Raw genomic sequence first — 57671 nt, forward strand, 5'->3', positions numbered from 1 at the left:
CACCCTACGAGACTGTGAATCTTTTGTACCGCGTGTCGGGCGAATGTGATTCTCTAGGCAGACTGATCTGCTGGAGAGGATGATGGCTGACGAGGGACTTTTTGGCGAATTGCCGGATCAGTCGGCGCCACGAACCGAAGCGGTGCCGCGGGGTGCACCTCGGCTGCGCGAGCCCGTGCGCAATCAGGTCGAATTGCGGGCGGTCGATATCGACAGCCTGATCGGGCAGGATCATCTGGCCCGGGTGATCTGGGCTTATGTCGAGGGGCTCGACCTGAGCGAGCTGGAAGATCGGGTTAAGGCACGGGAAAACAGGCCGGGCCATCCGGCGCCATCACCCCGGCTGCTGCTGGCGCTTTGGCTGTACGCCACGAGCGATGGCGTTGGCAGCGCGCGGGCGTTGGATCGGCTCTGCGACAGTCACGACGTCTACCGCTGGCTCTGCGGCGGCGTGTCTTTGAACTATCACACACTGTCGGATTTCCGGGTCGGCTGCGCGGACCTGCTGGACCGTTTGCTGGTCGAACATCTGGTGGCTCTGAATGAGGCAGGGCTGATTGATCTGGAGAAGCTGACCCAGGACGGGGTGCGGATACGGGCGAATGCGGGGGCCGGCTCGTTCCGGCGGGAGGCAACGCTCGGCCGGCAGATGGCCCAAGCGAAGGCTGTGGTGGAAGAGCTCAAGCGCGAGGTCGATGCGGATCCGGAAGCCAGCAGCCGGCGTATCAGGGCGGCCAGAGAGCGCGCGGCACGCGAACGCAGTGAGCGGGTGCAGGCTGCGCAGAGGGCTTTGGACGAGATCAAGCGGAAGCGCAAGCAACTCGACGAAAAAGGCGGCAATGGCAAAAAGCCGAAGGAGCCCCGGGCCTCCACCACCGACCCGCAGGCAAGGGTGATGAAGATGGCAGATGCCGGCTTCCGCCCCGCCTACAATGTGCAGGTGGCCAGCGCGGCCGGCGAACTGATCGTGGTCACGGTCGACATCGACAACAACGGATCAGATCGCGGCTTGATGCGGCCGATGCTGGAGCGAACGCGCACTCGGCTGAAGCGCTTGCCGCGTCGCTACCTCGCCGATGGCGGGTTCTGCAGCGGCGAGGACATCGAATGGGCGCACGGTGAAGGCGTCGAGGTCTACTGTCCTCCGCCCAACTCCAGGAGCGGTGTCGATCCCTTTTTACCTCGGAGCAGCGACGGTCCTGGCGTCGCGGCCTGGCGGGCCCGCATGGCCAGCGAAGCCGGCAAGGCACAGTACAAAGCCCGCACGATCTGCGAATGCATCCATGCCCGGTGGCGGAACTGGGACCTCAGGCAATTGACCGTGCGCGGCATCGAGAAGGTCCGTGCCGTCGTGCTCTGGTACGCCCTCACCAACAACATCCTGCAAGGACACCAACTGGCAAAAGCATAGACAGCACAGCCATCCCCCGGCGGTTCGACATCGACGGCCCCCGACATCAGCGCGGGCGCTACCCACTCTTTAATATCGAACGCGGAAATGGCTCACAGGCTCTACGATACCTACGATCCTGTTTTCGCGGCGAGAGGCGCCCCCTCACGAAAAATCCGTCCAGCTCAGATGCCGTGAATCGAGGTCGCCGACCGAGACGGTCTCGCGGATTTCCTGCGGCGTGTGGAAACTGCTGCGCAAGTAAACCAGCGGCGCGGCCGCGGCCGAATGCGTCGCGCTGCGCACCTCGCCGACGAAGATCGAGTGCGTCTTCGTTTCGAACTCCTGCGCCAGCACGCAATCGAACGCCGCGACAGCGTCCGTCAAAACCGGCGCGCCTGTAACACCGCGCGTCCATTGGCCGAAGGCAAAGCGGTCATCGCCATTGACGCCCTTCTGGCCGCTGAAGGTCAGCGCCAGCAGGGCGTGATCCTCGTGCAGGAAGTTGATCGCGAACGCGCCTTCCTCGCGGATGCGGGCGTGCGCACTGGCGTTCCGGTTGACGCAGACGATCAGCGACGGCGGATCGTCCGACAGCGAGGTCGCCGACGTCACCGTCAGTCCGGTGCGCTTGCCGTGCTCGGCGCCGACAGTGACGAGCGCAACCGCGCCGGCGCATTGGCGCATCGCCTGCTTGAACTCCTTTGCGTCGACGCTCACGCGAAATCTCCGAAACAGAGGCGGGTGCGGCAGGTTCACGCCGCACCCGCGATGCGTCAAGCTGCCTTCTTCGCGGAGCCGAGATGCGTCAGGCGCGGCATCACCTCGTTCTTCAGCAGCGCGAGCGAGCGGTGCCAGGCTTCCGGCTTGTGCTTGTAGTCGAAGCCGAACACCAGCAGCACGCCGAAGCCGCCGACCTCGTCGTAGATCTTTTCGATCTTCTCGGCGACGGTCGAAGGCGAGCCGACGACCCAGTTCCGCTTGGCGCAATATTCGACCGTGACGTCGCTATCGGGCACGTCAGGGGCGTGCTTGAGATAGTCCTTGAAGCCGAAATGGCCGAGCAACGGCAGGAAGTACTCGCTCATCATCCGGCCCATCATGTCGCCGGTCGAGAGCTTCCAGGCCTCTTCATCGGTGTCGGCGACGAACACCTCGCGCACCAGGCGCCAGTCCTGCCGGTTCGGCTTGCGGCCGGTTTTCGCGGCGCCAATCTCGACCGAGTCCCAATGGCTGGAGACATAGGCCGGGTTGAGGTTGAGGCTCATCGGAATGAAGCCGCGCTCGCCCGCGAGCTTCAACGTGTCCGAGTTCTTCGACAGCCCTGCAACGCCGATCGGCGGATGCGGCGCCTGCAGCGGCTTGATGTGCGGTTTCAGGAAATCGAACATCGTGTCCGGCTTGGTCACCGTCCAGAATTTTCCTTTGTGGGTGAACGGCGCGGGCTCGGTCCACAGCTTCAGGATGATCTCCAGCGCCTCGCGCGTCATGTCGCGGTTCTGCCCGCTCATGCCGTCGACGTTGAACATCGCCCAGTCGCTCGGCAGCCCCGAAGCTGCGACACCGAAATTCAGCCGGCCCTCGGAGAGATGGTCCAGCATGGCGACGCGGTTGGCGAGCTCGGCCGGGTGATGATAGGGCAGCAGGAAGCCGCCCGGTCCGATGCGCAGGCGCTTGGTCTGCATCAAGGCCTGCGCGATCAAGAGGTCCGGCGTGGGATTGGGTTCCCAGGGCGCGGTGTGGTGCTCGCCGACCCAGGCCTCCTGATAGCCGAGCTCGTCGAGCCAGCGCATGACCTGCAGGTCCCAGTCATGTCCTTCCTTCAACCCGCACTCCGGCGGATGCGAAGGCATCGTGAAATATCCGATCTCCATGGGTTTCCTCATCTGATGTTGACGCGTCTTGCTGCGCGTTCGCTGGCGTGAACAGGAACAGCTTCAGCAAGCGGTGTGCCAGCGCGCCCCATGCCCGACCTTGCGAGAAAACGCTGGTTTAGGGCGGCAATTGCCGATATTCCCGGGACAGGTTTGCCGGGATGCCGTCGCGTTGTCGTGAGACGGCGTCTCAGCCGTGAGACGAGGATACGTTTCGAAATGACCGAACCCGCTTATGTCGCGGTGGACTGGGGCACCAGCAGCTTCCGGCTCTGGCTGGTCGATCGCTCCGGACGCGTGCTCGCCGAGCGCCGCAGCGATGAGGGCATGCTGGCGGCGGCCAAGGCCGGCTTCTCCGGCGTGCTGCAAGCGCATCTTACTGCCGTGAGCACGCCCGATCATCTGCCGGTCCTGGTCTGCGGCATGGCCGGCGCCAAGACCGGCTGGGTCGAGGCCGGCTATGTCGACACGCCGGCGCCGCTCGCGGCGATCCTGAAGCAGGCCGCGCGCGTTCCCGGCGCGGCGCGTGACATCCGCATCCTGCCCGGCATCGCACAGCGCGACAGAGCAGCACCCGACGTGATGCGCGGCGAGGAGACTCAATTGCTCGGCGCACTCGGTCTCGAGACCGAAGGCGAGACACTGGTCTGCATGCCCGGCACCCATTCCAAATGGGTGCGGGTCAAGGACGGCACCGTCGCGCATTTCTCCACCTTCATGACCGGCGAGCTGTTCAGCGTCGTCTCGCGCGAGACCATCCTGTCGCTCGCCGTCGCCGGCGCCGATGAAGCCGAGGACACCGCGAGCTTCAAGACGGCCGTGAAAGCCGCGTTCGCGGCGCCGGCCTTCGCAGCCAATCTCCTGTTCACGGCGCGATCGCGGCAGCTGCTGTTCGGCGGCACGCCGGCCGCCGCGCGCGAGACGTTGTCGGGCACGCTGATCGGCACGGAGCTGGCGGCGGGTCTTTCCGGCAGCGTGCCGAAATCCGCCATCGCGCTGATTGCGTCGGGTCGCCTTGCGACGCTTTACCGGCAGGCTTTCGATGCACTGTCGGTCAATGTGACTCCGATCGATGCCGATGAAGCAGTTCGCCGCGGCCTGTCGATGGCGGCTGCTGCGATCTGGACGAAGTAGAAGGATTTTTCAAATGAGCGTTCCCTTTCCGCCGATGCAGCGGCCCCTGGTCGCGATCCTGCGCGGCGTCAAGCCGGAGGAGACCGAGGCTGTCGTCGGTGTGCTGATCGAAGCCGGCATGACCGCGATCGAGATCCCCTTGAACTCGCCCGATCCGTTCCGCTCCATCGGCCTTGCGGCAAAGCTCGCGCCATCGGGCGTGCTGATCGGCGCCGGCACGGTGCTGTCAGCGGCGGATGTCGATCGCCTCAACGACGTCGGTGGCAGGCTCATGGTCTCGCCGAATGTCGACACCGACGTGCTGGCGCGCGCGCATCAGCACGGCATGGTGACGCTGCCCGGCGTGTTCTCGCCGACCGAGGCGCTGCTCGCGGCGCGCTCCGGTGCATCGGGCCTGAAATTCTTTCCGGCGAGCGTGCTCGGTGCCTCCGGCATCGCCGCGATCCGCGCAGTGCTGCCCGCAGGCGTGATGATCGCCGCCGTCGGCGGCGTCTCCGATCAGAATTTTGCCGAGTACATCAAGGGCGGCGTCACCGCTTTCGGCCTCGGCTCCAGCCTCTATAAGCCCGGCATGTCGGCCGCCGATGTCGCCGCGCGCGCGAAGGTGACGATCGAGGCCTACGATCTCGCCGTACAGAGCGGCTGATTTCTCGCGCTAGCCGCGCTTTACGGACGGCGCCGGCAGCTGCTCATGGCGGCGCTGGAAGCGCTGCCAGTGCAGCACGATGCCGATCAGCGCCGCCGGCACGAAGCCGAGCAGCAGCAGCCAGAGCGGTAATTCCTTCGGCGAGATGAAGGCGATCGCGATGTCGGAGATCAGCCAGAGCGCTGCGAACATCACCGCGAAATCCGCGCGCGGGCAGCGCAGATAGTAGAACACGGCGGTGATGACGATGGCGGGCGCAATCGCAATCGCGATCATGACCGCCGTCAGCTCCTTCGGCGTCACCGCGTCGAGCACCATCGAGGCCAGCAGCCAGATGGCGGCAAACATGGCGATGATGTCGATCGGATGCCGCAAGCGAATACCTCTCGATGGAACGCGCTATGGTGAGGCCCCACCGTTCGACGTCAAGCCCGTTCCGTCAAGTCAAATACGCCTATTCCTCGTCGTTTCCCGGCGTCGGACGCAGCATGAAATGACCGAAGGCGGACGCAATCGGCTTGGCCGGATCGTCCTGCCAAGCCCGCGCCTCGAAGGCGACGATACGCCGTCCCTGTTTCACGATCGAGACGTTGGCCATGGTGTCCAATGCCCTGCCGGAGCGCAAATAGTTGACGGTGAGCCCGATCGGCTTCGGCAGCGCCGCGATGCCGAGCTCGCGCCGCACGCCAAAGATCGCCGTCGTCTCGAGAAAGGCGCCGGTCATGCCGCCATGGATCGCGGGCAGGATCGGATTGCCGATGATCCTTGGCGAGAACGGCATGGTCAGCGTGCCGTCATCATTGACGCGAATGCCGAGGGCGCGCGCGAACGGGCTGCTCGCGAACGGGCCGTCCGGATCATCAGGCGCCTCCAGCGTCGGAATGCTGCGCGTGTCCATGCGGCGATCCGCCAGCATGTTGGTGCGATTGGCGCCGATCATGAAGCAGGCGGTGGCGGTCGCCACCGGATCGTCCTCGGACTCCTGGTAGGCCGTGGCGCGCACGAAGGCGATCGAGCGCGTGGTGCGGTAGCAGACCGAATGCGCCTTGATGGCGAGCCCGGGCGTCGCCGGCTTCTGGTAGTCGATGCGCAGGTCCAGCGTTGCGATCGCGCTGGTGCCGTCGAGCGCCAGCTGCACCGCCATGCCGCAGCTCTCGTCCAGCATCGCGGTGACGACGCCGCCATGCAGCACGCCGGTTTCGGTGTTGCCGACGAAGACAGGGCGGTAGGGCAGGCTCGACCAGGCCTCGCCAGGCGCGAACCGGTCGAGCTGGAGCCCGCTGATATGGCCGTAATCGGAACGGCGGCCCTTGATGGCCTCGGCGAGTTCCTCGAAGGGACGTGTGGTCGATGAGTTGGACATGGTGACGTTCTAGACCAGTCGGGCCCCGCGCAAAACCCCGCCTGCAAAGCTAGCAGGCAGCTTTGGCCTCGACAGCGCCCGCTGAAGGAACGATGGTGGGCGTCCGTTCCCTGCCTCGCGAGGAGTACCCCATGGCCGATCCCGAAACACCAGCCGCCAAAGAGGGCCCCGTCACCATTTCGACCTCGAGCTCGGAGCGGGCGCCGATCATCTATTTCGACGGCGCGTCCTGCTTTGGCCATCACAACGGCGCCATCCAGATCGAGCTGGCCGCAAATCTCCTGATGCCGATCGGCGCCGCCGTCAGGGTCGACGTGGTCCAGACCGCGCATTTACGCTGCAGCGCGGCCGCGGCGCTGGCCTTGCGCGAAGCGCTCGACAAGGCGCTCGCGATGCTCAAGCTCGGTCAGCAGCAGCCGGAGGACGCGATTCCGGCGGTGAAGAACTAGGGCCGATATTTAGACGTTCTAGAGGATAAGGTGCGTAGCCCGGATGGAGCGAAAGCGTAATCCGGGAATCTTGCCGCCGCCCCCGGATTGCGCTTCGCTCCATCCGGGCTACGAAGCTGCACAGATCGGCTCTGCCTCAGCCGACATGCACCTTCGGCTTCTTGCCGCCGTTCCACTTGCCGTCCAGCGCGCGCTCGATCTGGGCGGCGAGTTGCAGCAGGAGGCCGTCATTGGCTTGCTTGGCGATAGCCTGGATGCCGAGCGGCAGGCCGTGATCTTGGGCAGCCATCGGCAGCGAGATCGCCGGGATGCCGCAGAGATTGGCGAGCGGCGTGAAGGCGAAGAAGCGCCAGAGATTGCCGAACCAGTCGAGCACGTCAGGATTATCCGAGGTGGTGAGATATTGCTTGGTGCCGACCTTCGGCGTCGGCAACGCCGTGATCGGCGTCAGGATCACGTCCCACTGCTCGAAGAAACTGCCAAAGCCGCGCGAGGTCGTGTTGAACACGGCCTGCATCTTCGCCCGGTCGGCAAAGCTGGTATGAAGCCCGGCTTGCCAGATCCGGATGTTCATCGGCTCGATCAGGTCTTCCGGCGGGCGCTCCAGCCCGCGTGCGGCGAGCATGTTGGAGATCACGACCGAGAAGTTCGAAATGTAGCAGGTGGTCTGCGCGGCGAAGGCGGCGCGGAAATCGAGCTCGGGCAGCGCGTAGTCGACATGATGACCGAGGCCTTCGAGGAAGCGGCCGGTCTTCTCCAGCTCGGCTTTGATCTCTGATGTCGCAGTATAGTCGCCCCAGGTGTGGGACAGCGCGATGCGCAGTTTTGACGGATCGCGCTTGATCATCTCGCTGTAGGGCTGCGCCGTGGTCCAGAACGGCATGAACTCGCCCGGGGCCGGCCCGCGGGCATGGTCGACGAACGCCGCGGTGTCGCGCACGGTGCGCGACTGGCAGCCCTGGATCGAGACGAGGCCGGTGAGGTCGGACATGTGCGGCGCCAGCGAGAACACGCCGCGCGAGACCTTCAGCCCGATATTGCCGTTGACGCCGGCGGGAATGCGGATCGAGCCGCCGCCATCGGTCGCGTGCGCGATCGGCACCACGCCGGCCGCGACCATCGCGGCGCTGCCCGCCGACGAGCCGCAGGTGGTGTAGTCGGTATTCCAGGGATTGCGCGTGACGTAAACAGCGGGATTGTCGGCCGACGAGCACACGCCGAATTCCGGCGTCGTGGTGCGCCCGATCAGGTTGAGTCCTGCCTGGCGGAATTTGCCGGTCAGGAAGGTGTCGGCCGTCGCGCGATTGCCGCGCATCAGCAGCGAGCCCATCTCCTGCAGCCGGCCCTTCATGGTCGGTCCCAGATCCTTCATCAGGAAGGGCAGGCCGGCGAACGGACCCGCAAGATTGGCGCCGTCCTTGGCGGGATCGGCGATCACGTCGTCGAACAGCTCGACCACGCCCGACAGCGTCGGATTGACCTTGGCGACGGCACCCGCGGCCTGCCGTGCCAGCTCCTTTGCCGACAGCTCGCCCTTGCGGACGCGGGCCGCAAGGCCAACGCCATCGTGCTGCGCCCATTCGTTCCAGCTCATCGGCAAGGTCATGAAGTCAAAATCCCCTAAGATGCGGCGTCACCTTTTTCGCAAGGGCCCGCCTGAATCAACTGAGCCGGCGCGAAGGGCAGGGTTGCGCCGGGCGGAGGGGTGGCCTCTCATAAAGCATGATCCGGACCCGGAGGGCCGCGTTAGCGCAAAGTGTGAAGCGGTTTTCCCGCGACAAACGCGGAACGCGTTTGCGCTGAGATCATGCTCAAACAACAAGCTAAAGCGCGATGTCAATCGCGCTTTAGGAGAGCCGCGCGATCACCGCAACCGGGCCGCCACCGGCAGGTCCCTGATGCTCGGCGCCGCCGGAGACGTAGACCGCGCTGGTCCCGGCAAGGCCGGCGATCAGGCCGCCGACGGCCGCGCGGGCGTGGCGTGTCGAGCTGATGTCGGTGTCCTCGAGCATGGTGTGGCGGAGGCCGCGCACGGTGCCGTCAGGCGAAGCCTCCGCCTTGGCGAAGACGTTGACGAGCTCGCGGCCTGCTTTTGCCTGCGCGCCAGGCCTTATTCCGACGCTACCCAGCGCCTCAGTCACCGCGGCGGCATCGATGGCGTCGCTCATCACGGCGTGCGCGATCTCGAATTCGCTCGCGGAGGTCCCCGAATTGCCGAGCACGATGACGACGTTGTGCATCAGCTCGATCCCTGAAGAAGTCGAGGCCACCTTCGAGAACAGGTCGTAGCGCCGCAACACGTCCTCATCGCGGATATCTGACGCGATCTCGCCGAGCGCGACTGCAACACCAAGCGCCGAGGCGCCGCGCGAATAGGCCATCGAGCTGTAGGCGCTGATCGTCGCCGTCTTGTGGCCGCGCGCGGCGGCCGCCTCGACACGCTCGCTGGTCAGCAGCGGGCATTTGATCTGGACGAAATGAACATCAGTGGCATCGCTGATGCCGGCATCCGCCATCGCGGCCTTCACCGCGCTCGCGGTCTCGCTGATCTGTGCGGAACGGCCGAGCTCCTCGGGCAGGAAATCGCGGGTCTGTGCCATGCCGATGCTCAGGCGCTTGCCGGGCATGCCGGCGGGCGGCGTTTCGACCTGCTGGCGCGTGAACACCGTGAGGTGCGGGCTGAGCACGCCCTCGGTCCCGCCCGACATCACGAAGGCGATGCGCTGCTCGACCGCTTCAGGTGTCAGCGCGAGTTTTGGCGCCAGCGCGTTGCACAGCGCCGCGACGGCATATTCCCGGGTGAAATCATTGACGCCGCCATTGCCCTCGGTCTTGCCGAGGATCGCCAGGATCGAGGTGGGATCGATCGCGCCTTGCTCGATCAGCCGCATCAGTCCGGAGACATCGCCGGGGCCCTTGGTGGCGATCTTGAAGACGCCGACCGATGTGGTGCGCATGGAGTGTCCTATGAAGTTCGGTAGCCGGCGCGCCAGCCAGCCGCAGAACCGAGGTGGATGTCAAGGCCGTAGCCGGACGGAGCGCAGCGATATCAGGGACAACAAGCCCCGACCGTCATTCCGGGGCGCGCGCAGCGCGAACCCGGAATCCATCGTGCAGCGCGCTGTGACGGTGAATGGATTCCAGGCTCGCGCCAAGCGGCGCGCCCCGGAATGACGGGGTGGGAGCGGCTGCCGTCGACTCCTGTTTCGCAATGCGTCAAGCCATCTACTCAAAAGTATTCCACTTTACCGAAATTTGGATTTGTGAATGCAGAGCAAAACTCGGGCGAAATGCGCCCGGGAGCGCGATGGCGTGCCTGCAAGTCGAAATGTCCGTCGGAGAATGCAATGCAACTCCTTGCTCCGTCATTGCGAGCGTAGCGAAGCAATCCAGAGTCTTTCCGCGGAGGGATTCTGGATTGCTTCGTCGCAAGAGCTCCTCGCAATGACGAGTGGAGGGAGCTTGTGCCTCAACTTCCGCTATCTGGCACCTCGCCACCCCCACGATTGTGGCGAGATCGCATCAAGGCAACAAAAAAATCCTCTGTCGACGGTTGCGCCCCGCACCTTGATGAATCAACCTCGGTTGGTCCATAAGCGGCGTCCCGCGGCCGGATTTCGGTCTGGGTCGCGTGCTTGGGAATAGAGAGGAAATCTCGCGTGGCCAATATCAACCAGAAAATTGCGCAGGAGCTTGGGGCACGGGCGGAGCAGGTCGAGGCGGCAGTGACGCTGCTCGACGGCGGCGCCACGGTTCCCTTCATCGCGCGCTACCGCAAGGAAGCGACCGGTGCGCTCGACGACGCGCAATTGCGCACCCTGGAGGAGCGCCTGGTTTACCTGCGCGAACTCGAGGACCGCCGCATGGCCATCCTCGAATCGGTCCGCGAGCAGGGCAAGCTCGATGCCGCGCTGGAAGCCTCGATCATGGCCGCGGACAGCAAGGCGCGTCTCGAAGACATCTATCTGCCGTTCAAGCCGAAGCGCCGCACCAAGGCGGAGATCGCCAAGGAAGCCGGCCTCGAGCCGCTCGCCAACCAGCTCATGGCGGACCCCGCGAGCGATCCCAAGATCGTCGCAGAAAGCTTCATCAATGCCGAGAAGGGCGTTGCAGATGCCGCGGCTGCGCTCGACGGCGCCCGCGCCATCCTGGTCGAACGCTTCGACGAGGACGCCGATTTGATCGGGGCCTTGCGCGAGGACATGTGGAGCAATGCGCGCATGGCCTCCAAGGTGCGCGACGGCAAGAAGACCGAGGGCGAAAAATTCGCCGACTATTTCGACTTCTCAGAGCCGCTGACGAAACTCCCCTCGCATAGAATTTTGGCGATGTTCCGCGGCGAGAAGGAAGAGATCCTCGATCTCCAGATCCAGGCCGAGGAAGCGCCGCCCGCCGGCGTGCCAGGCGCCTACGAGCTGAAGATCATGAAGCGGTTCGGCATCGCCGACCTCAAGCGTCCCGGCGACCGCTGGCTGATCGACACCGTGCGCTGGGCCTGGCGCACCAAGATCCAGGTGCATCTCAACATCGATTTGCGCATGCGGCTGTGGAACGCGGCCGAGACCGAGGCCGTGCGCGTGTTCGCCTCGAACCTGCGCGACCTGCTGCTGGCGGCGCCCGCCGGCACCCGCGTCACCATGGGGCTCGATCCCGGCTACCGCACCGGCGTCAAGGTTGCTGTCGTCGATGCCACCGGCAAGGTGGTCGACACCACCGCGATCTACCCGCACGAGCCGCAGCGGCAGTGGAACGAGTCGCTGGCAACGCTCGGCCGGCTCGCGATCAAGCACCGCGTCGAGCTGATCGCGATCGGCAACGGCACCGCCTCGCGCGAGACCGACAAGCTCGCAACCGAGCTGGTCAAGGGTCTCCCCGAGCTGAAGATGAGCAAGATCGTGGTGTCGGAAGCGGGCGCGTCGGTCTATTCCGCCTCGGCGTTCGCATCGGAGGAATTGCCGGGCCTCGACGTCACGCTCCGCGGCGCGGTCTCGATCGCCCGCCGCTTGCAGGATCCGCTCGCCGAGCTCGTCAAGATCGAGCCCAAGGCGATCGGCGTCGGCCAGTATCAGCACGATCTCGGCCAGGCCAAGCTCGCCAAATCGCTCGATGCCGTGGTCGAAGACTGCGTGAACGCGGTCGGCGTCGACGTCAACACCGCCTCTGCGCCGCTGCTCGCGCGCGTGTCGGGGGTCGGCTCGGGCCTCGCCCAGAGCATCGTGGCGCATCGCGACGCCAACGGCCCGTTCAAGTCGCGCAAGGCGCTGAAGGACGTGCCGCGCCTCGGTCCAAAGGCGTTCGAGCAGTGCGCGGGCTTTTTGCGCATCCTCGGTGGCGAGGACCCGCTCGATGCTTCCGGCGTGCATCCGGAAGCCTATCCGGTGGTGCGCCGCATCCTCGCGGCGACCAAGAGCGACATCAAGGCGCTGATCGGCTCGAGCGAAATCGTGCGCACCTTGAAGCCGAAGGATTTCGTCGACGAGACCTTTGGTCTGCCGACCGTCACCGACATCTTGAAGGAACTGGAAAAGCCCGGCCGCGATCCGCGTCCGGCATTCAAGGCCGCGGTGTTCAAGGAGGGCGTCGAGGAGATCAAGGACCTTCAGAAGGGCATGATCCTGGAGGGTACCGTGACCAACGTCGCCGCCTTCGGCGCCTTCGTCGACATCGGCGTGCACCAGGACGGCCTGGTGCACATCTCGGCGATGTCCAAGACCTTCATCAAGGATCCGCGCGAGGTGGTGAAGCCCGGCGACATCGTCAAGGTGAAGGTGCTGGACTTCGAGGTCGCCCGCAAACGCATCTCGCTGACGCTCCGCCTCGATGACGAGGTCGGGCCCAAGAAGGACGCCCCCGGCATGCAGCGCGACAACACGCGCAACACCAACCGCATGATGTCCTCGGCCCCGCGCAAGCAGGAATCCTCCAGCGGCGGCGGTGCGCTCGCCGAGGCGATGCGCCGGGCCGCGGAGAAGAACAACGGCAAGCGGGTGTGATGTTCTAACCTCTTCCCGCTGTTCTGCGGGGAGAGATGGGATCGCGCCCTATCCACGCCGTCATTGCGAGCGCAGCGAAGCAATCCAGAATCCCTCCGCGGAAACACTCTGGATTGCTTCGCTGCGCTCGCAATGACGGGGGGAGCCCCATCCTAACTTCGGCGTCAGAATCTGGCGCGCTTGTAAGTTGAAGCTGCCCGTCCGTTCCTCTCTGATCCCTCCGGTGCGGCAGCGATATCGCCGCGCAGCACGGAGGATGCTTCGATGGACAACAGGCTTCTCAAGGGCCTCGCTGCGGGAGCGATCGCTGCAGCGATGGCGCTGGGCTCACCGGTGCTGGCCCGAGGCGGCGGCGGAGGCGGCGGTCACGGCGGCTTCGGCGGTGGTGGCCACTTCGGTGGCGGCGGCATGCGCGCTGGCGGCTTCGGCGGCATGCATGTCGGCGGCATGGGCGGTGCACACTTCGCCCACGTCGGTGGACCAGGCTTCGGCGGGGCTCGCTTCGCCCATGTCGGCGGACCTGGCTTCGGTGGCGTGCGTTTCGCCCATGCGGCGATCGGGCCGCGTTTCGTCGGCGGCGGCTGGCACGGCAGGCCCTTCATCGGCCGCCACGCCTTCTTCTTCCGGCATCATCGCTTCCACCGGTTTGCCGTGTTCGGCGCGCCGTTCTACTACGCCAACTATTACGACGACGACTGTTGGCGCAGGAGCTGGACGCCCTATGGCTGGCAATGGGTCAATGTGTGCGGGGACAGTTGGTACTAGCATCGCCGGTCCGCACCATTGTCGCGATCGCCACCGGGTGGTTCCGCTCAGCCCCGGAACGGGATAATCTGGTGGCGATCGTCGCGCGGAGTTTGTCATGACCGGAGGCCATCGCCGCATCCTTGTCGTCGAGGACGATCCGGAAACCGCGGGCCAGCTGGTCGAGGAACTGACGACATCAGGCTATGAGGTCGATCTCGCCGCCACAGGGCGCGAAGCCCTCAGCCACGGCGCCGCACGCGACTATGCCGTCATCACCATCGACCGCATGCTGCCCGACATCGATGGCATCACCGTGATGCGGCAGATGCGCGACGACGGCGTTGCCTCGCCGTTCCTGATCATCTCCGCACTCGGCGAGGTCGACGAGCGCGTGCGCGGCTTGCGTGCCGGCGGCGACGATTACCTCGTCAAGCCGTTCTCCTTCGTCGAGCTGCTCGCGCGCCTCGAGGCCCTCGGCCGCCGCAGCGAGACCATCGCCAAGGAAACGATCCTGCGCGTCGGCGACCTCGCCGTCGATTTGATCGCGCGCAATGCCAGCCGGCGCGGCCGCAAGATCCCGCTGTTGCCGCGCGAATTCCAATTGCTCGAATATCTCGTCCGCAATGAGGGCCGCGTCGTCTCCCGCGCGATGCTGCTGCAGCACGTCTGGGACCTGCATTTCGATCCCTCCACCAACATCATCGACGTCTATGTCGGACGCGTCCGCCGCAAGGTCGACGATGCCCAGGCCTATCCATTGATCCACACCATCCGCGGCATCGGATATTGCCTCCGTGCTCCTGGCTAACACGCTCCGGTCCTCGACCTTCCGCCTGGCACTGATCGCGATCGCGATCTTCGGCCTGATCGTCGCGGCGATCATGGCCTACGTCTATGTCGGCACGCTCGCTTATGTGCGCAGCCGCGTCGGCGATGCCGGCGACCACTCCGGCTTCGTCGCGATGCTCGAGCTGGCGACGATCGCCGTCGCCGTGCTGCTGTTCGTGCTGTCGGGCGTCGCGGCCGTGCTGGTGACGCGGCGCACGGTCGGGCGGATCGAGGAGATCAATGCCACCAGCCGCGCGATCATGCTCTCGGGCCTCGACCGGCGCATTCCCTTGCGCGGCAGCCATGACGAATGGGACCGCGTCGCCGAAAACCTCAACCAGATGCTCGATCGCATCGAGACGCTGATGGGGGAGGTGAAGCAGGTCAGCGACAATGTCGCCCACGATCTGCGCACGCCGCTGACGCGGATGCGGGGCCGGCTGGAAAAGGCCTATCATGCTCCGCGCAACGATGCGGCCGACGCCGCCCTGATCGGCGACACCATCGCCGACCTCGATGCCGTGCTCGGGATGTTCGCCTCGATCACCCGGATCTCGGAGATCGAGACCCGCGCCCGCCGCAGCGCGTTTCGCCCGCTCGATCTGGCCGAGATCGCCGGCGAGGTGGTTGAACTCTACGACGCCGCTGCCGAGCAGGTCGCAACGCGCCTGAGCCTCACTGGCGAGCGCGAGGTCGCCGTCACAGGCGACCGCGACCTGCTGTTCGATGCGATCGCCAATCTGGTCGACAACGCCATCAAGCATGGCCGCCCAGGTGGAAAGGTGACGGTGATCTGCCAAGGCACCGAGAGCGGCGCCTCGATTACGATCGCCGACGACGGCGAGGGCATTCCGGCCGACCAGCGCGACCACGTATTCAAGCGCTTCTATCGGCTCGAGCAGAGCCGCTACACCCCGGGCAACGGTCTGGGGCTGAGCCTGGTCGCGGCCGTGGCCCGCCTCCATGGCGCCGAGATCATGTTGCATGACAATGATCCGGGCTTGAAGGTCCGGCTCGATTTTCCGCCGCACCGGCTCGGCACCCAACTTGCATGATCGCAAATGTATCGCGTGAGAGTCCTGCCATGCCAAGCCTGCCTGATCTCGTCATCACCAACGCGCGCATGCGCAGCCGCGAGCTCGTCGACATCGCGATGACCGACGGCGTGATCTCGGCGATCGGCGACCGGCTCGATCACGCCGCGCAATCCGTCATCGATGCCCGAGGCGGCCTGGTGACGTCGGCGTTCGTCAATCCGCATCTGCATCTTTGCAAGGTCTCGACCCTGCCGATGATGTCGGAGGCGGCGCTGGAGGCCTATCAGGGCGTCGACATGACCGAGGCGGCGAAGGCGATCGAGCTCGCGGCGGTGGTCAAGAGCAGCTACGACGCCTCCTGGATCATTCCGAACGCGCGGCGCGCGGTGGCGCTTGCGGCGCTCCACGGCAATCTCCATGTCCGTGCCTTTGCCGATGTCGACACCAAGGCGAGGCTCGAGGGCGTCAAGGCGCTGCTCGCCATCCGTGAGGAGTTTCGCGGCATCGTCGAGATCCAGGTGGTTGCGTTCCCGCAGGATGGCCTGTTGCGCGAGCGAGGGGCCGACGGCCTGATGTGCGAGGCGATGGCATCGGGGGCCGATGTCGTCGGCGGCATCCCCTGGATCGAGGCCAACGAGCAGGACATGCGCCGCCACATCGATTTCTGCTTCGACCTTGCCGCCGAGCACGGCGCCGACATCTCGATGCTGCTCGACGACGTCGGCGATGCCAATATGCGCACGCTCGACATGATGGCGCGCGCGGTGATCGCGCGTGGCATGGAGGGCCGGGCGCTCGCTCATCATTGCCGCGCCATGGCGCTCTATCCCGAGAACTATCTTCGCGAGCTGATGGTCCTGCTCGGGAAGGCCCGTGTCAGCGTCGTCAGCGACCCCCACACCGGCCCGCTGCATGCGCGGGTCAAGCAGCTGCTGGGCGCCGGGATCAATGTCTGTCTCGGCCAGGACGATATTTCCGACGCCTATTATCCGCTCGGCCGCAACAACATGCTGGAGGTGGCGTTCCTGGCCTCGCACCTGCTGTGGATGACGAAGAAGAGCGAGCTCGAGACGCTCTACGACATGATCACCACGCGCGCCGCCGCGGCGCTCGGCCTCGAGCGCTACGGCCTCGGCCTCGGCTGCGCAGCCAATCTCGTCATCCTCGACCAGGGCGACGTCACCGAGGCATTGCGCTTTCATGCGCCGCCGCGTGTCGTCATCAGCCATGGCCGCGTTGTCGATACTGACCGCATGCGCGCGCTCGCGGAGGCCGCAATTGTCCCCTGAGGCGCGCTGCTCAGAGCTCGATCACGCCGCGGCGCGCCGCGTGTGCCACCGCATCGGTGCGGCCGGTCGCATCCAGCTTGTCGAGCAGCGAGCCGACGTGGAATTTCACGGTATGCACGGAGATGTTGAGCCGGCGCGCGATCATCTTGTTGGAGGCGCCTTCGGCCATCAGCGCCAGCACGTCGAGCTCGCGCTGCGTCAGCGCGATATCCTCGGGCATGACACGCGGATCGCGGGCGACGATCGTCGCATTGGCGGCCTCGCCGGGCGCGGCAACGCGAAGCCCCNNNGAGGCGGTCGGCGAGCGCTGGATCGTCGATCTCGAGCGACAGCACGATATCAGGCGAGATGTCCGCGCTCACGCCTCGGGCCTCTCGCCGATCGTGACCCTGAAGCTGGCAGGTTCGCCGCCACGGCGGACCGCGAGATCGACCACCCGGCCGACGCTGGCGGGTCCCAGCGTCCGCAACAATGCGCGCACGCCTGACAGCTTCTGGTCGTTGACCGCCACGATCACGTCGCCCTGGCGGATGCCGGCGCTGGCCGCTGGACCGGCCTTGTCGACATTCATCACCATCGCGCCGATGCCGTCATCGAGCCGCAGCGGCTGCAGTCCGAGCCCGAGATATCCCCGCGCAATGCGGCCGCGCGTCTCCAGCTGGGCTGCGACGCGCTCGATCGTCGCCGTCGGAATCACCAGCACGCGCCGCGGTCCGAGCACGGCCATGCCAAAGGCCTCGCCGGAAGCATCGAGGGCAAGGCTGCCCTCCTGGCTCGAACGGAGGCGAACATCGAGCTCGATCCGCGCATCGATCTCGCCGCCGCGCAAGGAGCGCCAGCCCTGGCCTGAGACGGATACCATCCCCAGCGCCGCACTCGGCGCATCCCTGTTGGTGGCGACCACGACCGAGAGCGCACCGAGAGCGGGCACAGTCGCGGCCAGCTTGACCGGGGCAATATTGGTTTCAGCGCGCAGCAGCGCGATATCGGTCGTGTGGTCGCGGCCGACGATCGCGGCGGCAACCGTGCCGCCATCGGCGAGCACGATCTGGACATCGCCCTCGTCGGCCAGCGCCTCGTCGGCGGTGACGATCAGGCCGGGCTTCCAGACGAAGCCGGTCGAGCCGGAACGATGCGAATGGACTGATACAACGGACGGCGCGATCCGCGCCACGACATCCGCCAGCGCCGATGACAGCAAGGTGAGGGGGGTGAGGTCGGTCATGGAGGGCTCCCTAAGCTGTCCTCAATCTGGTACCTCGCGGCCAATTGTGGAACTGGCCGGGTGGCCAGTCCTTCAGGGCCGTAGCCGACCAACATGTGATTGGGAACTCCTCATGGCAACGTGTAGCAATCTGCCAATCGCGCCTGACGGCCCCAAACCATTTTCAGCGAGCCCCGACCGATGACCATCGACCTCACCNCCGTACCCTGCTTCAACTGGCCGGCGCCAGCTCGCTCGCGATGGCTGCGGCCGGCGCGGCGCGCGCCGAGGGCAATCCGCAAGGCGGTGGGCCAACCTACGCCAGTCGCACGCCGATGCGGATCGGCATGGTGACGCTGCGGGTGAAAAATCTCGATAAAGTGGCCGATTACTACCGCGACGTGATCGGGCTTACCGTGATGGAGCGCTCAGGCAGCGCCGCGAAGCTCGGCACATCAGGTATCACGCTGCTGGTGCTGGAAGCCCGCCCCGACGCCGCGATCGAGCCGCGCAACGCCGCCGGCCTCTATCACACCGCCTTCCTGATGCCGACGCGAAAAGATCTCTCGCGCTGGCTGGTCCATGCTGCCTCGCATCGGGTGCCGCTGTCGGGCTTTGCCGATCATCTCGTCAGCGAGTCCGTCTACCTCGACGACCCCGAAGGCAACGGCATCGAGGTCTATGCCGACCGCGATCCCTCGCAATGGCAGTGGAGCGAGGGTAGCGTGAAGATGGCGACCGACGAGCTCAACATTCCCGACCTGCTGTCGCTGACCAACACGCGCGTCAGCGACTATGCCAGGGCGCCGGATGGCCTGCGCGTCGGCCACATGCATTTGCGCGTCGGCGATCTCGCACAGGCGCAGAGTTTTTACCATGGCGCTGTCGGCCTCGACCCGACCCGCAGCCGGGGCGGCGCCGCGTTCCTGTCGTCCGGGCGCTATCACCACCATCTCGGCATGAACGTCTGGCAGAGCGAGGGCGCCGGCCAGCGCGACGATGCGATGACCGGACTCGCCTGGTTCTCGCTCGTGACGGAAAAGCAGGACATCCTCGCCGCGCAGGAAGAACGCCTGCGCAAGGGCGGCGCGCGCGTCGTGCAACTGCCTGACGGCGTCGAGGCCGTCGACCCCTGGGGCACGCGGGTGCGATTGCTGAAGGTGTGAGCGGCCCGCGTGCTTGCTGGCAATAGGACCCCATGGTAGCACGCGATGGATCGTGCGCTGCCAGACTGGACTCAGCTTCCCCCGGACTTTTTCCCGACATGACCGATTTTCGCGGCGTCTTCCCCTATCTCGTCTCGCCCGTCAGTGCTGATGGCGCGGTGCGGACCGATGTGCTCGCAAGGCTCTGCGACGATCTGATCGGCGCCGGTGTGCATGGGCTGACACCGCTCGGCTCGACCGGCGAGTTCGCCTATCTCAATGCCGCGCAGCGGATGGCGGTTGTGCAGACCACGATCGAGGCTGCGAAGCGCCGCGTGCCAGTTGTGGCGGGCGTCGCCTCAACCTCGACGGCCGATGCGGTGGCGCAGGCGCAGGCCTATCAAAAGCTTGGTGCCGACGGCATCCTGGCAATCCTCGAAGCCTATTTCCCGCTTCCTGACGCCCAGGTCGAATCCTATTTCCGCAGCATCGCCGATGCCGTGGACATTCCCGTCGTCATCTACACCAATCCGCAATTCCAGCGCTCCGACCTCACCCTCGACGTCATCGCGCGCCTCGCCGAGCATCCGCGCATCGGCTACATCAAGGACGCCTCGACCAACACCGGGCGGCTGCTCTCGATCATGAACCGCTGCGGCGATTCCTTGCGCGTGTTCTCGGCCTCCGCCCATATCCCGGCCGCGGTGATGCTGATCGGTGGCCTCGGCTGGATGGCGGGGCCGGCCTGCATCATCCCGCGCCAGAGCGTTGCGCTCTACAACCTTTGCCAGGCGGGCCGCTGGGGCGAGGCCATGGCGCTGCAGCGCCGGCTGTGGCGCATCAACGAGGCCTTCGCCCGCTTCAACCTTGCCGCCTGCATCAAGGCTGGCCTTGCGATCCAGGGCTACGACGTCGGCGATCCCATTCCGCCGCAGGCGCCGCTCACGGCCGATGCGCGCAAGGTGGTGGAAGCGGCGCTGCGAGAGCTGCGGTGATTGTCATTCCGGGGCGATGCGCAGCATCGAACCCGGAATCTCGAGATTCCGGGTTCGTCCTTCGGACGCCCCGGAATGACGATGATCTTCGGGGCATGACAAATCCGTGGTCCGACCGCCTAAAACCGTGGCTGGCATGCTCCCGATCGATCCGCTAAAAGGCTGCCCGCGTTTCAAGACACCCCGAGGACCCCACGGAATGAACATTCTTCCCGGCAATTTGCGTTTCGGAGCGGGCCAGCCCGTCAAGCGTTTGGAAGACCAGCGGCTGCTCACCGGGAAGGGGCAATTCATCGACGACAAGCCGGAAGATGGCGCGCTGTGGTTGCACGTGCTGCGCTCGCCACACGCGCACGCGAAGATCATCTCGATCGACACCGGCGCTGCCGCGTCGATGCCTGGCGTCACCGCGATCTACACCGGCGCCGATCTGATCAAGGACGATATCGGCACTATTCCGACGCTCAGCATCTTCAAGCGGCCTGATGGCAAGCCGATGACGGTGCCGCCGCGGCGACTGCTCGCTCATGACGCGGTGCGTTACACCGGCGAGGCGGTGGCGGCAGTGGTGGCGTCGTCGCGTGCGGAGGCCCAGAGCGCGGCCGAGGCGATTGTGGTCGAATACGACGTGCAGCCCGCCGTGGTCGATCCCGTCGAGGCCGTCAAGCCCGGTGCGCCGGTGGTGTGGCCTGACGCGCCCGACAACATTGTCGGCGCGATGAGCTATGGCGACGCCGCCAAGGTGGACGAGGCCTTTGCCAAGGCCGCGCACACCGTCGAGCTCGATCTCGTCAGCCAGCGTCTGGTGCCCTCCGCCATGGAGCCGCGCTCGACCATTGCCGAGATCGACAAGAAGACCGGCCGTCTCCTGCTGCATGTGCAGTCGCAGACCCCGGCCTCGACCCGCGACGTGCTCGCCGAAGCCGTGCTGAAGCGTCCGAAAGACAGCGTGCGCGTGCTCGTCGGCGACATCGGCGGCGGCTTTGGCCAGAAGACCAACCTCTATCCGGAAGACGGCATCGTCGCCTATGTCGCGACCAAGCTGAACAAGAAGATCCGCTGGCGCGGCGATCGCACCGACGAGTTCGTCGGCGGCACCCATGGCCGCGATCTCACTTCGACCGCGTCCTTCGCGCTGGACGAGAAAGGCAAGGTGCTGGCCTATCGCGTCAAGTCGATCGGTTGCACCGGCGCGTACTCGTCGGGCGCCGCGAACATCATTCCGCTGGTGCTTGGACCGTTCGTGCAGACCGGCGTCTATGACCTGCCGCTGGTGCATTTCGAGGTCAAGTCGGTGATGACCCACACTGCGCCGGTCGGAGCCTATCGTGGTGCTGGTCGCCCCGAAGCGGTCTTCATCGTCGAGCGCCTGTTTGACGCTGCCGCGCGAAAAATCGGCATGGATCCGCGCGCAATCCGGAAGGCAAACTACATCAAGCCCGGTCAACTGCCCTACACCAATGCAGTCGGGCAGGTTTACGATTCCGGTGCCTTCGCGCACATGCTCGACCGGGCCGCGAAGCTTGCAGACTGGGACGGCTTCGTCGCGCGCAAGAAGGCAGCGAAGAAGAAGGGCCTGCTTTATGGTCGTGGCCTCACGTCGTACATCGAATGGACCGGCGGCCGCGCCCATACCGAGAAGGTCAGCCTGCACGCGACCGCGCAGGGCCGCGTCGTCCTGCATTCCGGCACCATGGCGATGGGGCAGGGGCTGCAGACCACCTACACCCAGATGATCTCCGACACGCTCGGGATCGCCATGGACAAGATCGACGTCGTGCAGGGTGACACGGATCTCGCGATGGGTTTTGGCAGCGTCGGCTCGCGTTCGCTGTTCGTCGGGGGCACTGCCGTTGCGGTCTCCTCCAACGACCTGATCCAGAAGGCGCGCGAAAAGGCGGCCAACGTGCTGGAGACTTCGATCGAGGACATCGAATATCAGGGCGGCATGCTCACCGTGGTCGGCACCGACCGCCGCATCAGCCTGTTCGATCTCGCGGAGAAGGAGACCGGCGCCAGGCTCAGCGTCGATTCCGAAGGTGAGGTTGACGGGCCGAGCTGGCCGAACGGCACCCATATCTGCGAGGTCGAGATCGACCCTGAGACTGGCGTGTCCAAGGTCGTGCGCTACACCACCGTCGACGATGTCGGCGTTGCCGTGAACCCGATGCTGGTGACAGGGCAGATCCATGGCGGCGTCGCGCAAGGCATCGGCCAGGCGCTGTATGAAGGCGTCTCCTACGATGCCGACGGCCAGCTCCTCACCGCGAGCTACCAGGACTATTGCATCCCCCGCGCCGACGACGTGCCGCCGATCGTGGTGACGCTGGACGATTCCGCGCCCTGCCGCACCAATCCGCTCGGCGCCAAGGGCTGCGGCGAATCCGGCGCCATCGGCGGCCCGCCCTGCGTCACCAACGGCGTGATGGACGCACTCGCCGAACTCGGCATCACCCAGCTCAACACGCCACTGACGCCGCAGAAGATCTGGAAGGCGATCAGGGACGCGAAGGCGAGCTAAGACTTTTCACGCCGTCATTGCGAGCGCAGCGAAGCAATCCAGAATCCCTCCGCGGAAGCGGTCTGGATTGCTTCGTCGCAAGGGCTCCTCGCAATGACGGGTGAGAGAGATGCGCCCCTCAAATCCCCAGCATCATCTTCGCGATAATATCGCGCTGGATCTCCGAGGTGCCGCCGAAGATCGTGTAGGCGCGGCCGTTGAGATATTCCGGCACCAACGTCAACATCTCCTCGGGCAGCGCGGGCTCGTGATTGAGCTTGTAGAGCGGGCGCATCGGCTCGACGGCGAGCGCGTCGTGGCCGATCACGTCGACCCCCAGCCGCGTCACGGCCTGCCGGATCTCGCTGTTGCGCAGCTTCAGGATTGACGAGACCGCGCCGGGATTTTGTCCGGTCTGCAGCGCGGAGAGCACGCGCAGTTCGGTCATTTCAAGCGCGTCGATGTCGATCTCGACCTCGGAGATGCGGGTCGCGATATCGGGGCTGTCGATGGCGCGCCCCGTCAGATCGGACTCCGCGAGCTCGGTGATCGCGCGCAGCCCCTCGCGCAGCTTGGCTGATGCAATGCCGGAGCCGCGCTCGAATTCGAGCAGGTATTTGCCATAGGTCCAGCCCTTGCCTTCATCGCCGACCCGGTTGGCCACGGGCACGCGCACGTCGTCGAAGAACACCTGGTTGACCTCGTGGTCGCCGCCGATGGTGAGGATCGGGCGCGTGGTGATCCCGGGCGTCTTCATGTCGATCAGGATGAAGCTGATGCCGTCCTGCTGTCGCGGGCCGTCGCTGGTGCGCACCAGCGCGAACATGCGGTTGGCGTGGTGGGCATGCGTGGTCCAGATCTTGGTGCCGTTGACGATGTAGTCGTCGCCGTCGCGCACCGCGCGCGTCTTCAGCGACGACAGGTCCGAGCCGGAGCCCGGTTCGGAATAGCCCTGGCACCAATAATCCTCGCCGGAGAGAATCCGCGGCAGGTAGAAATTCTTCTGCTCAGGGCTGCCGAAGCCGATGATGACGGGGCCGACCATCTTCACGCCCATCACATTCACATTCGGCACACCGGCCCGCGCGCATTCGCTCTCGAAGATCCAGCGCTGCGCCGGGGTCCAATCGGGACCGCCATATTCGACTGGCCAGCCCGGCGCGCCCCAGCCGCGGCCGTGCAGCGCGCGCTGCCAGGCCATGCCGATATCGGGATCGGAGAACACCGACGGCGTCAGAGCGGTCGCGCGCTTCATCTCGCCGGTGAGATTCTTCGCAATGAAGCTGCGCACCTCGCTCTGGAAGGCGCGCTCTTCGGTATTGAACGACAGATCCATGATGCGCTCCTCTCAGGCCGAAGCGGTGCTGCGGCCAAGCTCGGCGTGGCGGCTGTAGTGGTGCGCGGTGCCGCCGAACAGCGTGTCGAAGGCGACGAGCCGCTTGAAATAGGCGCCGACCTCGAGCTCCTCGGTGACGCCCATGCCGCCATGAAGCTGGATCGACTGCTCGCCGACGAAGCGGGCGCATCTACCGATCTTCGCCTTGGCGGCCGAAGCTGCGCGAGCCCGCTCAACCGGCGCGCTATCCGCCTTCAGCGCGGCGCGCAGCGCCATCGAGCGTGCCTCGTCGAGCTGGATCGCCATATCGGCGAGGCGATGGCGGATCACCTGGTTGGCGGACAGGGGCCGGCCGAACTGCTTGCGGATCTTGGTGTACTCGAGCGTGGTGTCGAGCAGGGTCTGCATGATGCCGACGGCCTCCGCACCAAGCGCAGCCATCGCGCGATCGACGGCCCATTCGATCGCCGGCAGCGCGTCGTTGCCGTCACCGAGCAGTGCATCCTCCGACAAATGCAGGTCGGACAGCTCGATGTTGCAGGCGCGCCCGCCGCCGAGGCGCGGATAGTCGGAGATCGCGAGGCCAGAGGCGGTCGCCGGCACCAGGAACAGGCCGATCCGTCCCGAGGGTCCGTGATGATCGTGCAGATGCGCGGAGACGATGATCTCGTCGGCGGCATGGCCGTCGAGCACGGCGATCTTGCTGCCGGTCAGGCGCCAGCCGTTGGCTGACTTGGTCGCTGATGTCACGATCTTGGCGAGATCGAACCGCGCGGCCCGCTCGGAATGCGCGAAGGCGAGCTTCATTGAGCCGTCCGCGATCTTGGGCAAGCTCGCCTGCTTCTGCGCCGTGCTGCCGCATCGCTCGATCAGCGCGGCGCCAAGCACGACCGTCGCGACATAGGGCTCGCACACAAGCCCGCGGCCAAAGGCTTCCATCAAGATGCCGATCTCGATCGGACCGCCACTGAGCCCGCCAAACTCTTCCGGGATCGGCAGCGCCAGCCAGCCGAGCTCGGCGAACTGTTCCCACACATGAGGGCTGAAGCCGAGCGGATCGTTCGTCATCTTGCGGCGGTGGTCGGCATCGTAGCTCTCGGCCACGAAGCGCTCCGCGCTCTCGCGCAGCAGCTTTTGCTCGTCACTGAGATTGAGATCCATGGCGCTTATTCCGCGGCGGCCGGCTTGCGCACTGAGGGATGCAATCCGGATGGATCGACCACCATGCCGAACTCCTGAAGATTATGGGCATGACAGAGCTGATGCAGGGCAAAGGCCTGATCGATTGCGGCGGGCTGCCCCATCACGTCGACGGAACGGTTCACCGCTTCCTTGGTCAGCTTCAGCGCAAAGGACGGCTTTGACGCGATCCGCCGCGCCAGTTCCAGCACGCGTGCGGGCAATTCCGCGCGCGGCACGACCTGGTTGACCATGCCGAGCTGATGCGCCTCCTCGGCGCTCCAGCTGTCGGCCGTGAACAGGAATTCCTTGGCCTTGCGCGGGCCGAGTTCCCAGGGATGCGCGAACCATTCGACACCGCAAACGCCCATGGTGACGACGGGGTCGCAAAACTGCGCATCATCGCTGGCGACGACGAGGTCGCAGGCCCAGGCCAGCATCAGGCCGCCCGCAATGCATTTGCCGTGCACTTCCGCGATGGTCGGCTTCGCCAGATTGCGCCAGCGCCGCGTGATCTGGAGATATATTTCCTGCTCGCGCGCAAAGCGGCCGTGGGCGTTCGCCTCGGCAAAGCCGCCCCAATGTCCTATCGGCGGAAAGTCTGTGCCCGCGGCATTCTTGGCCCCGGGGCGCAGGTCATGACCGGAGGAGAAGTGCGGGCCGTTGCCGGCGAGAATGATGACCTTGACCGTATCGTCCTGAACCGCTTCGTCGAAGGCGGCGTTGAGATCGTAGGTCATTTGCAGATTCTGCGCGTTGCGCGCGTCGGGGCGGTTCATCACGAGCCGGGCGATCGCCGGCTCCGGCCGCTCCACGAGGATGGTCTCGAACGAGGACATGGCGCGCTCCCCTGCTGCTTTTCGTCTTGTTTGTCGTGAGTTGACTATGTCGCGTGGTGATAGGCAAGGGGCTTGCGTCAGCCGGCTACGTGTCGCGCGCGTCCGCGCGGGACATCTGGCGTTGTATGCGCTCGATCTGGTAGTTTGCCGGCCGATTCCACCGGGAGAAATTTGATGCGCAAGATCCTGACCGTGCTGGCGGCGCTGGCCTCGCTCAGCCTCACCAATTGCGGCTACAACGCGATCCAGAGCCAGGATGAGCAGATCAAGGCCAACTGGTCCGAGGTGGTGAACCAGTATCAGCGCCGCGCCGATCTCGTGCCCAACCTGGTCAACTCGGTGAAGGGCTTTGCGCAGCAGGAGAAGGACGTGCTGCTCGGCGTCACCAATGCCCGCGCCAAGGTCGGCAGCATCCAGGCGACGCCCGAGGTGCTGAACGATCCCGCCGCCTTGCAGAAATTCCAGGCCGCCCAGGGCGAGTTGTCCAGCGCGCTGTCGCGCCTCCTCGTGGTCACGGAAAACTATCCGCAGCTGAAGTCGGATGCGCTGTTCAAGGATCTGATGTCGCAGCTCGAGGGCACCGAAAACCGCATCACGGTCGCGCGCAACCGCTACATCAAGTCGGTGCAGGATTATAACGTCAGCATTCGCTCATTCCCGAGCAACCTCACGGCGATGATGTTCGGCTACAAGGAAAAGCCGAACTTCACCGTCGAGAACGAGAAGGAAATCTCGACCGCGCCGAAGGTCGACTTCAACACCGCGCCCGCGCCGTCGAAGTAGGCGCGCTGTTACGCATGGGCTTCACCCCACCCACCGCCGTCATTCCCCGCGACCCGGCTACGCCAAGGCTTCGCCTAGGTTTCGGTCTAGGGCGCGCCGAAGATTTAGCGCAGGCGGCAGGCGCGAAATCCAGTACGCCGGGGCTTCTCCGTATCTCGCCGGCGGATCTGGAATACTGGATCGCCCGGTCAAGCCGGGCGATGACATTGCGTGTGTGGTGTGCGGCGATCGTCGCAACGCTCCTCATAGCTTTCGCCTCACTTGCCGTCGCCGACGTCGCTGTCCCCCAGCTCACCGGCCGCGTGGTCGACCGGACCGGCACGCTATCGAGCAGCGACATCGCCGCGCTGTCGCAGAAGCTGCGCGATTTCGAGACGCGCAAGGGCAGCCAGATCGCGGTGCTGATCGTGCCGACGACGGACCCGGAGACGATCGAGCAGTTCTCGATCCGCGTCGCGGAGGCCTGGAAGATCGGCCGCAAGAAGGTCGACGACGGCGCGATCCTGGTGGTCGCCAAGAACGACCGGCACTTGCGCATCGAGGTCGGCTACGGCCTCGAAGGCGCGCTCACCGACGTCACGTCGCGGCGGATCATCGACGAGGTCATCACGCCGAAATTCCGGGAGGGCGATTTCGCCGGCGGCATCTCGGCCGGCGTCGACCGGATGATGCGTGTCGTCGACGGCGAGCCGCTGCCGGCTCCCTCGCGCAGCGTGAATTTTGCCAATCTGGACGACATCGGGCCGCTTGCCCCGTTCGCCCTGTTTGCTTCACTCATCGTCGGCGGCATCCTGCGCTCGCTGCTGGGACGGCTGCTGGGCTCGGTCGCAACCGGCGGCGTGATCGGCCTCCTGGCACTGCTCATTCTGGGATCCGGTGCGCTGGCCCTGCTCGCCGGGATCATCGCCTTTGTGCTGTCCTTCATCGCCGATCTGTTTCCGGCATCGACAGGGCCGTCGCGGGGCGGGTCGTGGTCGAGCGGCTCCTCCTCCGGCGGCTGGAGCAGCGGGTCGTCGTCCAGCGACAGCGGCAGCTTCAGCGGGGGCGGCGGCAGCTTCGGTGGCGGCGGCGCCTCGGGGAGCTGGTAGTCATGGCCATCGGGCGTATCACCAGGCATCTGCTCCAGCACCATTGGCGCGCGAAGCAAGTGTTTCCGCAAGATGTGCTCGACCGTATCGAGCAGGCGATCAAGCAAAGCGAAACCACGCATTCCGGCCAGGTTCGTTTCGTCGTCGAAGGCGCGCTCGACGGCCGGCCGCTATTCCGCAATCAGCACGCGCGCGAGCGCGCGCTCGATGTGTTCTCGCATTTGCGCATCTGGGATACCGCGCATAACAACGGCGTGCTGATCTACCTGCTGCTCGCCGACCGCGACGTCGAGATCATCGCCGATCGCGGCATCGATGCGAAGGTGGGCGCGGCCGGCTGGGAAGCGATCTGCCGCGCGATGGAGGGCGAGTTCGCCGCGGGCCGGTTCGAGCGCGGCGTGATCGCCGGCATCGCGGCGGTGTCGCGCGAGCTGGCGAAGCATTTCCCGCCGGGAGGGGTGCATCCGAACGAGCTGCCGGATAAGCCGGTGGTGATGTGAGCTCCAACGTCGTCCTGGCGAAAGCCAGGACGACACCCTGCCTCAAACATCCAGCTGGTTCAAATCCCGCACCGCCTGCCGCGGGGCAGCATCGTCTGACGATTTGTTGCACGCCGCCACGCCGGTTCCATTTTCCCGGCTCAATTCGGCCTCGGACGAGTTCCTAAAATTTCAGTAAGCGGGTCCCGAGGTAAGGAATTCGCAAGCAATGAAAGTTACCAAAAGGTCAACCCAGACTGGAGTATTTGAGCCGTGAGCGAACCTATGTCCGACCTGGCCGGCCAAGGGACCAATGACCGGGCGAACGACCGGACTGGCGCCGTTGACGCCGCCGCCGGCATCGAGGCCCCCTCGATCGCCCCCGACCATGAGACGCCGCCCAAACCTGATCCGGTAATGGCTGATCCGGTCAAGGCGGATGCCCCGAAGGTCGAGCCGCCAAAGATCGAGGTCCCGAAGTTCGAAGCTCAAGCCGAGCCCAAGCCCGAAACCAGAACTGAGACCAAAGCAGAGGCAGATCCCGGCAGGCTGATCGTGATGGCGCCGGCGGCGCGGTCCTGGGACCGCGAAGAGTACGCCCCGCATGTCAAGGCCGAGGAGATCAGCGACACCGGCAGCAAGCGCCGCCTGTCGGCGATGGCCGCGGTCGTCGCGATCGCGGCTTGCGTCGGCGCCGTCAGCGGCGCGCTTGCGACCGTCGGCATGATGCATTTCGCGGCCAGCCCGGCGCCGGTCCAGGTCGCCGATACCAGCGCGCTGGATGCCTCCGTCGCCCGGATCGATGCCGATATCGTGGCGCTCAAGGCCAATGTCGAGCACACCTCGAAGACCGGCCTCAGCCAGTTCAACCGCGCCAATGACCGTCTCGACAAGCTCGAGAAGGCGCAGGCCGAGCCGTTGGCCAGGCTGGCGAAACTGTCGGAGACCGTCGACAAGCTCCGCGCCACGCCGCCGGCTGCCGCCCCCGTGCAGGCCGCCGCCGCGCCCGCGAAGGAGACCACTGGCACGATCGCGCCGGCCCCGACCCAGGTCGCGACGGCCGCTGCTGCGCCGGCTCCCGTGCCGGTTCCCGCGACTGCCGCGCCCAAGACCGAGGTCAAGACGGAAGTCGGTCGCCTGCCGACGATCGACGGCTGGAGGCTCCGCGACGTCGCCAATGGCGGTGCGCTCATCGAAGGCCGGGGCGGCCTGTACGAGGTTTATGCCGGCGATCCCATCCCCGGTCTCGGCCGCGTCGATGCGATCCGGCGCCAGGATGGCCACTGGGTGGTGGTCACGCCCCGAGGCCTGATCGTCGCGCGCTAAACGTCCGATATGCGACTTTCGAAGAGGCGCTTCACCACCGTGTGAGGCGCCTTTTTGCTTGAATAGGCTGTCAGGCGCGGTGTTAGTGGAGGCATGAGCCGCGCGCTGCGAATTCTCCTGGCTGGCATATTGTTGTTGGGCAGCGTCATGTCGCTCTCGGCAGCGGAGAACGCGCTGCTCGTCCGCGGCACAGCGATCACCGATCCTGATGTGCTGAAGAGGCTCGATCAGGACGACGTGCTGACGATCTCGCGCCTGCTCTGGCCGGAACGCAATGCGAATTTTCCGCTGACGAACGATCAGCTGTTCGCCTGGCTGCCGCAGCTCAGGGACATTCCGCCGGCCATCGATGCCGAGTTCGACCGCTACATTGCGCGGCAAAAGGCGGTTTCGGCGAGCGAGACCATCGGCGTCGGCGACGGCTTCGACGTCCAGCTGTTCGATCGTTCCAGTCTGAAATCCGCCGACACACGCTTCGTGCTGGCCGGCCTCGTCAACCGCATGGACCGCGCCTATGTCTCGGAGGAATCCTGCGGCGAGATCCGGCTGATCTATCGCCTGGCGCGGTTCGGGCCCGGGCCGGATGGTGGCAGCACCGCGACGCGCCTGCCGATGACGTTGAACCTGGTGATGAAGGCGCGCGATGCGCGCCAGACCGATGGAAGCGGCAAGCCCATCACCTGCGCCGAACTGGCGCGGCGCTGGCTCGACAATGGCGACTGGCAGGGCCTGATCGGCAGCCGCACTGCGCCCTACGATGCGATGATCGATCGCATCGAGACCAACATCCAGATCTCGATCGCGCCAAAATCGGCGCTGCACGATTTCCGCTCCGACTATCTGCTCAAGGTGTTCAAATACGACGGCGCCACCAGGACCTTCGTGGAATCGACGCTGGAGAACCAGATCGACCGCGACCGTATCCTGGCCGATGACGCGCTCCGCCACGACTTCAAGGCCTGGCTGCTTGAGCCCGCGAATCTGCGCGAGTTCGACCGGGGCACGGTGCAGATCCCGGAGCAATATCTCGCCAAGGCGGCCGTGGCGCCGACGCCTGCCGGGCTCGATGGCTCAGCGTTGCAGCCGGAGTTCGGCTTGGTTGAAGGCGAGCGCAACAGCGATCCTGTCTTCACCGATGATGACATCGTCGGCGCGCTGAAACAGGCGGCCGCGCGCGGCATCAGCATGGAGAACATCCGCTCGGTCGCGGGCTTCCAGCGCCGTCTCAACGATGTCACCTGTTCCGGCTGCCATCAGACCCGCGGCATCGGCGGGTTTCACTTTCCGGGCGTGGATTGGCTGACGGAGGGGGCGTCGACCGCCACCATTGTGCCGGCCTCGCCGCATTTTGTCGGCGACCAGCTCCGCCGTCGCGACATCCTGACCGCCTTTGCGACCGGCAAACATCCTGATTTTTCACGCGGATTTGCCAGTCGTCCGCAGACACGCGGCAGCCGGGAGTTTGCCGGGACCGAATATCAGGACGGCTGGGGCGCGCATTGTTCCCTGCAAAATGCGGGATCGGGAACGGCCGACAAGAGTTTTACGTCATGGACCTGTGCCAAAGGTCTCACCTGTCAGGCTGCGGCGGCTTCAAACCGCATTGGCATGTGCTTCATCAAGACGCGTTAGGCCGCCCCAACCGATTTGGATGATCCATGACGGACACCAGCGACGCCAACAAGCAGCGCAATCGCCAGATCGCGCGCAATGAAGAAGCCAAGCAAGTGACCGGCAGCATCCGCGTCAGCATCTGGGCCGTCGCGGTCTTCGTCATCATCTGCGGCCTCCTGTTCACGCTCGGATGGCTGTCGCTGCGTTAGAGCTCTTTCGACTGAATCCCGGACCGAGCCGCAAGTTCGCCTCGCTCCGCTTGGGATCTCATGCGGTATTGGATTTTGTCGATGATCATACCGCGCTACGGGGTTGGAGAGATCCGCCCCTTAACCCACAGCCCCCTTCGCCCGCAGCTGCTTGATCTCAGCCTCGTCGTATCCCGCGCCACGCAAGATTTCGTCACTGTGCTCGCCGACGCCGGGCGGCTTGCGCGGCTGCACCTTTTTGCTGCCGTCGATCCAGATCGGGGAGTTGATGGTGAGCATGGTGTCGTTCTCGAACGGCACCAGCACCTCGTTGTCGAGCATCTGCTTGTCATCAGGGATGTCGTCCAGGATGGCGACGATGCCGAACACCAGGCCATTGCCGTCGAGGATCTTGCGCCATTCGGCGAGATCCCTGGTCGCAAAGGTTTCGTCAAAGATCTTGATCAGCTCGACCGAGCGGGCGTGACGGTCGGGCTTGGTGGCAAAGCGTGGATCGTTGATCAGGTCCTCTCGTCCGAGGCATTTGGCGAGCGTCGGCCACTGCTTCTCCTCGTTCAGCAGCGACAGGATCAGCCAGCGGCCGTCCTTGCACTGATAGTGGTTGGCGACCGCATTGAGCGCGCGTTCGCGCGGGCGTCGCTCGCCGAACTTGGCGCCGCAGAGCTTTGCCTGCGCCAGCACGCTTGCCGCCCACACGCCGTTGGCCATCAGGTTGGAGGCGACATGCGAGCCCTTGCCGGTCTTCTCGCGCTGATAAAGCGCGGTGACGATCGCACTGTACAGTGCCATGGCGCAGGGATGGTCGCCCATGCCGGCGACCGAGCGGGCCGGCGTCGTGTTGGGATCGGCGCGGACGAGGTCCATCAAGCCGGAACGCGCCCAATAGGCGTTGCTGTCGAAGCCGGGCTTGTTGGCTTCCTCGCCCTTTTCGCCATAGCCGGTGAAGGAGGCATAGATCAGCCGGTCGTTGAGATGGGCGAGATGGTCATAGGTGATGCCGAGCTTGGTCCGCACCGGCGGCGGCATGTTGGTGATGAAGACGTCGGCCTCCTCCACGAGTTTGTAGAGCACGGCCTGCGCCTCCGGCTTGGAGAGATCGAGCGCGAGGCTCTTCTTGTTGCGGGCCTCGAGCAGCCAGGCGAAATTGTGCTCGCCGGTGGGATAGCCGGGCAGATTGGGCAGATTGCGGTAGGGATCGCCAGCGCCGGGCGGCTCGATCTTGATGACATCGGCGCCGAAATCGGACAGCACGGTGGCCGCCGCGGGCGCCGCGATGAAGCTCGCGCAGTCCAGAACCTTGAGTCCTGCAAAAATGCCTTTTTCCATCGCGGCGTTGCTCCCTCGCTCTTGTTGTTTCCCGCCGGCTGGAATTTCTGCGGGTCGCTCGCGGAGGCATTAGACCGATGTTTCGCGAGGATGCAACGGCACCAGGCGCAGGGCCTTACTCCTCGCCCGCGAGCAGGGCGGCGTTGCCGCCGGCCGCGGCCGTGTTGATGGTCACGGTCTGCTCGGTGGCGAAGCGCGTCAGATAATGCGGGCCGCCGGCCTTCGGGCCGGTTCCGGACAGGCCATTGCCGCCGAACGGTTGCACCCCGACCACGGCGCCGATCATGTTGCGGTTGACGTAGATGTTGCCGATTTGGACGCGGTCGATGATGGCCTCGACCGTGTCGTCGATGCGCGAGTGGATGCCGAGCGTCAGCCCGTAGCCGGTGCGCTCAATCGCCTGCAGGACCCGCGCGAGGGTTTCGGCCCGGTAGCGCACCACATGCAGGATGGGGCCGAACACCTCCTCGGTGAGCTGGCTGGCATCGCGGAGCTCAAAGATGTGCGGCGCGACGAAGCAGCCTTCGGGCGCGATGCCCGCAAAGTGCAGCCGCGCCTCCATCTTCATCCGCGCGATGTGGGCATCGAGGCGTTGCTTGGCTTCGGCATCGATGACAGGACCGACATGGGTCGCGACCTCCGCGGGATCACCGATCCTGAGTTCGCGCGCTGCACCCGCGATCATCTCGATCATGCGGTCGGCAACGTCCTCCTGTACGAACAGCAGCCGCAGCGCCGAGCAGCGCTGGCCCGCGGAGCGAAACGCCGAGGTGACGACATCGTCGGCGACCTGCTCGGGCAGCGCGGTCGCATCTGCGATCATGGCATTGATGCCGCCGGTCTCGGCGATCAGCGGCACGATCGGTCCGTCCTTGGCGGCGAGCGTCCGGTTGATGTGGCGCGCAACCTCGGTCGAGCCGGTGAAGACGACGCCGGCGATATCGGGGTGTGCAGTCAGCGCCGCGCCGATGCGGCCGTCGCCGGTGACGAGATGCAGCGCGGTTTTGGGAATGCCGGCCTCATGCAGCAGCGCGACAGCCTCGCGCGCGATGCGCGGTGTCTGCTCGGCGGGTTTTGCCACCACGCTGTTGCCGGCCATCAGCGCCGCCGTGACCTGTCCGAGAAAAATCGCCAGCGGAAAATTCCACGGCGAGATCGCGACGAACACGCCGCGGCCGCGCATGGCGAGCGCATTGCTCTCGCCGGTCGGGCCCGGCATCGCCGTCTCGCCGCCGAACAGTTTTCGCCCCTGCGCGGCGTAGTAGCGGCAGAAATCGGCGGCTTCGCGCAGCTCCGAGAGCGCGTCGTCGAGGGTCTTGCCGCCTTCCGCTTGCAGCAGCGCGATGAAATGCGCGCCGCGGCTCTCAAGCAGATGCGCGGCCTGCTCCAGCGCCGCTGCGCGGGTCCCTGCCGGCGTCCGGCTCCATCCGGCAAAGCCCGCGCGGGCGGCGGCGATCGCCGCGCCTGCTTGATCCGACGTTGCATTCGCGACCCGCTTGAGGTCGGGCGTCGCGGCCTTGACGTCCGCGAGCAGCCGATCGAGCGCTGCGCGTTCGCCGAATTCGATGCCGGCAGAATTATGCCGCTCCGGCGCGAACAGGTCGCCCGGCAGCGGGATTTTGGCGTGATGCGCGTGATCGGGCCGCACGATGAGATCGACCGGACGCTTCAACAGCGCCGTGACAGGCACGCGATAATCGGCCGCCTGCGCCACGAAGGACGAATTGGCGCCGTTCTCCAAAAGACGCCGCACCAGATAGGCGAGCAAATCGCGGTGGCTTCCGACCGGCGCATAGGTGCGGTAGGCGATCTCGGGGTGATCCTTGGCGAGCTGCTCGTAGAGCGCTTCGCCCATGCCGTGCAGGCGCTGGAACTCGAAGCCGCCGTTAGCGCCGGCGAGCTCCAGCACCGTTGCCACGGTGAGCGCGTTGTGGGTCGCAAATTGCGGAAAGATGCGCGGCCGCAAGCCGAGCAGCTTGGTGGCGCAGGCGACGTAGTTCAGATCCGTCATCGCCTTGCGCGTGAACACCGGATAGCCGTCGAGCCCGCGTTCCTGCGCGCGCTTGATCTCGGTGTCCCAATAGGCACCCTTGACCAGCCGCACCATCAGCTTGCGGTCATGCGCCCGCGCCAGGTCGTGAATGTAGTCGATCACCGCGCCGGCGCGCTTCTGATAGGCCTGGATCGCGAGCCCAAAGCCGTCCCAGCCCGCCAGCGAGGGATCGGCGAGGGTCGCCGCGATCACGTCGAGCGACAGCTCCAGCCGGTCGGCTTCCTCGGCATCGACGGTGAAGTTGAGGTCGTACGTCTTGGCGCGCCGGGCGAGATCCAGCAGTCGCGGCACGAGCTCAGCCATCACACGATCGCGGCTGATTGCCTCGAAGCGCGGATGCAGCGCCGAGAGTTTCACGGAGATGCCCGGCCGGTCGGGCAGGGCATGGTTGCCGGCGGCCTTGCCGATGGTCAGAATCGCGCTGGCATAAGCGTCGAAATAGCGCTCGGCGTCTTCCGCCGTGCGGGCGCCTTCGCCGAGCATGTCGAAGGAGTAGCGCGGCTTCTGGCCGGAGCGCGGCTTGCCCCGCTCCAGCGCCTGTTCGATGGTTTCGCCCAGCACGAAATGATTGCCCATCAGCCGCATCGCCTGGCGCGTCGCAGTGCGCACCGCCGGCGCGCCGAGCCGCTTCACCAGGCGGCCGATGGTGCCGTCGGGCGTCTCGCCGGGCTGGATCACCCGCGCCGACAGGCCAAGCGCCCAGGCCGAGGCGTTGACCAGGAACGCGGTGGACTTGGTCTCGTGATGGATGAAGTCACCCTCGCCGAGCTTGTCCTCGATGAACTGATCGGCAGTGCGGGCATCCGGCACGCGCAGCAGCGCTTCCGCCAGCACCATCAAAGCGAGGCCTTCCTTGGTCGAGAGCGCGAACTCGCGCAGCATGTCCTCGACGCCGCCGAGCCGGTCGTCGCGCTTGCGGATCGCCTCGATCAGCCCCCTCGCCGTGCGGTCGATCCGCGCTTCCTGCGGCGGGCTGAGATGCGCCGACGGAAACAGCCCCGCCGCCATGTCGGCATCATCAGGGGCGTAGGGCGCGGAGAAGGGCGGCGGGATGTTCGGCATGGCATATGTCCTGTGGCTGAGATCCAGGATAAGGCCCGCGTGTCCGTAGTTCGATAGACAAGATAGCCATTTTGCCTTAAGAAATGAAGATGATAGGCACTCTGGCCAGATAAAATATGGAACTTGATCGTATCGACCGGAGAATCCTCTCGATTTTGCAGGAAGATGGGCGAATCGCCAATGTCGAGCTCGCCGAGCGCATCGGCCTGTCGCCGACCTCGATCGGCGAGCGGCTGAAGCGCCTGCAGCGCGAGGGGTTTGTCGAAGGCTATGGGGCGCGGCTCAATCCGCACCGGCTTGGCCTCGGCCTGCTCGTGTTCGTCGAGGTGCTGCTCGACAAGACCACACCGGAGAATTTCGAGCGCTTTGCGCGCGCGGTCAAACTCGCGCCCGAAGTGCTGGAGTGTCACATGGTTGCAGGCGGCTTCGACTATCTGGTGAAGGCGCGGCTCGCCGACATGACCGCGTATCGGCGCTTCCTCGGCGAGACCTTGCTGTCGATGCCGGGCGTGCGCGAGACGCGCACTTATGCGGTGATGGAGGAGATCAAGCGCGACGCACCGTTGCCGGTGGGCTGACCACATGCGGTCGCGATTGTCGTTGCTGCGGCGTCGATCGGCGATCTCTCGAGGCCAATAGCCCTCTGCGCGCAATCGCAACGCCTGTCGTCGAATGCACGGATCGTCTTCGAAATTTTCTTGGCCTCACTCCCGGACAGATCCGGGAGGCAGCAAAAGCTGGCGGCTTATACTTTGAGGTTCTCTGCGGAAGTCTTGCCCCGGTTTGCGATCTCTTCGTATTCCACCGTCTGTCCTTCATTCAGGGACGACAGACCGGCTTTCTGCACTGCCGAGATATGCACGAACACATCTTTGCCGCCCGACGCAGGCTGGATAAATCCATAACCCTTGGTCGGGTTGAACCACTTGACCGTACCTTTAGCCATCACGACTTCTCCGCGGGTCTTCCTCCGAGATCACGAACCGCCAGTCCCCGCCAACCGGCCGGTTCGGTCCTACAGGATACGCGGAATGTGGCGGGCTTGGTAGATCAAACCACATCCGCATTTTGCCAAATTCGCTCAACTTCGCGGCGTTTTTGGCTGATTTGCCCGTTTCGCGGTCAATTGAGCCCGATGCCGTCAATAAGTCGCGGCCAGATAGTCCACGATCTTGCCGACATCGGCATCGTCGATCGGCGCGCCATAGACCTTGATCATCTTGGTCACCTCGGCCTGCCAGAACGCTTTTTTGTCCTTCATCGGCGGCTGCGTGGCGATGTAGTCTGCCGAGTGGCAGGCGGCGCAATTGCCCTGAACCACCTCGAGATTGGGCCCCGGCTTGAAGGTCGCGACCTCATCCGGCGTCTTGTAATTGACCGGCGCGGCAAGGGTCGGGCCCACCACAGTGACAAATGCAAGCATGGTGGCGAGGAGAACGGTGCGCTGCATGATCATTCTTCCTCAGGCGACGGTGACGCGGGTGGTTTCGACGACGTTGCGCAAATAACCCGCGGGGTTCCAGCGCGGTGTGTCCGGCTGCGTCTCGCCGGAATTGCTGGTGGCGCGCACCTTGAGCTCAAGCTGGCCGGCGGCGAGCTTCACCGGCAGCTTCCATTCGCGGAACGAGTAATTGCCGAGATCCTTGCCGAGCCTGGCCGAGGTCCATGTCTTGCCCCCATCGGTGGAGACCTGGACGTCCTTGATGCCCTTGCCGCCGTCGAAGGCGATGCCGCGCAGCGTCGTGCGTCCCGCCTTCAGCCTGGCGCCATCGGTCACGCTGGTGATGAAGGAGCGGATGGTGAAGCGGTTGATCGGGATCGTCGCCTTCGGTGTCGTGCCGGGCTCGACCGAATTGTCCGGGGTGTCCGGAATCCGGTAGGCCGACTTCATCCAGAAGCCGTCATAGACGCTGTCGATGACGGTGATCTCGTTGAGGTGCTTGACCCAGTAGGTGCCGTAATAGCCGGGCACCACCAGGCGCAGCGGGAAACCATTGAGGAACGGCAGATCCTCGCCATTCATGCCATAGGCCAGCATCACCTCGCCATCGGTGGCGTGCGCGAGATCGAGCGCCTTGGTGAAGTCGGGCGTCTTGTCGCTGACCGGGCCATCCATGCCGCCGAATACGACCTGCTTGGCACCGGCCTGCACGCCGGCCATGTCGAGCACGGTCTTGAGCGGCACACCGCGCCAGCGCGCATTGCCCATCGCGCCATTGGCGAGCTGGCCGCCGGCGACGCGCGGCTCGGAGAAGCCGCGGCTGTTGCCGGAGCACTGGTTGACGGCGACGATCTCGGTCGCCTTCATCGTCCTGATGTCCTTCAGCGACAGTTTCAGCGGCTTGTCGACCTTGCCCTTGACCTCGAGCGTGAACTTGTCAGGGTCGAGATTGTAGGGGAGATCAGCCAGGTGATAACGCACGAAGAACGCGTTGTTCGGCGTGATCGGGCCGTCATTGAAGATCGCAAACGGCGTCTCGAACTGCGGCGGGCGGCTGGTGAGGCCGATCATCGGCCGCTTCTGCGGATATTTCACCAGCGGCCGCTCGCCATTGGCGAACGGCAGGGTGACGGTGTCGAGGGCCAGCGCCTTGGTGGAATTCAGTGTGGCCGCCATGGCGGCAAGGCCCGCTCCTTTGAGCAGGTCGCGTCGGTCGAACATTCAGGTCTCCTCCCGGAGCTTTCGTTGGCTCGCGGTCATCACCGCAACACCCGCGCTCATCTGTCGCAACGAGTCATATGAAGTCAATTCGTGCTTTCGCAGCAAGCCCATGCCGCTGCGTTGCAGCAGGGCGGTGTTGGGCGAGATGCTTCTTTTTTCTTCACCTCTCCCGCATCCGCCTTCGCCAAGGCTTCGGCGGACAAGAGCGGGAGAGGGAGCGCACCTTCCGCATGGCTCGCATCAGGCCGCGACGCGTTCGCCGCCGGCGACGACCGCGGACAATGTCCTGGTGTCCACGACCACCCGCACCATCATCGGCTCGTCGCGACCGCGGATCGCGACCTCCTGGTTCGGCAGCGCATCCTCGTGAAGACCGGCAGTGCGGCGGACCTCGTCCGAGACGATCGCCTCGCACTGAAGCGTTTTCGTCATGTCCTGGAGCCGGGCGGCAACGTTCACGGCATCGCCGAGCGCGGTGAAGACGATGTGGTCGCGATAGCCGATGTCGCCGATGATGACCTCGCCGCCATGGACGCCGACGCCGAAGCGGATCGGCTGGCGCAGATCGTGGCTCAGGAGCTCGTTCAGCTCGTCCACATGGGTCGCAATGCCGGCGACGGCCTTGAGCGCCTGCCGGCAGGCGGTTTGCGGATCACAGGTCAAGCCGAACAGCGCCAGCATGCCGTCGCCGACGAACTGGTTCGGCTGGCCGCCATTCTCGATCACGGCCTGCGATACCGCGCCCAGGAAACGATTGACGATGAAGACGGTGTCGAAGGGCAGCCGCTTCTCGGCCAGCTGCGTCGAGCCGCGCATGTCGACGAACAGGCTGACGAGATAGCGCTCCTGGCCAATTCGTGCCGGCGAGGACGCCTGCGCATTGGCCGCTAGCGTGTGCGGCATGAACAGCTGGAAGAAGGAGAGGTCGCAGTTCGGCCGCAGCTGGCAGGCAAGCCGGATCGAGGGATCGGCGGTACCGACGCGGGCCAGCACGAAGGCCTCGCGCTGCGAGGGCTCGGGCAGCGCGCCGTGGTCGCCGATGATGCGGATGCGGCAGGNGGCCGCCACAGACGCTGGCATGCGGCACGTTGTGGCGCAGGCTCGCTTCCAGCACGGAGAGGCCCTTCGGGACTCGCACCGTCTTGCCGTTGCCGTAGGACAGCGAGATCATGCCGCCGCGCCGCTCGCGCCAGCCGCGCACCCCGCGTGCGAGCATCACCAGCCCGAGCAGGCCGAAATAACCGATCGTCAGTCCACCGGTGATGCGGTCGAGCGTATCGGCCTGTGCGAAAGTGCCGACCTCGCGCTGCGTGTAATTTTGCCGGCGCCAATCGCCGTCCTCGCTGTCGGCGGCGACACTGCGGCCACCCTGGTAGATGCCGAGCAGCGCCAGCGTCGGGATCAGCACGGCAGCCGCCAACAGGTACGGCGCCACACGAGCGAAGAACGGCTTCAGCCGCAGCCAGAAATAGATGCCGATACAGCCGTGGACCCAGGCGACGATCAGCAGGATCGTCATCGTCCAAAGCCGACCGGGCGCCGCGACGAAGAACAGATAGAGCTCCTGCGGATAGAGCTTCTCGTGGCCGTACAGCGCCTGGCCCAGCCGGATGCCGATCACATGCGCCATCACCAGCGCTGGGATGCTCAGTCCCAGCACCAGCTGCAGCGGCTCGATCGTCCGCCAGCGGAACTGACGGCGCTGGTACAGCGCGTAGACGCCGAGACCCATATGGGTGAGCGCCGCGCCATAGAACAGGATCGTCACGGGGAGGAACTGCCAGAACGCGGTGTGGTAGTAGACCCCGACCTGCATGGCATCGACCGAGATGTTGCCGAGCGCATGGTTGAGGAAATGGCTGACCACGTAAGCGAACAGGATGACGCCGCAGAGCAGCCGCACCTGCCGCGCGCTGGTCGAACGGACGAGTTCGGGCAATCGTGAAAGCGCGGTCGTGGCCATGATTCGGGTTGTACCAGTTCACCGATGAGAACAGCCAGCGGAGAGTTAAATTCCGCCCTTGATCGGATCCTCCGATCACATGCGCGGCAAGGTTACGTAAGGGTAAGCATTCGCGGCATGCGTAGGGTGGGCAAAGGCGCTCTGTCGTCCCGGACACGTATTGTAGGGTGGGCAAAGCTTCAGCCGCAGCTCGAAGAGCGAAGGCGGAAGCGTGCCCACCATTGGAGGTAAGGGAAAATGGTGGGCACGGCGCACGAGCGCCTTTGTCCACCCCACGGGTTCTACGGTTGTTGCGAGACGGCACACACCGCACCGGTGGCCACATTGACTCCCCCTCCCAAGTCGGGGAAAAGCGCGGCCGTGACGCCCGCTCTCGACATCACCGCAAAACCCGATGGCGCATCGCGCCGGCTGCTCATCGTGGCCGCGCTGGTGATCGCTGCGATGACCGTGCTGCGCATGGTCTATGCCTCCGCCATCGAGCTGCGCACCGACGAGGCCTATTACTGGACCTGGTCGAAGGAGGGAGCGCTGAGCTTCCTCGATCATCCGCCCGGCATCGCCTGGCTTATCCGCTTCGGGACCCTCATTTTCGGTGACACCGCGCTCGGCGTCCGCTTCGGTGGCATCGTCGCGATGCTGGTGACGCAGTGCCTGCTTGCCGACATCGTCCGCCGCCTCACCCATGATGCGCGCGCGATCGCGATTGCGGTGCTGATGCCGGAGGCCGCGCTCTATTACGGCCTGTTGATGGCCAAGGTCGCGCCCGACGTCGCCATGATCCCGTTCGCGGTGGCGATGATGTGGTCGCTGGTGCGACTTGCACAAAGCGGCGACGGCCGCTGGTGGCTCGCGGCCGGCCTGTTCGCCGGCCTGGCGCTGCTGTCGAAATTCACCGTCGTCATGTTCGCGCCTGCGGTCGCCGCCTTTCTGCTGGTGCCGGAGTGGCGCTGGCGCTGGCTGCGCAGCCCGTATCCTTACCTTGCGCTGCTGATCGCATTCGCCGTGTTCTCGCCGGTCCTGATCTGGAACGCGCAGCACGACTGGGCCTCGTTCCGTTTCCAGGGCGTGCGCGCCACCGCCAATTACGGCATTTCGCTGCGCACCCTCGGCGATTATATCGGCCTGCAATTCGGCCTCGTCGGTTTCGTCATGCTGCCGGTGGTGCTGTCCGGTCTGGTGATGACGGCGTGGCGCGGCTATCGCTCGCGCGAGCCGGTTGCGATCCTGCTGTCGACGGCGGTGCTGGTGCCGTTCGTCTATTTCTTCTTCAAGTCGCTGACGCTCAGGGTCGGCGACACCTGGCCGATGTTCATGTGGCCGGTTGGCTTCGCGGCCGCCGCGGTGAACCTTGCGATGATGCCTGGAGAAGGCTGGTCGACGCGGGCGATCCGCTCGGGCATGTTCTGGGTGAACACGGCGCTGGTGTCGGGGATCGCCTTCGTCGTGATCGTGTTCCTCTATTACGTCGCCGCGCCCTGGAATTTCCTCGGCAGGATGGATCCGATCGGCGCCGAGGCCGGCTTTGAGCAGGTCGCCGCGCGTGCGCAGGCCGCGCTCGATGAGACCGGTGCAACCTGGATCGCGACCACGGACTACCGCACCTACGCCATGATGCGCTGGCTGTTCAGGGGGCGCGTGCCCGTGGTGGAAATCAACGAGCGCGGCCGCTTCCAGGATTTTCGCGATCCCGGCATGGACAGGATCGAAGACCATGCGGGACTTTATATCGGCCGCCAGCCCGATGATCGTTCATCGCTGTGGGCGACGATCCCCGCCAGGCGCGAGCCGCTTGGCCAGGTCGAGCGCCGCTGGCGCGGTGTCCTGACCGACACCTATACCCTCGACAAGCTCACCGGATGGACCCCGGAGCTCACCCCGCCAAAGGACTCGCCGCTGTTTCAGTGGCGCGTGCTGGCTCTAAGGGCTAGTCCTCGTCCTCTTTCTTTCGCAACAAATCCGTCGCCAGGTCCGACAGTTTCGGCGGCGGCAGCGCGGCGAACGGCAGCGGCCTCGTAACGTCGATCGCGGCCAGGCCCAGCCGCGCCGTCAGCAGGCCGTTGAGCATGCCTTCACCGAGCCGCTGCGACAGCTTTGCTGCGATCCCGTGGCCGAGCATCTGCTGCACCAGGCTGTCGCTGGCGGCGAGGCCGCCGGTGATGGCGAGATGGGCGATGACGTGGCGAAGCAGGCGGATCATGCCGAGCGCGCCGGGCCGGCCGCCATAGAGCCGGGCAAGCTGGCGGATCAGGCGGAGCGAAGCCACGAACACGAACAGCACGTCGAACAGCGCGCGCGGCGACACCGCCGTGACGATCGACACGCGCTGCGCGGCCGACGATACCAGCCGCCGCGCCTCCGCATCCAGCGGCGACATCAATTCGCGCTCGGCGAGCCGGATCATGTCGGCGCCGTCGATGATCTCGCCGCCGTGGCTTTCCAGCGCGGCACGGGCGCGCGCGAGCTGCGGATTCTGGTGCGCGATCGCGATCAGATCCTTGACGATGGCGCGGCTCTCCTTGCGATCGTCGCTTAACAGCACACCTGCGGCGCGCGCGTGCAGTTTTTCGATCGTCGCCAATCGCGCCAGCCCGAACGCCTCGCGGCCGATCACAACCGCGAGTGCCAGCATGGTGACGAACGCGAGCGCAAGCCCGATAAAGCCGAGGCTTTCATTGCGCGCAAACAGATCCTCGATCAGACGCACCACGCCGAGTCCGGTGCCGAGCAGCGTGAGGCCGGCGACGCCGGACCAGAACAGCGCGCCCCAGCGAAAGCCGCGCCGCACGGGGAGCGCCGTTTCGATCGGCACCGGCAGGGCCTGCGGATCGTGCTCCGGCGTGATCTGGATCGTGGCGCGGCCGAGCCGGCTGGTCTCGTCGGCTTCGGTGACGATGACATCGGGATCGTCGAGCCGGAACGTCGCCGGCCGCCGTGGCTTCGAGCGGTCGTTCATGCGAGCTTGTCTCCGATCAGGAACTGCAAGGCACGGTCGAGGCGGATGTGCGGCAGCGCCGGCTCGTCCGTCCCCTCGTGGTCGAGCTTGGGCGGGCGGAAGCGCAGGAAGCGGAAATCGCTCTTTTCGGCGGCTTCGGTGGCGAGGCCTCGGAACGCATCGGTGCCGTTGAACAGTGGTTCGGGATCATCAGGCAGATCGCCAGGAAAGGTCGCGACCTCGGTGTTGCCGTCGAAGAACTCGCCGTTGGCGCTCTCGCCCGCGGCCGGCGTGCCCAGGATCGAGGGCAATTTATCGCGGCCATGTGCAACCTGCGCCTCACGCGTGGCGCGGACGGCGGCGAGTGCCACCACATCAATAGCAGCGCCGGTGTCTTCGGCACGCGCGACGGCGCGGGTGACCGCGCGGCGCAGCACGGCCTCGAGGCGGTCGTGGCTGGAATGATGCAGATGGTCCGCTTTCGTCGCCGCGAACAGGATGCGGTCGATGCGCGGCCTGAACAGGCTGGAGAGGAAGGTGCTGCGGCCAATATTGAAGCAATCGAGAATGCCTGCTAGCGCCGCTTCAAGGTCGTGCAGCGCTTCGGGCCCCGCGTTGAACGCGGCGAGCGCGTCGGCCAGCACGATCTGGCGGTCGAGCCGGGCAAAATGATCGCGGAAGAACGGCCGCACCACAATGTCCTTGTAGGCTTCAAAGCGGCGCACCATCATCGCCCACAGCGATCCCTCGGGCGCTTGTCCGGCTGCGGGCACGTCGAGCGGCGCGAAGGTCAGCGCCGGCGTATCGGCGAGACTGCCGGGCATCAAAAAGCGGCCGGGCGGCAACAGGCTCATGGCGAAGCGCTCGTCGCGACAGGCACGCAGATATTTTGTGAAGAGCTTTGCAGCCGTGAGCGTTGCCTGCTCGTCCTCGCGGGCTTCGGGTTTCAGCGTCGCCAGATGCGCGTGCCAATCGGCGGCGAGATGCGCGCGCGGCGTCTCGCGCGACAGCGCCAGGCTCTCCGACGACCATTGCTGGTAGCTTTTCTGCAGCAGGGGCAGGTCGAGCAGCCATTCACCGGGATAGTCGACAATGTCGAGCGTCAGCGTGCGGTCCGCGCCGTTCTGGCGCTGGTAGTCGATGACGAGACGTAGCTCGCTGATGTCGACGGTCGAGCTCGGCCAGCGCCGCTCCTCGATCAGTGCGCGCAGATGGCTCTCGTAGGAGAAGCGCGGCACGGCATCATCAGGCTGCGGCGCCAGATGCGCCCGCGCGATCCGGCCCGATGAATAGGCCTCGAACACCGGAAACCGGCCGCCGCGCGTCAACCCGTGGATCAGCGCGGTGATGAATACGGTCTTACCGGCGCGCGACAGGCCGGTGACACCAAGACGCACCGTCGGATTGAAGAAGTGCTCGCCATAGTCGATCAGCGCCCGGGCCGACAGGCGCGCCTCCTCGACCATATCCTGGAAACTGAATGCCATCTTGACTTAACGCAGGGATGTTGGAGGCGAGCGATCTCGGGCGGGCAGAACAGTGAAGCTGTTCACAAAAGTGGCAATTAAGTGGGGAAAATCAAGCTTCATACTTCCACCGCCTTTGTCGGCGATTAGCCGGTTGAACGACGCGCTGGTTCCGAAAGACCCATAGCACAGGGCACCACTTCACGTTGCGGATGGCCATGACCGTGTTCAGATTGAAACAGCTCGCATCCAGCTCCGTCCACGCCGCGGCCGACGTGATCGGCTGGAATTACGACCGCGCCGAGCTGATCGCCGACGGCATCATCCATGGAATCGGCGTGCTCGCAGGCATCATTGCTGCCACCGTGCTGGTGGTGCTGGCGGCGGTCTATGCCGATACCGCCGATATCGTCGGCGTCTCGATCTATGTCGCGGGTCTGCTCACGATGCTGGTGCTGTCCGCGACCTATAATCTCTGGCCGGTCTCGCCCGCCAAATGGCTGCTGCGCCGCCTCGATCATTCCGCGATCTATCTTCTGATCGCCGCGACCTACACGCCGTTCATTCTGGAGGTGAGGGACAGCGCGTTCGCGCTGGTGCTGCTCGCGGGCGTCTGGTGCGTCGCAATTCTCGGCATCGTGCTGAAGCTATTCTGCCCCGGCCGGTTTGATCGTGTCTCGGTCGGCATCTATCTCGTCATGGGCTGGAGCGGCGTGATGCTCTACAGACCCGTGGTGCAGGCGCTGCCCGCGCTCGCGCTGGGCTTCATCCTTGCCGGCGGCCTGCTCTACAGTCTTGGCGTGATCTTCCACGCCTGGCGGCGGTTGCGTTTCCAGAACGCGATCTGGCACGGCTTTGTCTTGGCCGGCGCGGCATGCCATTATACGGCCGTGCTCGACCTCGTGCTGAACTGAGCACGTCCCGCGACGCGGGATAATACCAATAAAGACAAGAGGAGACGTCGCATGCAGGTGACCGGCAAGGTCGTGGTCGTCACGGGCGGCGCCAACGGCATCGGCAAGGCGCTGTGCGAGGCCTTTCACAAGGCGGGTGCTGCCAAGGTCGTGGTTGCGGACATGGATGCCGCCAACGCGCGCGCCGTCGCCGCCACGGTCGACGGCGCGGCGTTCAGATGCGACGTCGCGCAGGAAAAGGAGATCGCCCACGTCATCGAGGAGAGCGAGCGGCAGTTCGGGCCCATTGATCTGTTCTGCTCCAACGCCGGCATCGGCGGCGGCTTCGATCCGATGTCGGTCAACGCCGGCGGCGCCTCCGACGAGCCGTGGCAGCGCAGCTGGGCGATCCACGTCATGGCGCATGTCTATGCTGCCAGGCATCTGATCCCCCGCATGAAGGCGCGCGGCGGCGGCTATTTCCTCAACACCATCTCGGCCGCGGGCCTGCTGTCGCAGGTCGGCAGTCCGGCTTACTCCACCACCAAGCACGCCGCGGTGGGCTTTGCCGAGAACCTCGCGATCTCGCACAAGGCCGACAACATCAAGGTCTCGATCCTCTGCCCGCAGGGCGTCGACACCAACATGCTGCGCTCGATCCCGAAGGGCCCGCAATCCGGCGACGGCGACCTCACGCCCGAGCAGGTGGCGAAGGACGTGCTCGCCGGCCTCGAGCAGGAGACGTTCCTGATCCTGCCGCACCCGCAAGTGCTCGGCTACATGCGCAAGAAGACCGAGAACTACGACCGCTGGATCGGCGGCATGGCCAAGATCCAGGCCAAGATGCGGGAGGAGTTCGGGAAGTGACCGTCAGGTCATCCCGGGGCGGTCCACAGGACCGAACCCGGAATCTCGGGATTCCGGGTTCGATGCTGCGCATCGCCCCGGAATGACATTGTAGATGCAGCTCCATCCGGGCTACGGCACTGTCAATGCTTCTGCCCGTACAGCACGGGCACCGCCGAATCCACGACGACCTCCACAAGGCTCGTGCCCTCAAACGTCATCCCGCGCTTCAGCGCCGCGCCCAGCTCCGCGGCCTTGCTCACCCGCACCGCATGGCAACCCATCCCCTCCGCGAGCCGGACGAAGTCGATGCCCGGCAGCTCCAGCCCCGGCACGTTGCGCACCTGCATCACCTGGCTGAACGAGCGCATCGCGCCGTAACCGGAATTGTTGATGACGACGATGGTCAGCGGCAGCTTGCGCTGAGCGGCGGTCCACAGCGCCTGGATCGAATACATCGCCGAGCCATCGCCGATCAGGCAAACGGTGCGCTGCTTCGGCTTGCCGAGCGCCATGCCGACGGCGGCGGGCAGCGAATAGCCGAGGCCGCCGCTCGACATCGTGTAAAAACTATCCTGGCCGGGCATCGGCAGAAACTTTTGCATCGCCGGGCGGTGTGAGGGCACTTCCTCGACGAGTGACGCGCCCTCCGGCATCGCCTGGGACAGCGCGTGCAGCAGGAACTCGACCGGCAGCGGATCGGCGGCCTGTGGCGCCGGCGGCAGTGTGCGTCCCTTTGGCGCCGCGCGTTGGCTTTCCGGCAGCAGGTCGAGCAGCGCGGTGAGGGCGGGCTTCATCGTCGCGATGATGCTGGTGCCTGATGGGGTCACCGCGGCCGCATCCGGATCATCGGTGATCTGGAAGATGGTGGCGCCGCCATCGAAGATCGCGGCATGGCCCTCGACGTGAAAGGTGAAAACGGGCGCGCCGATCACGACGACGAGATCGTGCTCGCGCAGCGCATCGGAGAGCTGCGCCGGCGAGGCGTGCAGGAAGCCCGCGAATTGCGGATGCCGCTCGGGGAACGAGCAGCGCGCCGAGAACGGGCTGACCCAGACGCTCGCCTTGGCCTTCTCGGCAACCCGCACCATCAGGTCCACAGCGCCGGCGCGATCGACACCAGGGCCGACGACGAGGGCAGGGTGCTTTGCGATAGCGAGCGCGGCGGCCAGCGCCTTCATCGCATCTAGCTCGGGCCCGATCTCGCGGCTGACCCTGCGGGCCTCGACCGGTGGCGTTGCGTGCGTCCAGTCGTCGATCGGGATCGACACGAAGGTCGGCCCGCAGGGCGGCTGCATCGCGGTGTAATAGGCCCGCGCGATCGCGGCCGGCACGTCCTCGGGCCGCGCCGGCTCGACGCTGTACTTCACATAGGGCCGCGGAAACTCCGAGGCGCGCTCGGCATAGAGGAAGGCCTGCAGCGGCAGGATCGAACGCGCCTGCTGGCCGGCGGTGATCACCAGCGGCGTCTGGTTGCGATGCGCGGTGTAGATGTTGCCGAGCGCGTTGCCGACGCCGGCGGCCGAATGCAGATTGACGAAGCCCGCATTGCGGGTTGCCTGCGCATAACCGTCGGCCATGCCCACGGCGGAGGCCTCCTGCAGCGCCAGCACATAGTCGATGTCGTCAGGCCAGTCGGAGAGGAACGGCAGCTCGGTCGAACCGGGATTGCCGAACACTTTTGTGATGCCGAAGGCGCGCAGCAGGTCGAGCGTCGCCTGCTTGACGGTGACGGACTTGCTGCCGGTCTTGCCGTTTTTGGCCATTGGTTTCCGTGCCCTGTTGTTCATAGAAGCTAGCAGCCTCACCCCGCCATTGCGAGGAGCCCTTGCGACGAAGCAATCCAGACTGCCTCCGCGGAGGGATTCTGGATTGCTTCGCTGCGCTCGCAATGACGAGGAGGAGGCAGGGATGGCTTACCACACCGCCGTCCCCTTCATCGTCGGCTGGCCTTCCGCATTCGCGGTCCACAACTCCATGCCCGCCTCGGTCTCGTTGGCGTTGACGGAAAACTCGCCGCCCTCGAACAGCGGCTGCACGCCGCGATAGGTGAATTTCTTCGGCGCCGAGCCGCCTCGAAGTTTCGCCGCCATCTCGATGATCAGCGCCGCCTGCAACGGGCCGTGAAAGATCAGGCCCGGATAGCCCTCGACCTTGGTGACGTAGTCGCGGTCGTAATGGATGCGGTGACCGTTGAAGGTCAGCGCGGAGTAACGAAACAACAGCACGGGATCGGAGAGGTGCGTCGTCCGATGCTGCGCCTTCGGCGGCGGAGCCGGCGCCTTCGCAGCCGTCGGCGCGCTGCCCGTCACCTCGCGATAGACGATGTCCTGCCGCTCGCGAATGGCAATGCCACGCGGGGACGTGACGATATGCTCGACCGAGACGAAGCAGAGCGTGCCGGTCGATCCTGTCTTCACCTGCACGTCGGCAATGCGTGAGGTCCGGGTCGATTCATCGCCGACGCGCAGCGGTTGCAGGAACTCGATCTCGCCGCCGGCCCACATCCGGCGCGGCAACGGCACCGGGGGCAGAAAGCCGCCGCGGGTCGGGTGGCCGTCGGGCCCGAGCATCGACATTGGAAAGACCGGCTGCGCCAGGCACCAATGCACCGTGAACGGCGCCGCATCCCCCGCCTTTGGTTCGCCGATCTCCTGGAACAGCGTCGCGCGCAGCCCTTTGACGAGCTGCGCGGTGACGATGTCTGTGGCCTCGGAGCTGCGTCCGATCCATTGCCTGAGGTGATCGATGTCGAGCTTCCCGGTCATGATGCCTCGCTCTTGTTACTTCCTGGGATTTTCACCGATCGCGGGCACCGGGCCATAGTAGCGCGTCTCGCCGACGATAACAGGCGCCGGCGCGGGATAGCTGACGCGGCCGTTCGGCGTCTCGACCTCGATGCGGCGCAGATGCGGGTGGTTGGTGAGGTCGGCCATGGTGTTGACCTCGGCGAAGGCGATGTCGGCGTCCGACAATCGCTTCAACAACTCGTCGCGCGTCATCTTGCCGAAAATTTCCGCAACCGTTGCGTCGGTGAAATCGCGGTTGCGCACGCGCTCCACCATGTTGGCGACGCGGGGATCCGCAGGGAGATCAGGCTGGTCCAGCACCTCGGCGCAGAGCGTCTTCCACTCGCGCTCGCTCTGGATCGAGATCAAAATGTCCTTGCCGTCCTTCGACGTGAACACGCCATAAGGCGCGATCGAGGGATGACGCAGCCCCATGCGCTTCGGCGGATTGCCGGCCTCGGCATTGAGCAGCGGCACGGTGCACCAGTCCGCCATTACGTCGAACATGGAGATGCGAATGTCGCAGCCCTTGCCGGTGCGCCCGCGCGCGATCAGTGCCTCCAGGATCGCGGCGTGCGCGGTGGCGCCGGTCGCGACGTCGACGATCGACATGCCGACGCGTGAAGCGCCATCAGGATTGCCTGTGATCGAGGCGAGGCCGCTCTCGGCCTGGATCAGGAGGTCATAGGCCTTGCGATGGGCGTAGGGGCCCTCGTCGCCATAGCCGGTGATGGTGCACGAGATCAGCTTAGGATAGTCCTTCAGCAGCCGCTCGCGCGAGAAGCCGAGCTTGTCCATCGAGCCCGGCTTGAGGTTCTGCACCAGTACGTCGGCGCTGGCGATCAGCTTTTCCAGTTCAGTGCGGCCCTCCTGGGTGGCAAGATCGACCACGACCGATTGCTTGCCGCGGTTGAGCCAGACGAAATAGCTGCTCTGGCCCTTGGCCGCCGCATCGTAGCCGCGGGCGAAATCGCCCTCCGGCCGTTCGATCTTGATCACTTCCGCGCCCGCATCAGCAAGGCGCGACGAACAGAACGGCGCCGCCACCGCCTGCTCGACCGCAATCACCCTGATCCCGTCCAATGCTCCCATGGTGCGACCTCAGTAGGAGCGGGGCATGCCGAGCACGTGCTCGGCAACATAGGACAGCACGAGGTTGGTCGAGATCGGCGCGACCTGATAAAGCCGCGTCTCGCGGAATTTGCGCTCGACGTCATATTCCTCGGCAAAGCCAAAACCGCCATGGGTCTGGATGCAGGCATTCGCCGCTTCCCAGGACGCGTCCGCCGCCAGCATTTTTGCCATGTTCGCCTCCGCGCCACAGTCGAGCCCTGCCTCGTATTTGCGCGTCGCTTCCTTCACCATCAGTTCGGCCGCGCGCATCGAGGCGTAGGCCTTGGCGATCGGAAACTGGATGCCCTGATTTTGGCCAATAGGACGGCCGAACACCGAGCGCTCTTTCGCGTAATTGGTGGCCTTGGCAATGAACCACTTGGCGTCGCCGATGCATTCGGCGGCGATCAGGATGCGCTCGGCATTCATGCCGGAGAGGATGTAGCGAAAGCCCTTGCCTTCCTCGCCGATCAAGTTCTCCGCCGGCACCTTCATGTCGGTAAAGAACACCTCGGTGGTGGCGTGATTCATCATGGTGCGGATCGGGCGGATCTCGAGGCCGTTGTTCTTGGCCTCGCGCATGTCGACGATGAACACGGACAGACCATCGGTGCGCTTCTTGGCCTGCTCCTTCGGCGTGGTGCGCGCCAGCAGCACCATCAGGTCGGAATGCTCGGCGCGGCTGGTCCAGATCTTCTGGCCGTTGACGATGTAGCTGTCGTTGCCTTCCTTGCGCGCAAAGGTTTTCAGCGAAGAGGTGTCCGTGCCGCTGGTCGGCTCGGTGACGCCGAAGGCCTGCAGCCGCAGTTCGCCGCTGGCGATCTTCGGCAGATATTTTGCCTTCTGCTCGGCATTGCCGTGCCGGAGCACGGTGCCCATCGTGTACATCTGGGCATGACAGCCGCCGCCGTTGCAGCCCGCGCGCTGGATCTCTTCGAGGATCGCCGCCGCCGCGGACAGCTTCAGGCCGGCACCGCCATACTCTTCCGGGATCAGCACCGAGAGATAGCCGGCCTCGGTCAGCGCGTCGACGAAGGCCTTCGGGTAGGCCATCTCGCGATCGAGCTTGCGCCAGTATTCGCCGGGAAACTGCGCGCAGAGCTTTGCAACGGCTTCGCGGATGTCGGCGTAATCTTCGCTGTGGTGTTGTTCGCTCATGGCGTTTCCTGTTTGGTGCGGCAGTCAAGATAACGCCGGCCGATCCTCTGGCGTTGTGAAAACATCGCCAGCCCCCTATGCTCATTTGCTATAGCCTGTGGAGTAGCCTTCCAGGATTGGCAAGTATGGATTTCCGGCAGCTCAGGACCTTCAGTTGCGTGGCGGAGCTCGGCAGCCTTTCCAAGGCCTCCGACACGTTGCGCGTGGCGCAGCCGGCGCTGTCGAGGCAAATCAAGCTCCTGGAGCACGAGCTGCGCACGGAACTGTTCACCCGCAACGGCCGCGGCATGGTGCTGACCGAGGCCGGCCGGCTTCTGCTGTCGCGCACCTCCGGCATCGTGCGGCAGATCGACCAGATCCGCGACGACATCCAGTCGGCCAAGGGCCCGCCCTCGGGACAGGTCGTGCTCGGGCTGGTTCCGACCGTGAGTTGCGTGCTGTCGGCGCGCTTTGCGCGGCGCTGCGTCGAGACGTTTCCCGGCATCTCGCTGCGCATCGTCGAGAGCTACAGCGGCCATCTGGTCGAATGGCTGCATCGCGGCGAGATGGATCTCGCCATCCTGTACGGCCGCTCCGCCGATCTGCATCTCAATGTCCAGAGCCTGGGGCGCGACAACATCGTCGCGGTCGGCCCGCGCGGCTGCGGCCTTTCGCGCAAGAAGAGCGTCGATATCGGCTGGCTGCTGCGGCAGCGCCTGGTGCTGCCCAGTCACTCCCACGGCCTCCGCGCGCTGATCGAGCACGCCGCCGCGCAGCGCAAGATCAAGCTCAACGTCCAGCTCGAGGCGGATTCGTTCCGCGTGCTGACGAGCCTCGTCGCGGAAGGCCTCGGCTTCGCGCTGCTGCCGCCCTCGTCGGTCCATGCCGAGGTCGCCGACGGGCGGCTGGAAACCGCCGTCGTCTCCAAGCCGATGACACGCGAGCTCATTTTCGCCTCTCCGATCGAGCGCCCACCTTCGACAGCGTCCCTCGCCATCACCGCGCTCCTGCGCGACGAGGTCGCCGCCTGCCGCAAGGACGGCGTGTGGGACATCAAGCTGAGTTAGATGCTTTCAGAGCGGTTTAGGACAGATGGGCGTAGGCGGGCCATCGCATGTTGTGCGAGCTGTCATGCCGGAATTTTATAGCTGGAGTGTCCGCGAGTCGCCGCTGCGCCTGAGACAGGCAACTGCACCCGAGGCCCCGTCATTGCGAGCGCAGCGAAGCAATCCAGAGTCTCTCCGCGGCGGGATTCTGGATTGCTTCGCTGCGCTCGCAATGACGGATGATAGAGCCTACCCCGGAATCCTCACCGGCAGCGTCTCATATCCCTTGATGAAGCTGGAATAGATCCGCTTGGGCTCGCCGACCACCTCGATGCGGTCGAACCGCTTCAGCATCTCTTCCCAGACGATGCGCAGCTGCAACTCGGCGAGCCGCATCCCGACGCAGCGGTGGATGCCGAAGCCGAAGGAGAGATGGGTGCGCGGGCGGGCACGGTCGATGATGAAGTCATTGGGGCGATCGATCATCTCCTCGTCGCGGTTGCCCGAGACGTACCACATCACGACGCGATCGCCCTTCTTGATCTGCTTGCCGCCGATCTCGGTGTCCTGCAGCGCCGTGCGGCGCATATGCGCCAGCGGCGTCTGCCAGCGGATCACCTCGGGCACCATGGTGTCGATCAGCGCGGGGTTGGCCCGCAGCTTGTCGTACTGTTCGGGATTTTCGTTCAGCGCCAGCACCGAGCCGGTCATGGTGTTGCGCGTGGTGTCGTTGCCGCCGACGATGAGCAGGATGATGTTGCCCATCAGATTGTCGGGGTCCATGTAGCGGGTCGCCGGGTTGTGCGCCATCAGCGACAGCAAATCGTTGCGCGGCTCGGAATTGACGCGCTCGTTCCACAGCTTGGACATGTAGGCGTAGCACTCGTCCATCTCGCGGCGGCGCTCCTCGGCCGAGGCGACGATGCCGCTCTTGGGCAGCGCGGTCGAGACGTCGGACCAGCGCGTCAGCTTGCGCCGTTCCTCCCAGGGGAAGTCGAACAGGGTCGCCAGCATCTGCGTCGTCAGCTCGATCGAGACGCGCTCGACGAAATTGAAGGTCTCGTTGCGCGGCAGATTGTCCAGCACGGTCTGCGAACGCCGGCGGATCAGCTTGGCCAGCTCGTCCAGATGCTGAGGGGTGAACATCGGCGACACGGTCTTGCGCTGCGCCGAGTGCTTCGGCTGGTCCATCGCGATGAAGCTCGGATAGTCGTAGCCCTCAGGCACGTCGCGGATCGCGATGCCGCCGAGCGTCGAGTCCGAGGAGAAGATGCCGTGATTGGTGTCGACATGCATGATGTCGTTGTATTTCACCACCGACCAGTACGGCTCGATCGGCGCGTTGGTGCAGTAATGCACCGGCTCTTCCTTGCGCAGCCGCTCGAACCACGGCCACAGCGTGTCGTCCTGGAACAGCCTGGGAGCACCGGGGTGGAATTGCGACAACGGCGTTGCATAGGCCTCCTCACGCGCGCGCCGCATGCGTTCGGCTTTGTCCACTTTAACCGGCGCTTGGATGTTCATTGTGGTGCTCCAGGTTGGTTCCTTCTTCGCCTCTCCCCGTCGGAACGGGGAAAGGGAGACTTCTTCGTTCACGCCGCAATCTTGACCGGCAGCGTTTCCAAACCCTTCACGAAGCTCGAATACACCCGCTTCGGCTCGCCGACCACGTCGATATGGTCGAACCGCTTCAGGATCTCCTCCCAGATAATCTTGAGCTGGAGCTCGGCAAGCCGCAGGCCGACGCAGCGGTGGATGCCGAAGCCGAAGGACAGATGCGTGCGCGGGCGGGCGCGGTCGATGATGAAGTCGTAGGGCTTCTCGATCACCTCTTCGTCACGGTTGCCCGAGACGTACCACATCACGACCTTGTCGCCTTTCTTGATCTGCTTGCCGCGGAACTCGAAATCGGTGAGCGCGGTGCGGCGCATATGCGCGAGCGGCGTCTGCCAGCGGATCACCTCGGGCACGAAGCTGTCGAGCAGATCAGGGTTGTCGCGCAGCTTGCGGTATTGCTCCGGATGCTGGCTCAGCGCGAGAAGCGAGCCCGACATGGTGTTTCGCGTGGTGTCGTTGCCGCCGACGATCAAGAGGATGAGATTGCCGAGGAAGTTCTTCGCGTCCATATGGCGCGTCGCGTCGCTGTGCGCCATCATCGACAAGAGGTCGCTCTTCGGCGGCTGCTCGATGCGCTCCTTCCAGAGCCGCGCGAAATATTGCGCGCATTCCGTCAGCTCGGCCTGTCGCTCGTCCTCGGTCGCGACGAGTCCATCGGGGCCGGGAATGGTGGTGGCGATGTCGGACCAGCGCGTCAGCTTGCGGCGGTCCTCCCAGGGAAAATCGAACAGGACGGCGAGCATCTGGGTGGTCAGCTCGATCGAGACCTGGTCGACCCAGTCGAACACTTCGCCCACAGGCAGATTGTCCAGGCACTCGGCCGAGCGCTTGCGGATGTTGATCGCGAGATTGTCCAGATGCGTCGGCGTGAACATCGGCGCCACGGTCTTGCGCTGCGCGGCGTGACGCGGCGGGTCCATCGAGATGAAGCTTTCGCGCCGCAGGTCCGGATCGATGTCGCGGATGGTGATGCCGCCCAGTGCCGACGCCGAGGAGAACACCGCATGATTGGTCTCGATCTCCATGATGTCGTTGTAACGCGTCACCGACCAGTACGGTCCGAACATGGAGTCCTTGCAATAGTGTACGGGATCTTCGCGGCGCAGCCGGTCGAAATAGGGCCAGAACGTATCGGTCCTGAACAGCTCGGGGTCACCGGGATCGAATTGCTCCAGCGGAAGCGATGACGCGCGCTCGCGCAATGCGTCGAGCTTTGCCGCGCTTTCCATGGTCCCGTGCATGACCGTTCTCCCTGACGTCGACCGCGCGATTTTTGTGAATTCTGCTCTGCGGTATTTGAACCACAATTACAACGCGTTACGTGCGTCGGAGCAAGGGACAGTTTTGCCGCAAGATGAGGTGCGTAGCCCGGATGGAGCGCAAGCGTAATCCGGGATTCTGGCCGCCATTGATGCTGCCCCGGATTGCGCTTCGCTCCATCCGGGCTACGGGACATCCACGAACGTGATCTCCAGCACGCTCAGCCAGTGAAATCCTATCAGAAATCGCTCAAAATCGAGGTAAATCGAACCCGCTCATCTTGGGGATCTACTAATCTCTGATCTATAGTTTGAGCGAGAACGCTCCGCATCCAGAGGTTGCCGCCGTGAACGACATGCAATGGACCCCCATCGGCCCTTCCGAACCGGTCCCGCCGCCGTTGCCGCCCACACGGGTCGATTTCACCGGCAATCGCACCGAGTTCCGCAAGATGGTGACCAAGGGTGCCATGCTGGAGCTCGTGACCTTCGGCTTCTACCGGTTCTGGCTCGTTACCGACGTCCGCCGCCATTTGTGGTCGAACACGTCCATCGACGGCGACGCTGCCGAATACACCGGCCGCGCCAAGGAGCTGCTGGTCGGCTTTCTGTTCGCGCTCGCGATCCTGATGCCGATCTATCTCGCCTATTTCCTCGTCGGCATCGAGTTCGAGCGCTGGCAGGGCTTTGCCTCGACGCCGCTGTTCATCTCCTTCTACGCCTTCGGCCAGTTCGCGATCTTTCGCGCGCGCCGGTACCGGCTGACGCGCACGGTCTGGCGCGGGGTGCGCTTCTGGATGGACGGCTCCGGCTGGGCCTATTCGTTCCGCGCGATGCTGTGGGGCGTCCTGGTGTTCCTGACGCTCGGCCTGGCGCTGCCATGGCGCGAGGCGTCGCTGGAGCGCTACAAGATGCAGCACACGCATTTCGGCGACCTGCAAGGCGACTTCGAAGGTAGCGGCTGGGAGTTCTTCAAGCGCGGCTGGTGGATCTGGCTGCTCACTCCGATCGCGGTGTTGATCTTCCCGCTTGCGCCGTTCCTCTATGCCGAGTTCAAGGCGCGCGAATGGCGCTGGTGGCTGAACGGCCTCCGCATCGGCGGCGTCAGTCTGTCCTCTGAGCTGCCGCACAACGCCTTCTACGGCCTCTACTGGAAGATGGTCGGCTGGTGGGTGCTGCTCTCGATCCTGTTCGGCGCCTATCTCGGCGGAGCCACCGTGCTCACCGTCAAGCTGAGCGGCGTGCCGGCCGAGCAGTTGTTCGGACCCGGCCAGGCCGCCAAGAGCATTCCGATGTTGGTGATCATGGTGATCGGCTATTTCGCGCTCGCGCTTGCGATGAACATCATCATGCGGGTCTATCTCCAGCGCGATCTCTGGGCCATGGTGCTGGAGACCGTCGAGGTGCACGATATCGGAGCCATGGCCGACGTCCGCGCCAGCGGCGAGCTTGCCAGCGCGCTCGGCGAAGGTTTTGCCGATGGTCTCGATGTCGCGGGATTCTAGATCGTGAGCGATGTGACCGCCGAGCCCGGCGCCGAGTCCAGGCCTGGACAGACGGCGATCTTCTTCGACGGCTTGTCGAGCCGCCGGCGCCAGGTCGTCCTGACGCTCGGTGACGCGCTCGAGATCGCCGAGCCCGGCGGCGTCCAGGCAGGCCCGGCCGTCACGCGCTGGGCCTATGACGAGATCCGCCGCGCCGACAGTCCGGCCGGCATCCTGCGCCTGACCTCGACATCTGCGCCGCCGCTGGCGCGGCTCGAGATTCGCGACGCGGCGCTCAGTGCCGATCTCATCGCACGCTGCCCTCGCATCGACGAGCACCAGACCACCGGTCGCGGTGTTGCAAAAATCGTGGGCTGGTCGGTTGCCGCCGCCGTTTCGATCGTATGCGTCGTGCTGTTCGGCGTGCCGCTGGCCGCGGATCGCCTCGCGCCGCTGGTGCCGAAACCGATCGAGCGGCGCATCGGCGATGCCTCCGAGGTGCAGGTGAAAACGATCTTCCGCGGCGAGGCTTGCGGCGACGCAGCCGGTCAGGCGGCGTTCCGCAAGCTCGTC

Annotated in this window: 49 protein-coding genes and 3 pseudogenes (1 of these 52 running past the window's edge); 25 read left to right on the plus strand and 27 right to left on the minus strand. The window is 65.3% G+C overall.

The annotated features are described in order from the left end of the window. Positions 1–79: 79 nt before the first annotated feature. Positions 80–1411 carry an IS1182 family transposase gene (locus AOQ71_RS08805; protein WP_057742559.1) on the plus strand — a complete coding sequence of 444 codons (1332 nt, stop codon included), beginning with the start codon at positions 80–82 and terminating at the stop codon, positions 1409–1411. 144 nt (positions 1412–1555) lie between these two features. Here the strand turns inward: AOQ71_RS08805 and AOQ71_RS08810 are convergent, their stop codons facing one another. Next, entirely contained in the window at positions 1556–2110 is a 555-nt protein-coding gene (locus tag AOQ71_RS08810) for a flavin reductase family protein (RefSeq protein ID WP_083514064.1), read from the minus strand. A gap of 56 nt (positions 2111–2166) precedes the next feature. Beyond that, positions 2167–3264 carry an LLM class flavin-dependent oxidoreductase gene (locus tag AOQ71_RS08815; RefSeq protein ID WP_057744582.1) on the minus strand — a complete coding sequence of 366 codons (1098 nt, stop codon included), beginning with the start codon at positions 3262–3264 and terminating at the stop codon, positions 2167–2169. 219 nt (positions 3265–3483) lie between these two features. On the opposite strand from AOQ71_RS08815, the gene AOQ71_RS08820 reads away from it, so the two are divergent. Together AOQ71_RS08820 and AOQ71_RS08825 are read left to right on the plus strand one after the other, a co-directional pair. Continuing rightward, positions 3484–4398: a 2-dehydro-3-deoxygalactonokinase gene (locus AOQ71_RS08820; protein ID WP_057744585.1), complete on the plus strand. Its 915-nt coding sequence runs from the start codon at positions 3484–3486 to the stop codon at positions 4396–4398. A gap of 13 nt (positions 4399–4411) precedes the next feature. Beyond that, positions 4412–5044 carry a 2-dehydro-3-deoxy-6-phosphogalactonate aldolase gene (locus tag AOQ71_RS08825; protein WP_057744588.1) on the plus strand — a complete coding sequence of 211 codons (633 nt, stop codon included), beginning with the start codon at positions 4412–4414 and terminating at the stop codon, positions 5042–5044. A 9-nt stretch (positions 5045–5053) separates the two neighbouring features. On the opposite strand, the gene AOQ71_RS08830 is transcribed toward AOQ71_RS08825, so the two are convergent. Then, a complete protein-coding gene (locus AOQ71_RS08830) occupies positions 5054–5419 on the minus strand; it encodes a hypothetical protein (protein ID WP_057744591.1) in 366 nt (121 codons plus the stop codon). Positions 5420–5498: 79 nt separating this feature from the next. Next, positions 5499–6407, minus strand: a complete 909-nt coding sequence (locus AOQ71_RS08835; RefSeq protein ID WP_057744594.1) for a PaaI family thioesterase — start codon at positions 6405–6407, stop codon at positions 5499–5501. 131 nt (positions 6408–6538) lie between these two features. Between AOQ71_RS08835 and AOQ71_RS08840 the strand changes: the two genes are divergently transcribed. Beyond that, positions 6539–6856: a hypothetical protein gene (locus AOQ71_RS08840; protein ID WP_057744597.1), complete on the plus strand. Its 318-nt coding sequence runs from the start codon at positions 6539–6541 to the stop codon at positions 6854–6856. A gap of 136 nt (positions 6857–6992) precedes the next feature. Here the strand turns inward: AOQ71_RS08840 and AOQ71_RS08845 are convergent, their stop codons facing one another. Together AOQ71_RS08845 and atzD are read right to left on the minus strand one after the other, a co-directional pair. Then, a complete protein-coding gene (locus AOQ71_RS08845; protein WP_057744600.1) occupies positions 6993–8462 on the minus strand; it encodes an amidase in 1470 nt (489 codons plus the stop codon). A gap of 241 nt (positions 8463–8703) precedes the next feature. Beyond that, entirely contained in the window at positions 8704–9813 is a 1110-nt protein-coding gene (atzD, locus tag AOQ71_RS08850; protein WP_057744603.1) for a cyanuric acid amidohydrolase, read from the minus strand. Between the two features lie 702 nt (positions 9814–10515). Here atzD and AOQ71_RS08855 point away from each other — a divergent pair. The 5 genes from AOQ71_RS08855 (at position 10516) to AOQ71_RS08875 (ending at position 16750) form a co-directional block, all read left to right on the plus strand. After that, entirely contained in the window at positions 10516–12849 is a 2334-nt protein-coding gene (locus tag AOQ71_RS08855) for a Tex family protein (protein WP_057744606.1), read from the plus strand. Positions 12850–13113: 264 nt separating this feature from the next. Then, on the plus strand, positions 13114–13614 hold the full coding sequence (locus tag AOQ71_RS08860) for a hypothetical protein (protein WP_057744609.1): 501 nt from the start codon (positions 13114–13116) through the stop codon (positions 13612–13614). A 97-nt stretch (positions 13615–13711) separates the two neighbouring features. Next, entirely contained in the window at positions 13712–14404 is a 693-nt protein-coding gene (locus tag AOQ71_RS08865) for a response regulator transcription factor (protein ID WP_057744614.1), read from the plus strand. Next, positions 14391–15479 (plus strand): sensor histidine kinase, encoded by a 1089-nt coding sequence (locus AOQ71_RS08870; protein WP_057744618.1) that lies wholly within the window; start codon positions 14391–14393, stop codon positions 15477–15479. The genes AOQ71_RS08865 and AOQ71_RS08870 overlap by 14 nt, the downstream gene beginning before the upstream one ends. Before the next feature lie 29 nt (positions 15480–15508). Then, on the plus strand, positions 15509–16750 hold the full coding sequence (locus AOQ71_RS08875; protein ID WP_245316812.1) for an amidohydrolase family protein: 1242 nt from the start codon (positions 15509–15511) through the stop codon (positions 16748–16750). Between the two features lie 10 nt (positions 16751–16760). Here the strand turns inward: AOQ71_RS08875 and AOQ71_RS08880 are convergent. From AOQ71_RS08880 to AOQ71_RS08885, 3 genes and pseudogenes are all read right to left on the minus strand, one after another. Further along, positions 16761–17037: response regulator transcription factor (locus tag AOQ71_RS08880; RefSeq protein WP_245316813.1), on the minus strand; the 277-nt coding region annotated here is incomplete at its 5' end. 3 nt (positions 17038–17040) lie between these two features. Then, positions 17041–17112: pseudogene (locus tag AOQ71_RS47505) on the minus strand (response regulator transcription factor); the annotation flags it as partial. Continuing rightward, entirely contained in the window at positions 17109–17975 is an 867-nt protein-coding gene (locus AOQ71_RS08885) for a S1C family serine protease (protein ID WP_057744625.1), read from the minus strand. The gene AOQ71_RS08885 and the pseudogene AOQ71_RS47505, both read right to left, overlap by 4 nt. 199 nt (positions 17976–18174) lie before the next feature. Between AOQ71_RS08885 and AOQ71_RS08890 the strand changes: the two are divergent. The 3 genes and pseudogenes from AOQ71_RS08890 to AOQ71_RS08900 form a co-directional block, all read left to right on the plus strand. Next, positions 18175–19120, plus strand: a pseudogene (locus AOQ71_RS08890) (VOC family protein); the annotation flags it as partial. Positions 19121–19218: 98 nt separating this feature from the next. After that, positions 19219–20094: a dihydrodipicolinate synthase family protein gene (locus AOQ71_RS08895; protein ID WP_057744631.1), complete on the plus strand. Its 876-nt coding sequence runs from the start codon at positions 19219–19221 to the stop codon at positions 20092–20094. 199 nt (positions 20095–20293) lie between these two features. Further along, the gene (locus AOQ71_RS08900; RefSeq protein WP_057744634.1) at positions 20294–22615 is read left to right on the plus strand and encodes a xanthine dehydrogenase family protein molybdopterin-binding subunit; all 2322 of its coding nucleotides are present in this window, start codon (positions 20294–20296) and stop codon (positions 22613–22615) included. A 118-nt stretch (positions 22616–22733) separates the two neighbouring features. On the opposite strand, the gene AOQ71_RS08905 is transcribed toward AOQ71_RS08900, so the two are convergent. From AOQ71_RS08905 to AOQ71_RS08915, 3 genes are read right to left on the minus strand one after another with little or no spacing between them, the layout of a single operon-like run. Further along, a complete protein-coding gene (locus AOQ71_RS08905) occupies positions 22734–23930 on the minus strand; it encodes an acyl-CoA dehydrogenase family protein (protein WP_057744637.1) in 1197 nt (398 codons plus the stop codon). Between the two features lie 12 nt (positions 23931–23942). After that, positions 23943–25091: an acyl-CoA dehydrogenase family protein gene (locus AOQ71_RS08910; protein WP_057744640.1), complete on the minus strand. Its 1149-nt coding sequence runs from the start codon at positions 25089–25091 to the stop codon at positions 23943–23945. A gap of 5 nt (positions 25092–25096) precedes the next feature. Then, positions 25097–25948, minus strand: a complete 852-nt coding sequence (locus AOQ71_RS08915) for an enoyl-CoA hydratase (RefSeq protein ID WP_057744643.1) — start codon at positions 25946–25948, stop codon at positions 25097–25099. A 174-nt stretch (positions 25949–26122) separates the two neighbouring features. Here AOQ71_RS08915 and AOQ71_RS08920 point away from each other — a divergent pair, with 174 nt between their 5' ends. The 6 genes from AOQ71_RS08920 to AOQ71_RS46255 all read left to right on the plus strand — a co-directional run bounded on the left by AOQ71_RS08920 (position 26123) and on the right by AOQ71_RS46255 (position 31447). Then, the gene (locus tag AOQ71_RS08920; RefSeq protein WP_057744646.1) at positions 26123–26731 is read left to right on the plus strand and encodes a LemA family protein; all 609 of its coding nucleotides are present in this window, start codon (positions 26123–26125) and stop codon (positions 26729–26731) included. A gap of 200 nt (positions 26732–26931) precedes the next feature. Beyond that, positions 26932–27819 (plus strand): TPM domain-containing protein, encoded by an 888-nt coding sequence (locus AOQ71_RS08925; protein WP_057744649.1) that lies wholly within the window; start codon positions 26932–26934, stop codon positions 27817–27819. A gap of 2 nt (positions 27820–27821) precedes the next feature. Next, on the plus strand, positions 27822–28319 hold the full coding sequence (locus tag AOQ71_RS08930; protein WP_057744651.1) for a TPM domain-containing protein: 498 nt from the start codon (positions 27822–27824) through the stop codon (positions 28317–28319). 264 nt (positions 28320–28583) lie between these two features. Further along, entirely contained in the window at positions 28584–29624 is a 1041-nt protein-coding gene (locus AOQ71_RS08935; protein ID WP_057744654.1) for a hypothetical protein, read from the plus strand. 93 nt (positions 29625–29717) lie between these two features. Then, positions 29718–31256, plus strand: coding sequence for a hypothetical protein (locus tag AOQ71_RS08940; protein WP_057744657.1), 1539 nt, complete (start codon positions 29718–29720; stop codon positions 31254–31256). A 26-nt stretch (positions 31257–31282) separates the two neighbouring features. Beyond that, positions 31283–31447 (plus strand): hypothetical protein, encoded by a 165-nt coding sequence (locus AOQ71_RS46255; RefSeq protein WP_167353969.1) that lies wholly within the window; start codon positions 31283–31285, stop codon positions 31445–31447. Positions 31448–31567: 120 nt separating this feature from the next. Here the strand turns inward: AOQ71_RS46255 and AOQ71_RS08945 are convergent, their stop codons facing one another. Together AOQ71_RS08945 and putA are read right to left on the minus strand one after the other, a co-directional pair. After that, positions 31568–32773, minus strand: a complete 1206-nt coding sequence (locus tag AOQ71_RS08945) for a CaiB/BaiF CoA transferase family protein (protein ID WP_057744661.1) — start codon at positions 32771–32773, stop codon at positions 31568–31570. A gap of 115 nt (positions 32774–32888) precedes the next feature. Beyond that, positions 32889–35888, minus strand: a complete 3000-nt coding sequence (gene putA, locus AOQ71_RS08950; RefSeq protein WP_057744663.1) for a bifunctional proline dehydrogenase/L-glutamate gamma-semialdehyde dehydrogenase PutA — start codon at positions 35886–35888, stop codon at positions 32889–32891. Positions 35889–36004: 116 nt separating this feature from the next. Between putA and AOQ71_RS08955 the strand changes: the two genes are divergently transcribed. After that, positions 36005–36466 (plus strand): Lrp/AsnC ligand binding domain-containing protein, encoded by a 462-nt coding sequence (locus AOQ71_RS08955; protein ID WP_057744667.1) that lies wholly within the window; start codon positions 36005–36007, stop codon positions 36464–36466. 167 nt (positions 36467–36633) lie between these two features. Here the strand turns inward: AOQ71_RS08955 and AOQ71_RS08960 are convergent, their stop codons facing one another. From AOQ71_RS08960 to AOQ71_RS47515, 5 genes and pseudogenes are all read right to left on the minus strand, one after another. Continuing rightward, positions 36634–36834 (minus strand): cold-shock protein, encoded by a 201-nt coding sequence (locus AOQ71_RS08960; protein WP_008134691.1) that lies wholly within the window; start codon positions 36832–36834, stop codon positions 36634–36636. Between the two features lie 195 nt (positions 36835–37029). Beyond that, entirely contained in the window at positions 37030–37338 is a 309-nt protein-coding gene (gene sorB / locus AOQ71_RS08965; RefSeq protein ID WP_057744671.1) for a SorB family sulfite dehydrogenase c-type cytochrome subunit, read from the minus strand. A gap of 12 nt (positions 37339–37350) precedes the next feature. Continuing rightward, a complete protein-coding gene (gene sorA, locus AOQ71_RS08970) occupies positions 37351–38550 on the minus strand; it encodes a SorA family sulfite dehydrogenase catalytic subunit (RefSeq protein ID WP_057744674.1) in 1200 nt (399 codons plus the stop codon). A gap of 240 nt (positions 38551–38790) precedes the next feature. Next, on the minus strand, positions 38791–39608 hold an 818-nt coding region (locus AOQ71_RS47510; RefSeq protein WP_283809586.1), incomplete at its 5' end, for an adenylate/guanylate cyclase domain-containing protein. A gap of 1 nt (position 39609) precedes the next feature. Next, a pseudogene (locus tag AOQ71_RS47515) lies at positions 39610–40513 on the minus strand (adenylate/guanylate cyclase domain-containing protein); the annotation flags it as partial. A 444-nt stretch (positions 40514–40957) separates the two neighbouring features. On the opposite strand from AOQ71_RS47515, the gene AOQ71_RS08980 reads away from it, so the two are divergent. Beyond that, entirely contained in the window at positions 40958–42532 is a 1575-nt protein-coding gene (locus AOQ71_RS08980; RefSeq protein ID WP_057744799.1) for a glycosyltransferase family 39 protein, read from the plus strand. Here the strand turns inward: AOQ71_RS08980 and AOQ71_RS08985 are convergent. Beyond that, entirely contained in the window at positions 42441–43469 is a 1029-nt protein-coding gene (locus AOQ71_RS08985) for a YcjF family protein (protein ID WP_057744677.1), read from the minus strand. The genes AOQ71_RS08980 and AOQ71_RS08985 overlap by 92 nt on opposite strands. After that, entirely contained in the window at positions 43466–44935 is a 1470-nt protein-coding gene (locus tag AOQ71_RS08990; RefSeq protein WP_057744680.1) for a YcjX family GTP-binding protein, read from the minus strand. Before AOQ71_RS08990 ends, AOQ71_RS08985 begins: the two co-directional genes overlap by 4 nt. Before the next feature lie 197 nt (positions 44936–45132). On the opposite strand from AOQ71_RS08990, the gene trhA reads away from it, so the two are divergent. Continuing rightward, positions 45133–45828, plus strand: coding sequence for a PAQR family membrane homeostasis protein TrhA (gene trhA, locus AOQ71_RS08995; protein ID WP_057744802.1), 696 nt, complete (start codon positions 45133–45135; stop codon positions 45826–45828). A gap of 51 nt (positions 45829–45879) precedes the next feature. Continuing rightward, complete coding sequence (locus AOQ71_RS09000; RefSeq protein WP_057744682.1) at positions 45880–46674, plus strand: SDR family oxidoreductase; 795 nt, start codon at positions 45880–45882, stop codon at positions 46672–46674. Between the two features lie 122 nt (positions 46675–46796). Here AOQ71_RS09000 and mdlC read toward each other — a convergent pair whose 3' ends face one another. The 4 genes from mdlC to AOQ71_RS09020 all read right to left on the minus strand — a co-directional run bounded on the left by mdlC (position 46797) and on the right by AOQ71_RS09020 (position 51713). Beyond that, complete coding sequence (gene mdlC, locus AOQ71_RS09005) at positions 46797–48419, minus strand: benzoylformate decarboxylase (RefSeq protein WP_057744685.1); 1623 nt, start codon at positions 48417–48419, stop codon at positions 46797–46799. Between the two features lie 150 nt (positions 48420–48569). Beyond that, a complete protein-coding gene (locus AOQ71_RS09010; RefSeq protein WP_057744687.1) occupies positions 48570–49421 on the minus strand; it encodes an HTD2 family dehydratase in 852 nt (283 codons plus the stop codon). Positions 49422–49436: 15 nt separating this feature from the next. Continuing rightward, entirely contained in the window at positions 49437–50534 is a 1098-nt protein-coding gene (locus AOQ71_RS09015; protein ID WP_057744690.1) for a CaiB/BaiF CoA transferase family protein, read from the minus strand. 9 nt (positions 50535–50543) lie between these two features. After that, complete coding sequence (locus AOQ71_RS09020; protein ID WP_057744694.1) at positions 50544–51713, minus strand: acyl-CoA dehydrogenase family protein; 1170 nt, start codon at positions 51711–51713, stop codon at positions 50544–50546. Positions 51714–51838: 125 nt separating this feature from the next. Here AOQ71_RS09020 and AOQ71_RS09025 point away from each other — a divergent pair, with 125 nt between their 5' ends. After that, a complete protein-coding gene (locus tag AOQ71_RS09025; RefSeq protein ID WP_057744697.1) occupies positions 51839–52759 on the plus strand; it encodes a LysR substrate-binding domain-containing protein in 921 nt (306 codons plus the stop codon). A gap of 228 nt (positions 52760–52987) precedes the next feature. Here AOQ71_RS09025 and AOQ71_RS09030 read toward each other — a convergent pair whose 3' ends face one another. Further along, positions 52988–54262: a cytochrome P450 gene (locus AOQ71_RS09030; RefSeq protein ID WP_057744700.1), complete on the minus strand. Its 1275-nt coding sequence runs from the start codon at positions 54260–54262 to the stop codon at positions 52988–52990. A 68-nt stretch (positions 54263–54330) separates the two neighbouring features. Then, positions 54331–55596, minus strand: a complete 1266-nt coding sequence (locus AOQ71_RS09035) for a cytochrome P450 (RefSeq protein WP_057744703.1) — start codon at positions 55594–55596, stop codon at positions 54331–54333. A 374-nt stretch (positions 55597–55970) separates the two neighbouring features. Between AOQ71_RS09035 and AOQ71_RS09040 the strand changes: the two genes are divergently transcribed. Further along, positions 55971–57119 (plus strand): YjgN family protein, encoded by a 1149-nt coding sequence (locus AOQ71_RS09040; RefSeq protein WP_205668210.1) that lies wholly within the window; start codon positions 55971–55973, stop codon positions 57117–57119. Positions 57120–57122: 3 nt separating this feature from the next. Beyond that, positions 57123–57671: the 5' portion of a M48 family metallopeptidase gene (locus tag AOQ71_RS09045; RefSeq protein WP_057744706.1), read on the plus strand. The gene runs 585 nt beyond the window's last position; the window shows 549 of its 1134 coding nt (coding positions 1–549); it begins with the start codon at positions 57123–57125; its stop codon lies beyond the right edge, outside the window.

This window comes from Bradyrhizobium manausense, from assembly GCF_001440035.1.
GTDB lineage: Bacteria > Pseudomonadota > Alphaproteobacteria > Rhizobiales > Xanthobacteraceae > Bradyrhizobium > Bradyrhizobium manausense.

Bases quoted from the DNA above. Each gene is read 5' to 3' on its own strand.
- AOQ71_RS08980 (WP_057744799.1), top strand. From the start codon at position 40,958: ATGACCGTGCTGCGCATGGTCTATGCCTCCGCCATCGAGCTGCGCACC.
- AOQ71_RS08930 (WP_057744651.1), top strand. From the start codon at position 27,822: ATGGCCATCGGGCGTATCACCAGGCATCTGCTCCAGCACCATTGGCGC.
- AOQ71_RS08835 (WP_057744594.1), bottom strand. From the start codon at position 6,407: ATGTCCAACTCATCGACCACACGTCCCTTCGAGGAACTCGCCGAGGCC.
- AOQ71_RS09035 (WP_057744703.1), bottom strand. From the start codon at position 55,596: ATGCACGGGACCATGGAAAGCGCGGCAAAGCTCGACGCATTGCGCGAG.
- AOQ71_RS09040 (WP_205668210.1), top strand. From the start codon at position 55,971: ATGCAATGGACCCCCATCGGCCCTTCCGAACCGGTCCCGCCGCCGTTG.
- AOQ71_RS09000 (WP_057744682.1), top strand. From the start codon at position 45,880: ATGCAGGTGACCGGCAAGGTCGTGGTCGTCACGGGCGGCGCCAACGGC.
- AOQ71_RS08840 (WP_057744597.1), top strand. From the start codon at position 6,539: ATGGCCGATCCCGAAACACCAGCCGCCAAAGAGGGCCCCGTCACCATT.
- AOQ71_RS46255 (WP_167353969.1), top strand. From the start codon at position 31,283: ATGACGGACACCAGCGACGCCAACAAGCAGCGCAATCGCCAGATCGCG.
- sorA (WP_057744674.1), bottom strand. From the start codon at position 38,550: ATGTTCGACCGACGCGACCTGCTCAAAGGAGCGGGCCTTGCCGCCATG.
- AOQ71_RS08820 (WP_057744585.1), top strand. From the start codon at position 3,484: ATGACCGAACCCGCTTATGTCGCGGTGGACTGGGGCACCAGCAGCTTC.
- AOQ71_RS08860 (WP_057744609.1), top strand. From the start codon at position 13,114: ATGGACAACAGGCTTCTCAAGGGCCTCGCTGCGGGAGCGATCGCTGCA.
- AOQ71_RS08805 (WP_057742559.1), top strand. From the start codon at position 80: ATGATGGCTGACGAGGGACTTTTTGGCGAATTGCCGGATCAGTCGGCG.
- AOQ71_RS08960 (WP_008134691.1), bottom strand. From the start codon at position 36,834: ATGGCTAAAGGTACGGTCAAGTGGTTCAACCCGACCAAGGGTTATGGA.
- atzD (WP_057744603.1), bottom strand. From the start codon at position 9,813: ATGCGCACCACATCGGTCGGCGTCTTCAAGATCGCCACCAAGGGCCCC.
- AOQ71_RS08935 (WP_057744654.1), top strand. From the start codon at position 28,584: ATGTCCGACCTGGCCGGCCAAGGGACCAATGACCGGGCGAACGACCGG.
- trhA (WP_057744802.1), top strand. From the start codon at position 45,133: ATGACCGTGTTCAGATTGAAACAGCTCGCATCCAGCTCCGTCCACGCC.
- AOQ71_RS08905 (WP_057744637.1), bottom strand. From the start codon at position 23,930: ATGGATCTGTCGTTCAATACCGAAGAGCGCGCCTTCCAGAGCGAGGTG.
- AOQ71_RS08915 (WP_057744643.1), bottom strand. From the start codon at position 25,948: ATGTCCTCGTTCGAGACCATCCTCGTGGAGCGGCCGGAGCCGGCGATC.
- AOQ71_RS08875 (WP_245316812.1), top strand. From the start codon at position 15,509: ATGCCAAGCCTGCCTGATCTCGTCATCACCAACGCGCGCATGCGCAGC.
- AOQ71_RS09025 (WP_057744697.1), top strand. From the start codon at position 51,839: ATGGATTTCCGGCAGCTCAGGACCTTCAGTTGCGTGGCGGAGCTCGGC.
- AOQ71_RS08990 (WP_057744680.1), bottom strand. From the start codon at position 44,935: ATGGCATTCAGTTTCCAGGATATGGTCGAGGAGGCGCGCCTGTCGGCC.
- AOQ71_RS08815 (WP_057744582.1), bottom strand. From the start codon at position 3,264: ATGGAGATCGGATATTTCACGATGCCTTCGCATCCGCCGGAGTGCGGG.
- AOQ71_RS08865 (WP_057744614.1), top strand. From the start codon at position 13,712: ATGACCGGAGGCCATCGCCGCATCCTTGTCGTCGAGGACGATCCGGAA.
- AOQ71_RS08945 (WP_057744661.1), bottom strand. From the start codon at position 32,773: ATGGAAAAAGGCATTTTTGCAGGACTCAAGGTTCTGGACTGCGCGAGC.
- AOQ71_RS08920 (WP_057744646.1), top strand. From the start codon at position 26,123: ATGCGCAAGATCCTGACCGTGCTGGCGGCGCTGGCCTCGCTCAGCCTC.
- AOQ71_RS08925 (WP_057744649.1), top strand. From the start codon at position 26,932: ATGACATTGCGTGTGTGGTGTGCGGCGATCGTCGCAACGCTCCTCATA.
- AOQ71_RS09010 (WP_057744687.1), bottom strand. From the start codon at position 49,421: ATGACCGGGAAGCTCGACATCGATCACCTCAGGCAATGGATCGGACGC.
- AOQ71_RS08885 (WP_057744625.1), bottom strand. From the start codon at position 17,975: ATGACCGACCTCACCCCCCTCACCTTGCTGTCATCGGCGCTGGCGGAT.
- AOQ71_RS08940 (WP_057744657.1), top strand. From the start codon at position 29,718: ATGAGCCGCGCGCTGCGAATTCTCCTGGCTGGCATATTGTTGTTGGGC.
- AOQ71_RS09015 (WP_057744690.1), bottom strand. From the start codon at position 50,534: ATGGGAGCATTGGACGGGATCAGGGTGATTGCGGTCGAGCAGGCGGTG.
- AOQ71_RS09020 (WP_057744694.1), bottom strand. From the start codon at position 51,713: ATGAGCGAACAACACCACAGCGAAGATTACGCCGACATCCGCGAAGCC.
- AOQ71_RS08985 (WP_057744677.1), bottom strand. From the start codon at position 43,469: ATGAACGACCGCTCGAAGCCACGGCGGCCGGCGACGTTCCGGCTCGAC.
- mdlC (WP_057744685.1), bottom strand. From the start codon at position 48,419: ATGGCCAAAAACGGCAAGACCGGCAGCAAGTCCGTCACCGTCAAGCAG.
- AOQ71_RS08825 (WP_057744588.1), top strand. From the start codon at position 4,412: ATGAGCGTTCCCTTTCCGCCGATGCAGCGGCCCCTGGTCGCGATCCTG.
- AOQ71_RS08955 (WP_057744667.1), top strand. From the start codon at position 36,005: ATGGAACTTGATCGTATCGACCGGAGAATCCTCTCGATTTTGCAGGAA.
- AOQ71_RS08910 (WP_057744640.1), bottom strand. From the start codon at position 25,091: ATGGATCTCAATCTCAGTGACGAGCAAAAGCTGCTGCGCGAGAGCGCG.
- AOQ71_RS08845 (WP_057744600.1), bottom strand. From the start codon at position 8,462: ATGACCTTGCCGATGAGCTGGAACGAATGGGCGCAGCACGATGGCGTT.
- sorB (WP_057744671.1), bottom strand. From the start codon at position 37,338: ATGCAGCGCACCGTTCTCCTCGCCACCATGCTTGCATTTGTCACTGTG.
- AOQ71_RS09030 (WP_057744700.1), bottom strand. From the start codon at position 54,262: ATGAACATCCAAGCGCCGGTTAAAGTGGACAAAGCCGAACGCATGCGG.
- putA (WP_057744663.1), bottom strand. From the start codon at position 35,888: ATGCCGAACATCCCGCCGCCCTTCTCCGCGCCCTACGCCCCTGATGAT.
- AOQ71_RS08895 (WP_057744631.1), top strand. From the start codon at position 19,219: ATGACCGATTTTCGCGGCGTCTTCCCCTATCTCGTCTCGCCCGTCAGT.
- AOQ71_RS08900 (WP_057744634.1), top strand. From the start codon at position 20,294: ATGAACATTCTTCCCGGCAATTTGCGTTTCGGAGCGGGCCAGCCCGTC.